This window comes from Halorussus marinus (genome assembly GCF_004521895.1).
GTDB classification, from domain to species: Archaea; Halobacteriota; Halobacteria; order Halobacteriales; family Haladaptataceae; genus Halorussus; species Halorussus marinus.
The window spans coordinates 1-57,671 of record NZ_SBIR01000014.1; the positions used below are offsets into that span (position 1 = coordinate 1).

General features: G+C 58.2%; 49 protein-coding genes and 4 pseudogenes (1 of these 53 running past the window's edge). 11 read left to right on the top strand and 42 right to left on the bottom strand.

Going from position 1 to position 57,671, the window contains the following annotated elements:
- Positions 1 to 122, top strand: a pseudogene (locus tag EPL04_RS16135) (IS1595 family transposase); the annotation flags it as partial.
- A 92-nt stretch (positions 123 to 214) separates the two neighbouring features.
- Here the strand turns inward: EPL04_RS16135 and EPL04_RS16140 are convergent.
- The 11 genes from EPL04_RS16140 to EPL04_RS16195 all read right to left on the bottom strand — a co-directional run bounded on the left by EPL04_RS16140 (position 215) and on the right by EPL04_RS16195 (position 9,929).
- Entirely contained in the window at positions 215 to 580 is a 366-nt protein-coding gene (locus EPL04_RS16140; RefSeq protein WP_134672223.1) for a DUF7568 family protein, read from the bottom strand.
- Between the two features lie 12 nt (positions 581 to 592).
- The gene (locus tag EPL04_RS16145) at positions 593 to 1,084 is read right to left on the bottom strand and encodes a hypothetical protein (protein WP_134672224.1); all 492 of its coding nucleotides are present in this window, start codon (positions 1,082 to 1,084) and stop codon (positions 593 to 595) included.
- A 107-nt stretch (positions 1,085 to 1,191) separates the two neighbouring features.
- Positions 1,192 to 1,572, bottom strand: a complete 381-nt coding sequence (locus tag EPL04_RS16150) for a hypothetical protein (protein WP_134672225.1) — start codon at positions 1,570 to 1,572, stop codon at positions 1,192 to 1,194.
- A gap of 140 nt (positions 1,573 to 1,712) precedes the next feature.
- The gene (locus tag EPL04_RS16155; protein WP_134672226.1) at positions 1,713 to 2,093 is read right to left on the bottom strand and encodes a hypothetical protein; all 381 of its coding nucleotides are present in this window, start codon (positions 2,091 to 2,093) and stop codon (positions 1,713 to 1,715) included.
- Positions 2,094 to 2,411: 318 nt separating this feature from the next.
- Positions 2,412 to 3,638, bottom strand: coding sequence for an MFS transporter (locus EPL04_RS16160; protein WP_134672227.1), 1,227 nt, complete (start codon positions 3,636 to 3,638; stop codon positions 2,412 to 2,414).
- Positions 3,639 to 4,496: 858 nt separating this feature from the next.
- Complete coding sequence (locus tag EPL04_RS16170) at positions 4,497 to 5,381, bottom strand: biosurfactant protein 1 (protein ID WP_167599502.1); 885 nt, start codon at positions 5,379 to 5,381, stop codon at positions 4,497 to 4,499.
- Between the two features lie 97 nt (positions 5,382 to 5,478).
- The gene (locus tag EPL04_RS16175; RefSeq protein WP_134672229.1) at positions 5,479 to 6,405 is read right to left on the bottom strand and encodes a transcription initiation factor IIB; all 927 of its coding nucleotides are present in this window, start codon (positions 6,403 to 6,405) and stop codon (positions 5,479 to 5,481) included.
- A gap of 189 nt (positions 6,406 to 6,594) precedes the next feature.
- Positions 6,595 to 7,446, bottom strand: a complete 852-nt coding sequence (locus EPL04_RS16180; RefSeq protein ID WP_134672230.1) for a DUF6166 domain-containing protein — start codon at positions 7,444 to 7,446, stop codon at positions 6,595 to 6,597.
- A gap of 85 nt (positions 7,447 to 7,531) precedes the next feature.
- Positions 7,532 to 8,530, bottom strand: a complete 999-nt coding sequence (locus EPL04_RS16185) for a DNA polymerase sliding clamp (protein WP_368276185.1) — start codon at positions 8,528 to 8,530, stop codon at positions 7,532 to 7,534.
- Positions 8,531 to 8,699: 169 nt separating this feature from the next.
- On the bottom strand, positions 8,700 to 9,323 hold the full coding sequence (locus EPL04_RS16190) for a hypothetical protein (RefSeq protein ID WP_134672231.1): 624 nt from the start codon (positions 9,321 to 9,323) through the stop codon (positions 8,700 to 8,702).
- Between the two features lie 189 nt (positions 9,324 to 9,512).
- Positions 9,513 to 9,929 (bottom strand): winged helix-turn-helix domain-containing protein, encoded by a 417-nt coding sequence (locus EPL04_RS16195; RefSeq protein ID WP_134672232.1) that lies wholly within the window; start codon positions 9,927 to 9,929, stop codon positions 9,513 to 9,515.
- 121 nt (positions 9,930 to 10,050) lie between these two features.
- Between EPL04_RS16195 and EPL04_RS16200 the strand changes: the two genes are divergently transcribed.
- Positions 10,051 to 10,743 (top strand): DUF7509 family protein, encoded by a 693-nt coding sequence (locus EPL04_RS16200; RefSeq protein WP_134672233.1) that lies wholly within the window; start codon positions 10,051 to 10,053, stop codon positions 10,741 to 10,743.
- 192 nt (positions 10,744 to 10,935) lie between these two features.
- Here the strand turns inward: EPL04_RS16200 and EPL04_RS16205 are convergent, their stop codons facing one another.
- The 16 genes and pseudogenes from EPL04_RS16205 to EPL04_RS16290 form a co-directional block, all read right to left on the bottom strand.
- The gene (locus tag EPL04_RS16205; RefSeq protein ID WP_134672234.1) at positions 10,936 to 11,832 is read right to left on the bottom strand and encodes a replication factor A; all 897 of its coding nucleotides are present in this window, start codon (positions 11,830 to 11,832) and stop codon (positions 10,936 to 10,938) included.
- Positions 11,833 to 12,495: 663 nt separating this feature from the next.
- Positions 12,496 to 12,824 (bottom strand): annotated as a pseudogene (locus EPL04_RS19475) (hypothetical protein).
- A gap of 69 nt (positions 12,825 to 12,893) precedes the next feature.
- Positions 12,894 to 13,391 carry a hypothetical protein gene (locus EPL04_RS16220; RefSeq protein WP_134672235.1) on the bottom strand — a complete coding sequence of 166 codons (498 nt, stop codon included), beginning with the start codon at positions 13,389 to 13,391 and terminating at the stop codon, positions 12,894 to 12,896.
- Positions 13,381 to 13,956 (bottom strand): nucleotidyltransferase domain-containing protein, encoded by a 576-nt coding sequence (locus tag EPL04_RS16225; RefSeq protein ID WP_209019648.1) that lies wholly within the window; start codon positions 13,954 to 13,956, stop codon positions 13,381 to 13,383. The genes EPL04_RS16220 and EPL04_RS16225 overlap by 11 nt, the downstream gene beginning before the upstream one ends.
- 210 nt (positions 13,957 to 14,166) lie before the next feature.
- Positions 14,167 to 14,490: pseudogene (locus EPL04_RS19480) on the bottom strand (DUF7558 family protein).
- A complete protein-coding gene (locus EPL04_RS16235; RefSeq protein ID WP_134672237.1) occupies positions 14,490 to 14,780 on the bottom strand; it encodes a hypothetical protein in 291 nt (96 codons plus the stop codon). The pseudogene EPL04_RS19480 and the gene EPL04_RS16235 overlap by 1 nt, the downstream one beginning before the upstream one ends.
- A 696-nt stretch (positions 14,781 to 15,476) precedes the next feature.
- A complete protein-coding gene (locus EPL04_RS16245) occupies positions 15,477 to 16,748 on the bottom strand; it encodes a phage NrS-1 polymerase family protein (protein WP_134672239.1) in 1,272 nt (423 codons plus the stop codon).
- 357 nt (positions 16,749 to 17,105) lie between these two features.
- The gene (locus tag EPL04_RS16250; RefSeq protein WP_134672320.1) at positions 17,106 to 20,147 is read right to left on the bottom strand and encodes a TraM recognition domain-containing protein; all 3,042 of its coding nucleotides are present in this window, start codon (positions 20,145 to 20,147) and stop codon (positions 17,106 to 17,108) included.
- The gene (locus EPL04_RS16255) at positions 20,137 to 21,264 is read right to left on the bottom strand and encodes a hypothetical protein (RefSeq protein ID WP_134672321.1); all 1,128 of its coding nucleotides are present in this window, start codon (positions 21,262 to 21,264) and stop codon (positions 20,137 to 20,139) included. Before EPL04_RS16255 ends, EPL04_RS16250 begins: the two co-directional genes overlap by 11 nt.
- Entirely contained in the window at positions 21,257 to 24,604 is a 3,348-nt protein-coding gene (locus EPL04_RS16260) for a VirB4 family type IV secretion system protein (protein WP_134672240.1), read from the bottom strand. The genes EPL04_RS16255 and EPL04_RS16260 overlap by 8 nt, the downstream gene beginning before the upstream one ends.
- A 6-nt stretch (positions 24,605 to 24,610) precedes the next feature.
- Complete coding sequence (locus EPL04_RS16265) at positions 24,611 to 25,807, bottom strand: hypothetical protein (protein WP_134672241.1); 1,197 nt, start codon at positions 25,805 to 25,807, stop codon at positions 24,611 to 24,613.
- Positions 25,807 to 26,697, bottom strand: coding sequence for a hypothetical protein (locus EPL04_RS16270; protein ID WP_134672242.1), 891 nt, complete (start codon positions 26,695 to 26,697; stop codon positions 25,807 to 25,809). The genes EPL04_RS16265 and EPL04_RS16270 overlap by 1 nt, the downstream gene beginning before the upstream one ends.
- Positions 26,694 to 28,451 (bottom strand): hypothetical protein, encoded by a 1,758-nt coding sequence (locus tag EPL04_RS16275; RefSeq protein WP_134672243.1) that lies wholly within the window; start codon positions 28,449 to 28,451, stop codon positions 26,694 to 26,696. Before EPL04_RS16275 ends, EPL04_RS16270 begins: the two co-directional genes overlap by 4 nt.
- Before the next feature lie 52 nt (positions 28,452 to 28,503).
- On the bottom strand, positions 28,504 to 28,782 hold the full coding sequence (locus EPL04_RS19260) for a pilin (RefSeq protein WP_245154598.1): 279 nt from the start codon (positions 28,780 to 28,782) through the stop codon (positions 28,504 to 28,506).
- Positions 28,783 to 29,475: 693 nt separating this feature from the next.
- Positions 29,476 to 30,495, bottom strand: coding sequence for an exodeoxyribonuclease VII large subunit (gene xseA, locus EPL04_RS16285; RefSeq protein ID WP_245154599.1), 1,020 nt, complete (start codon positions 30,493 to 30,495; stop codon positions 29,476 to 29,478).
- A gap of 75 nt (positions 30,496 to 30,570) precedes the next feature.
- Positions 30,571 to 30,738, bottom strand: a complete 168-nt coding sequence (locus EPL04_RS16290; protein ID WP_004048632.1) for a DNA-binding protein — start codon at positions 30,736 to 30,738, stop codon at positions 30,571 to 30,573.
- Between the two features lie 136 nt (positions 30,739 to 30,874).
- Here EPL04_RS16290 and EPL04_RS16295 point away from each other — a divergent pair, with 136 nt between their 5' ends.
- Together EPL04_RS16295 and EPL04_RS16300 are read left to right on the top strand one after the other, a co-directional pair.
- Positions 30,875 to 31,081, top strand: coding sequence for a hypothetical protein (locus tag EPL04_RS16295; RefSeq protein WP_134672322.1), 207 nt, complete (start codon positions 30,875 to 30,877; stop codon positions 31,079 to 31,081).
- A gap of 222 nt (positions 31,082 to 31,303) precedes the next feature.
- Positions 31,304 to 32,167: a hypothetical protein gene (locus tag EPL04_RS16300; protein WP_134672245.1), complete on the top strand. Its 864-nt coding sequence runs from the start codon at positions 31,304 to 31,306 to the stop codon at positions 32,165 to 32,167.
- A gap of 180 nt (positions 32,168 to 32,347) precedes the next feature.
- Here EPL04_RS16300 and EPL04_RS16305 read toward each other — a convergent pair whose 3' ends face one another.
- The 5 genes from EPL04_RS16305 to EPL04_RS16325 all read right to left on the bottom strand — a co-directional run bounded on the left by EPL04_RS16305 (position 32,348) and on the right by EPL04_RS16325 (position 40,559).
- On the bottom strand, positions 32,348 to 33,640 hold the full coding sequence (locus tag EPL04_RS16305) for an SAVED domain-containing protein (RefSeq protein WP_134672246.1): 1,293 nt from the start codon (positions 33,638 to 33,640) through the stop codon (positions 32,348 to 32,350).
- A complete protein-coding gene (locus EPL04_RS16310) occupies positions 33,637 to 36,003 on the bottom strand; it encodes a ThiF family adenylyltransferase (RefSeq protein ID WP_134672247.1) in 2,367 nt (788 codons plus the stop codon). Before EPL04_RS16310 ends, EPL04_RS16305 begins: the two co-directional genes overlap by 4 nt.
- A gap of 17 nt (positions 36,004 to 36,020) precedes the next feature.
- Positions 36,021 to 37,136: an SMODS domain-containing nucleotidyltransferase gene (locus EPL04_RS16315; protein WP_134672248.1), complete on the bottom strand. Its 1,116-nt coding sequence runs from the start codon at positions 37,134 to 37,136 to the stop codon at positions 36,021 to 36,023.
- A gap of 63 nt (positions 37,137 to 37,199) precedes the next feature.
- Positions 37,200 to 38,432, bottom strand: coding sequence for a phage integrase SAM-like domain-containing protein (locus EPL04_RS16320; RefSeq protein WP_134672249.1), 1,233 nt, complete (start codon positions 38,430 to 38,432; stop codon positions 37,200 to 37,202).
- 450 nt (positions 38,433 to 38,882) lie between these two features.
- On the bottom strand, positions 38,883 to 40,559 hold the full coding sequence (locus tag EPL04_RS16325) for a transposase (protein ID WP_134672250.1): 1,677 nt from the start codon (positions 40,557 to 40,559) through the stop codon (positions 38,883 to 38,885).
- A 92-nt stretch (positions 40,560 to 40,651) separates the two neighbouring features.
- On the opposite strand from EPL04_RS16325, the pseudogene EPL04_RS16330 reads away from it, so the two are divergent.
- Positions 40,652 to 40,794: pseudogene (locus EPL04_RS16330) on the top strand (deoxyhypusine synthase family protein); the annotation flags it as partial.
- Positions 40,795 to 40,881: 87 nt separating this feature from the next.
- On the opposite strand, the gene EPL04_RS16335 reads toward EPL04_RS16330, so the two are convergent.
- Entirely contained in the window at positions 40,882 to 43,317 is a 2,436-nt protein-coding gene (locus tag EPL04_RS16335; protein WP_134672251.1) for a heavy metal translocating P-type ATPase, read from the bottom strand.
- A 1-nt stretch (position 43,318) separates the two neighbouring features.
- Positions 43,319 to 44,170, bottom strand: a complete 852-nt coding sequence (locus tag EPL04_RS16340) for a sulfite exporter TauE/SafE family protein (protein WP_134672252.1) — start codon at positions 44,168 to 44,170, stop codon at positions 43,319 to 43,321.
- Positions 44,171 to 44,405: 235 nt separating this feature from the next.
- Between EPL04_RS16340 and EPL04_RS16345 the strand changes: the two genes are divergently transcribed.
- The gene (locus tag EPL04_RS16345; protein ID WP_245154600.1) at positions 44,406 to 44,765 is read left to right on the top strand and encodes a GNAT family N-acetyltransferase; all 360 of its coding nucleotides are present in this window, start codon (positions 44,406 to 44,408) and stop codon (positions 44,763 to 44,765) included.
- Between the two features lie 375 nt (positions 44,766 to 45,140).
- Here the strand turns inward: EPL04_RS16345 and EPL04_RS16350 are convergent, their stop codons facing one another.
- Both EPL04_RS16350 and EPL04_RS16355 read right to left on the bottom strand, forming a co-directional pair.
- The gene (locus tag EPL04_RS16350; RefSeq protein ID WP_134672253.1) at positions 45,141 to 46,568 is read right to left on the bottom strand and encodes an argonaute/piwi family protein; all 1,428 of its coding nucleotides are present in this window, start codon (positions 46,566 to 46,568) and stop codon (positions 45,141 to 45,143) included.
- On the bottom strand, positions 46,568 to 48,022 hold the full coding sequence (locus EPL04_RS16355) for a hypothetical protein (RefSeq protein ID WP_134672254.1): 1,455 nt from the start codon (positions 48,020 to 48,022) through the stop codon (positions 46,568 to 46,570). Before EPL04_RS16355 ends, EPL04_RS16350 begins: the two co-directional genes overlap by 1 nt.
- A gap of 114 nt (positions 48,023 to 48,136) precedes the next feature.
- On the opposite strand from EPL04_RS16355, the gene EPL04_RS16360 reads away from it, so the two are divergent.
- Together EPL04_RS16360 and EPL04_RS16365 are read left to right on the top strand one after the other, a co-directional pair.
- Positions 48,137 to 48,979, top strand: a complete 843-nt coding sequence (locus EPL04_RS16360; RefSeq protein ID WP_209019651.1) for a hypothetical protein — start codon at positions 48,137 to 48,139, stop codon at positions 48,977 to 48,979.
- A gap of 44 nt (positions 48,980 to 49,023) precedes the next feature.
- The gene (locus EPL04_RS16365; protein ID WP_245154601.1) at positions 49,024 to 49,749 is read left to right on the top strand and encodes a hypothetical protein; all 726 of its coding nucleotides are present in this window, start codon (positions 49,024 to 49,026) and stop codon (positions 49,747 to 49,749) included.
- A gap of 40 nt (positions 49,750 to 49,789) precedes the next feature.
- Here the strand turns inward: EPL04_RS16365 and EPL04_RS16370 are convergent, their stop codons facing one another.
- Positions 49,790 to 50,830, bottom strand: a complete 1,041-nt coding sequence (locus EPL04_RS16370) for a HEAT repeat domain-containing protein (RefSeq protein WP_167599503.1) — start codon at positions 50,828 to 50,830, stop codon at positions 49,790 to 49,792.
- Positions 50,831 to 50,969: 139 nt separating this feature from the next.
- Positions 50,970 to 52,019, bottom strand: coding sequence for a metallophosphoesterase (locus tag EPL04_RS16375; RefSeq protein ID WP_134672258.1), 1,050 nt, complete (start codon positions 52,017 to 52,019; stop codon positions 50,970 to 50,972).
- Between the two features lie 39 nt (positions 52,020 to 52,058).
- On the opposite strand from EPL04_RS16375, the gene EPL04_RS16380 reads away from it, so the two are divergent.
- Positions 52,059 to 52,997, top strand: coding sequence for an ADP-ribosylglycohydrolase family protein (locus EPL04_RS16380; RefSeq protein WP_134672259.1), 939 nt, complete (start codon positions 52,059 to 52,061; stop codon positions 52,995 to 52,997).
- Positions 52,998 to 53,128: 131 nt separating this feature from the next.
- Positions 53,129 to 53,638: a metal-dependent hydrolase gene (locus EPL04_RS16385; protein ID WP_134672323.1), complete on the top strand. Its 510-nt coding sequence runs from the start codon at positions 53,129 to 53,131 to the stop codon at positions 53,636 to 53,638.
- Between the two features lie 67 nt (positions 53,639 to 53,705).
- On the opposite strand, the gene EPL04_RS16390 is transcribed toward EPL04_RS16385, so the two are convergent.
- Together EPL04_RS16390 and EPL04_RS16395 are read right to left on the bottom strand one after the other, a co-directional pair.
- A complete protein-coding gene (locus EPL04_RS16390) occupies positions 53,706 to 54,608 on the bottom strand; it encodes a hypothetical protein (protein ID WP_134672260.1) in 903 nt (300 codons plus the stop codon).
- A 108-nt stretch (positions 54,609 to 54,716) separates the two neighbouring features.
- Complete coding sequence (locus EPL04_RS16395) at positions 54,717 to 55,643, bottom strand: ArdC-like ssDNA-binding domain-containing protein (RefSeq protein ID WP_134672261.1); 927 nt, start codon at positions 55,641 to 55,643, stop codon at positions 54,717 to 54,719.
- 210 nt (positions 55,644 to 55,853) lie between these two features.
- Here EPL04_RS16395 and EPL04_RS16400 point away from each other — a divergent pair, with 210 nt between their 5' ends.
- Entirely contained in the window at positions 55,854 to 56,408 is a 555-nt protein-coding gene (locus EPL04_RS16400) for a hypothetical protein (protein ID WP_134672262.1), read from the top strand.
- A gap of 129 nt (positions 56,409 to 56,537) precedes the next feature.
- Here EPL04_RS16400 and EPL04_RS16405 read toward each other — a convergent pair whose 3' ends face one another.
- Entirely contained in the window at positions 56,538 to 56,900 is a 363-nt protein-coding gene (locus EPL04_RS16405; RefSeq protein WP_134672263.1) for a hypothetical protein, read from the bottom strand.
- Positions 56,901 to 56,974: 74 nt separating this feature from the next.
- Positions 56,975 to 57,671, bottom strand: partial view of a DUF6610 family protein gene (locus EPL04_RS16410; protein ID WP_134672264.1) — the 3' portion only. It continues 305 nt past the right edge of the window; only the last 697 of its 1,002 coding nucleotides appear in the window; the start codon falls outside the window, past its right edge — the gene reads right to left on this strand; its stop codon occupies positions 56,975 to 56,977.

Sequence of the window (57,671 nt, forward strand, 5' to 3'; positions counted from 1 at the left end):
AGCAGGGCTTGGAACAGGCCGCTCACACCTTCGGCATTGTTCGATCACTCAACTTGGCTGGTGAATCCGTCGACTCAACCATTGATTGCCTCGTTATCGGGGCTTTCCGCAGCTCTACATAAGAGCGGCATGCGTTAACCAACAGTACCGACCACGGTCGGCCAGACGTTGGTTAACCCGTAAATTAGTGGACGCTGTACCCGGGCAGGACCCCTTAGCGCTCGGCGCCGTAGATGATCTCCGAGCGGCTTTCGTAGCCGCAGTTGCGACACTCGAACCACCGTTGTACCTTGGCGCCGTCAGCACTCTTCTGGCCGACGACGACATCGTCATTCAGGCATTCAGGACAGATCAGATGAGGACTCGAACGGTTTCGTAGTTCCTCACGAACTGTTTTCGCCTCCTTCGTTTCGAACCCACGCGACCATATGGGGTAGCCGTCGGCGAGAATGACAGCTCGCCACTTGTACACGTAGGAATCAGGTGCTCGGTGGAGCACCGCTCGCGCGTCAGTCTCCGTGTTCCGATACGTCAGATTTGGCGTCCGGCTCTCTCGCGTCCAGTTGGTAATTCGTGGCATTGGTGACTCTCCTTAGAAGTGGACGTCCGCCGGCACGATCCAGAGGTTCTCGCTCTCGTCGAGAATCCGATCGAGCTGTCCGCGATGTCGGATGCCGCTGGCATGTTCGTCGTACAGGAAGACAGAGGGCCCGTCGTATGCGCCGACCTGGTGAAATGCGTGCCGAGCGAGGTCTTCATCGCGCATGATCTCCTCGTCGCTGTGTTCGTCGAGCGCCTCCTTCACGCGGTCCAGATTCCGCTGGAACTCCGTTTTCGTCGCTTCCCAGCCGCGTTCAAGCAGCTCCTCGCCCTCGTCGGACTCTATAGTGGCTGCAACCGGCAGGTCTCCCCACCGGGCCGTGCCAGCAACGGTCGTCTCATCTTCATCGAACGTCATATAGTAGTCGAATACAGCGCCAGCGTGTGGCACGGCGCCGACGAGTCGATCGAACACCGTCTTTCCGGTGGCCAATGCGTCGTCTCGAGTCGATGCTTCTACTAGGGTGTAAATGACCATGTGCATCGGTTTTCACCTCGGTCTGCCGACGCACGCGACTCACTCCGCGTCACTGCTTGGTGCGCCGGCACCCATCGCCGGCGCACAATAAACACTGCCGGAATACGCGTTTACTAGACTTCGTCTCTTTCCGACCCAGTGACCTCCTCAACGGTGATCGTCAGGTCACCAGTTTCGTAGTCGGCCTCGAAATCGACCGCGAAGGCATCTGATTCGTAGGCCGCGTGGTAGGCGCGGTGGAGCGCAAGTGTCCCAGTCGCCTTGAAGTGGAAGAACGCGGCTGCGGTGTACGGTTTGCTGGCGGTCTCGATCTGTGCCTCGACCGACGCTTGCAGCGCGATCTGCGGGGTGTCGCTGTCGATTCCGACGGCGAAGGCTCTGGCCTCGTCGACGCTCGCCTTCGAGTGGGTGGGCGTCTCGCCGGTCAGTACGTTCACTGGCGTCTCGGTTTCCTCGGTGAACAGGACGCCCTCGAAGGTCTGTGTCCCGAGCATCGCATCAGGGTCTAGCTCACATTCCTCGAACGGAGCGTCGGGTGGCTATTCGGACATGGAATCACGAAGCCCAGTGTGGGGCTCAGGCTTTCAGCCCCTGATAAACGACTCCTCTGGACCTGCCAAGGGTTCGTCACCAGTCACTCGTCAATCGGGTCGAGTCCGCTGAGATCGGCGTGAAGGACCTCGCTGTCGCGAACGACGTACCGATTGGCGAGTACCGGAAATCGACACTTCGTATACCCGGCCGTCTGGATGTCGAACTCTTCGTCGCCATCGATATACTCCGCGATCTGCCGGAGGAACTCGTGGGTCACGATCCCAGCCTTGTAGTCGGGGTGACCATCCTCACGCGCTTCGTACACCTCGAAATCGTCGTAGCCCCAGATGACGAGTTCTCCGTCCTCGTCCACGTCCCAGTTGAGGGTTCCGAAGCTATAGCTCTTACAGAGCTGGCGGACCGCCTGTGCGTCCGATACGATGGCACCGGTCGACGTCGTCGCTGCTTGGAGTGTTGCCATAGGTTGTACTCGAGGGCACTCTCCTACCCCCGCACCCCCTAGGGGGTGACAAACGTACTGCGGTTACTGGGTCCCGGAGTGTGACGGTGGATGATTCGCTCCTCTCGAATTGCGGAAAGCGTCTAGAAGACCTCCCAAGTGAGTACCCGCACGTATGTATCGAGATCTGTTGTAATACCGGCCTTCGGTCTATGGCTTACGTTCCGAGAGGCAGATACGGGCCTCGAACACTCGCTGAACGAAGCCATCTACACCCTCTTTTTCGTAGGTGCGGGGCAACCGTACTCGGGATAGAGACAAGTTCATAGAGCAGATCGATCACTCGTTTGTGAATGTACGACGTTGAGTTGATCGCCCAGTCTCTGAACGTGTAAGAAGGACGAACGCAGAAACACCGAGAGCGAGGGCAGCGAGACCGGCGATGAGGAGCGTATCGGTGTATCCCACAATTGAGGCGACAGCGACGAACGCCGGCGGACCGAGGGTCGTTCCGAACTGAAGCACGCTTGTTCGGATACTCATGATTCCGCCGCGGAACGCACCGGGCGCGAGTGTATTCAACGCCGTATCGGTGATCGGTTCCGCAAATCCCTGCCCGATACCGAACAGGAACAGTGCGCCGGCAAGGACGGTGATCGAGTGGGCGAGTGCAGCGAGCGTCATCCCGATACCGTAGATCACAAACCCGAGTGTGATGAGCCGCGGGGGTGAAAGATGGCGCATGAGACGGGATGACTGTGAGGACGTCACCCCCATCGTCACCGCCGGAAGTCCGAGCAACAGTCCGATCGTTCCGGAGGAAAGGCCGTAGGATTCGTCGAGAATGAACGGGATGACCGTGAGCTGTGCGCCATAGAGAATGAAGAAAATGCCGAAAATACCCACATACAACCCGATAGCCGCCCGTGTTGGTACCGATTTCGCTGCGTTAGCGATGTACGAAAGTCCGGACGAACCCATGCTGCTCTCGGGTTCAGGGAGCACCGCAGAGCCGGCAACGGCAACGACAACACCGAGACCGAAACAGACGAACGGCGCGGCCCACGAGAGCAGTGCAAGACCACCGCCCAGTAAGGGGTAGCCAGCCGCGCCGATGGCGAGGATTGCCGCGTTCAGTCCAATGAGACGACTCTGCTGTTCCCCCGAGAACAGGTCACCGAGCAACGTCACGGTGAGACTCATGATGGCACTGCCAGCGGTTCCCTGCACGACGCGGAGACCGAGAAGCGTCGTGAATCCGTCGACAAACACGACTGCAATGCCACTCACGCCGAACAGGAATAGCGAGGGGACGAGCACACGCTTGCGACCAACACGGTCGGCGACGAGTCCGACGAACGGAGTGAGAACGATGCCGGGTAAGGTAAATGCCGAGATGAGGAAACTCGCCTGACTCGCTGAAATGTTCCATGCCGCCTGAATCGTTGGCAGCGCTGGGCTGATGAGGGAGACGCCCATCACACTCACGAGCGTACTCGCAAAGATGATGAGGACTGTCTGTGATTGCTGGCTGTCTGCGAGTGGGTTGGATAGAGGGTTTCTCATGGGTATTGTCGTTCGAAATTCGCTTGCCGAAACTGCATCGAATAGCGCTGTATACGGTAGTGGGACGTGAATGAGATACCGCCGAGGCAGCGGTCAGCGTTATCAGATCCACAATCAGCGTGCTGGCAGGCCGACAGAAACCGCGAGCCAACGCAGTTGCACACCCGCGGCACCGCACTTTCTCTAAAATTGGTCAGGCTGAGTTTCAAGCTTACGCATTCGCCTTCGTAGTCGAAGGGCCGTTTTCACGGGCTTCGTACACCTCGAAGCTGTCGTGGCCCCAGATGATGAGTTCGCCCGCTTCGGTCACCTCCCAGTTGAGGGTCCGGAACAATAGCTCTCACAGAGGTGACGGACTGCCTGTGGATCCGTCACGATTGCGTCGGGCGACGTCGTCGCTGCTTGGAGTGTTGCCATAGGCTGTACTCGGGGGTGTTCTCCTGCCCCTCGCCCTTCAGGGGATTACAAACTCTCCCTCTACGGTGAATCTGGAAGAAGCACCGCTCGACGGTTTGTGTAGTCAGGACTCTATCTGGATGTTGGCCTCTTCCGTGGCAGCTGGTCGGGTGAGGAGACTCACCTACTCCAGGAGCGTCATCGCTGCGTCGATCCGCCGTTGATCGTCGGAATCCAATTGATCGACGTCAATATCGTTGAGATTGCTGAGCGCGCGGTGCAGCCGGTAGCCGGGTATATTTCGCGGGTCCATATGTACGCCTCTGCTGCTTTTCGGCGACGAAAAACGCAGGCGAGCGGATCGTAGACTCTCTCCGAGATGGTCTGGACTGGTCTTCAGTTAACCAACGATTCCAGAACTCCACCCTCTTACGTTGGTTAAGTCCAGCATTCCCTACTGGTCTATTCGGGTTCCGGCCCGTATCGGGGCGTTCCACACACCTGACACTCCCACATCGGCTGCCCGGTCCACTCGTCGTCAGGCACAGCTTCGAGTTCGTTGAATCGATGTTCGGTCTCTCGATTGCACTCCCGACACTCGAGGTGATCTCTGTTTGGGCTCGCGTATCGCGGGCTCCCGGTACTGACGTCGGTGACGGATCGCTGGAGTGCAATCGCCGGCACCAGCCAGACGTCGTCGTCTGCGTCCTCACGAAGGGTTACGAGACGCTCCTCGTCGCGAACGCCGCTCCCGGTTTCGTCGTAGAGGAACGTCGCGTGCTCGCCGTTGTGACGCGACTGCGTCGTGTCTCGCCACGCAGTCCGCTCACGAGCCGCTGCAAGCAGCTGTTCGCCGCACTCCGTTGAGACCCGTGTCGCCGATGGGAGCGTGGGCCACTGGTCGGCAAGCTGCGTTGCAGGCTTCTCGTCGAGGTCGTAGATGAGCTGGCAGTCGTCGACCACGGGGTCGGATTCCGACTTCGCGAGGAGAGAGGCCGCAGCCGAGCCCTTTGCGACGGCGCCGTAGAACGATCGCGACTCGACGAGCGCGTGGATGACATGGAGGAGATCACACTCCGAATCAGGGGTGTCCTGGTCATCGACGGGTGCATCGAGATGGTTCGATAGGCAGAACCGACACTTCGTCTGCTCAGCGCGGATCGACGCCCCACAGGAGGCACACTCGGCTGTCGGTGCTGTCGTACCGTCTGGATAGCCTGCATCGACTGTTCCTGTTCGTTGACGTCGGGGCTCCCCGTCGGTACTGCTGGAGAGTTTCTCGTCGGGGATCTGCGTCGCTTCGCCAAGCGGCCGGAGCTCTTCGTAGTCAGAGTAACGCCCGGTCATAGAGTAATCTGGTAGTAACATTGCTCGTCTTCACTTTTAAACGATGGTCCGATGTTCAGTTCCGCTACAGCTACGGAAATCTAGGAGAGGACCGCTTTTACACAGCCAGTTCGTCCAGCGCGTCTCGATGCGTTCGGACGGTTACCGGGGACACGTTCGCGGCCTCCGCGACATCCGACTGGGTGATACACCAGCCGTCTTCGTGCCCCGCCTTGTACAGACAGGCCGCAGCGAACCCGGACGGGCGGACACCCGTCGTAACCGCCGTTGATTCCGACTTTTCCGCCAACCTCCGCGCCCGCTGCCGGATCTGATCGGGGACGTCGAGTTCCGATGCGAGCCGCGGAACGAACGCACTGGGCGTCACGGGCTGGGCCGGGAGGCCGAGTTCCGTATTCAGCGTCTGGTAGGCGTTCGTCACGCGCGACTGCTCAACGCGCGCCGGGTCGATGACGTCGTCGAGGATTCGCGAGCGCCCATTACACCGACAGGCGCCGTAGACGCTCGCGGTGGCCATCGCTTCGATCGACCGACCCAGCAGGAGATCTTCGTTCTGAGCACTGCGGAAGAGCTGGCACGCCTGGTCACGAATCGTCTCGGACAGCGCGAGTGCGCTCACGATTCGGCGGACTTCCCTCAGACCGTGAGCGAGGTTGCGCTCAGATTTCGATTGAAATCGACCGCGTTTCTGCTCCCGTCGCATCCGGGCGACCTGCTGGCGCTTCCGCCCGGAGAGTGTATTGCCATTTGCATCGGTCCCACGGCTGATCTCGGTCGACAGCCCCCGGTCGTGCCGCGCCGCCGTGAGCGGCGCACCTGTCCGTTCACGCTCGTCCTCGTCGAACGTCCGCCACTCTGGCCCGTGGTCGATTCGCTGCTCGTCGATAACGAGGCCACAGTCCTCGCAGATAGTCTCGACCGCGTTGGTAGTGACCCGACCGTTACACTCGGGGCACTGGCTCGATTCAGTATCGGTCTGGACGTCCTCGTCGAAGGTCGTTGCGTAGATGTCTCTAGTAGCCATGAATACGCACGAGGGGGATCACGCGGATCGCGCCTCTCGGACGCCCCTCACCCACTACGGGGCAAATAAACACCCAGCGGGACGGCGATGATACGGTCTCCTGCTGTGGCGAAAACCAGGCGGTCGACGGTTCCTCGTAAACCGTCAACGGATTCGTCCTCTCAGGAGTTGACTCGGCCTATTCGTGACCTACTCGGTCGCTTCCAGCGTTTGTTGCTCGTCGTCCACGACGACCTCATCGAAGGCCATGTACCCGTCGTCGTGCTCCGGAATGTACTCCTCACCACCAAAGTACCGGATGAACTCGGAGCGCGCATCACGGATCTGCCGGGTAGCGGCCTCGCTGATGCCGTCCATGTGCGAGTGATTCCGCCCATAGCAGACCCAGCCAGCGAGGTCGCCCATCGTCTCGAAGTTCTTGCTGAGGGTTTGGCGCGCGTTCGAGGAGACGTCACTCAGCATGTGATAGAGGTAGCTGCGCTGAACGCGATCCTCGGCGGGGTCAACTGTCCCGGCCCAGATCTCTGTGAGACGCTGAAGGTTTTCCCGCCGGTTGCCCCGATTCCAGAGGACGTCCTCGTACTTGGTTGCGAGGGCAATCTCCTCGGCGTACGTAATGGCTTCGAGGTCGATCTCTTCGAGGTCGCCGACCTCCTCGGGCTCAGGGGCGGTGTTCGCGGGATACTCCCGATCCATGAACTGCTTGCGGTGCGAGGGATTCCGGAGGTCCTGGCGCTTGATCGTCCACGTCTCGCCTGTGAGTTCTCGCTTCACGAAGTTCTCCGCGAATAAGTGGTAGTTCTCGACGGCTTCGTCGACGCCCTTGAGCGGCGCGAGGAGCGCGATGGCAAGTTGGCAGGCCCGGTCGTCGTCGGCATCCGGCCCCCAGTCGAATCCACCGGGAGCGACGCGATGGACGAACAGGTGCTTATTGAGGAGGTTGTCGCCAGCGTAGACGATATTGCCGCCGATGCCGCGTTCACCGCGATACTCTCTGGCTTTGTACTTGCTCTTCCGTTCGTAATCGGTTTTCGAAGGCATGCTAGGTAGGTCGAATCACGTAGGCGACTATGCCGCCTCTATCGTCTGAAATATCTGTTCTGTGTAAACCTCGGGGAAGAGGCGATCAGTCGGTCCGAATGCGCGGGGCCAGCATCCGCCGGACCTGCCCATCGCCGTCGGCGAGTTCGTAGGCCATGATGACTGGGAGGTCAGTCCCGAACAACATCGTGACCGCCGTCCCTTTCGGGATGGTACGAACGATGTCTTTCATGTAGTCGAGACTGAACAGTGCCTCCACGTCAGCCGCCGTCACGTCTTCGAGGTCCTCGCTATCGATCTCCAATTCGACATCGTCTGTGTCCCCCTCTGCTTCGATGCAGAACTGCTCGGGGGCTTTGACCATCGTGAGCCTGATGTGGTCGCTCACCATGTCCGCCGCCTTCGCCCCCCGGTCCAGCGCACCCCGGGAGATGGTTACCTCGGCAGGGTGGTCTAGATCAGGAATCTCGGGTTCGGCGCGAATCGTCTTCGGGTTCAGGCAGGCCATCGTGAACTCGACGCCGTCGACGTGGATGATGAGTTTACGGGTCTGCTGGTCGAGCGAGAGCTGGACGAGATCGCCCTTATTGGCCATTCCCACGGCGTCGGCGAATCGGTCGAGGTCGACGCCGATGACACCCGGCCTCGCGTCGTAGGATTCGAAGGCCGCAGCATTGAGGTCGAGGTCATCCATCGCGACGTTAGCGGGGTCGACCGCCCGCATGCTGATTCCGTTCTGGTCGATGTGGATGCGCGCCTCGTCGACGATGGCTCGGAGCGTCTTGAGAACAGTCTTGAGCGTGCCGCCCTGAATGGCTGCCTGGAACGTCGCTGGCGGACCTTCTACCGTTGATTCTTCCTCGGCGTCTGCATCGTCCGCCGCACCATCAGCATCGTGTTCTTCTTCACTCTCACTACCGGCTGTCGTCTCCGGTTCTTCCATGCTTGACGATTCCACTGGCTCATCCTCGGTTGCGATCTCCGCTCCGTCCTGGTCGACGTCTGGTTCCTGATTGCCTCCAGCATCGGTTTCAGCTCCTGTGCTCTCGGTCTCGGCAGTATCGGAATTGGCGTTTGTACTCATTCTTGCGCAATTGCTCTCGATCGTAGTTTCCACACTACACAACGGTCGAAGTGGGTGATGCTCTCCGTTCAAGCACCCCTCACCCCATACGGGGGTGATAAACCGACCGCGCAGTACAATCGGAGGACTCTGCTCGGAGCTGTCAGACGGCCTGGAAGGGGCTGGCGGGTCAGAAGCCGTAGTCGACGGCAACCAGGTCTGCGCTTTCATTCGTCTCGATCCAGCCGATGTTCGCGGTGATTCCGAGATCTAGCTCAAATCCGTAGTCGCTGAACCTCTCCTGAAGCGTCACACAGTACGCTTCATCCGTCTCCTCTGCTGCGTAGGGCATGATGACCCACCGAGCGTCGTCGTCGATATCCACGAGCGGCGCGAGGTGGTTGCGCGCTGGCTCCGGCATGGTTTCGAAGCGGTGGATCTCGGTCTCGTTCTGGGTGACGCCGTCCTGAATGTCACCGCCATCCATTGGTGGAAGTGCGAACTTGACCACGAGGTCTTCTTCGACGGTAAGGTAGTCGTCGGGAAGTCGAAAGACGATCCGCGACTGGCCCTGTCCGATGTGCTCGAAGTCGTACTGATCCTCGATGGTCTGCTGATACCGGCGTACCTCCGGGCCCGCAATGACCTTCGTTCGGCGAAGGCCGTAGAACTCGGTCGCAATTTCGGTGAGCGTGGCTCTGCATCCGTCGTGGAGAACATCTCGGTACAAGGAGAACACCTCGGGCACGCGCCGCTCGTCTCTAAGACGCGCCTCGACCCACAGGGCGCGCAAAAAATCGACCGAAAACGTCACATCTGTCTTCCGTGCTGGTTCCTCGTTCCGGGTGAGTATGCGATGGCGAAAGCCCGGCGGATCTATGAGCCGCCCGGAACGTGGAGGTTGGGTGGGGCGGTGGGAAGTGGGTGAACGGGCATCAGCAAAAAGAGGACGCTCCGATGACTACGATTCCACCCCTTCAGCGCTCAGAAACAGATACCTCGCTCAGTAGTCCTCAAGTGCGTGCTTTTCTTGCTGAATGAACCCAGTGGCGGCGTCGATGAGGTCGGCGCCAAGGCCACTCAACTCATAATACGAGTACAGCCCCTCTGCGTCCGGCTTTGATTGCTTTCGATTCTCGACGAGACCGGCGTTGACCAACCGATCTAGGTGGTAGTGGAGACCGTTCTCGCTCCGGCCGAGCGCCTCGCCGAGTTCCGTCGCGCTCATCTTCCCTTCATCACTGAGCGCATATAAGATGGCAAACCGGTTCCGCTCGGCGATCTCCTCAAACAACTCTAGGTACTCCTCGAGACCGAGCAGGTTGTGGCCGTCGAAGAGGCCGGCGGTTACCGCTGCAATCGCGTCGGCTCCTGCCTCGTCGTCGGGGTTCGGTCGTGGCGCAGAGGAGCTGTCTGCCATGAGTGAATCAGACTACGGTGCCGTCCCATATCAGGTTAACGGTTCTTAACCCCTCCTCCAGCATCGATGTCCCGTCGCTAATCAGGTGCGTTTATGGACCGAGCGCGAGCAGTTCGAGTCAATGCGAACGTACGACGGGGCACCGATGCGCGATCTCCTCCGTGAGCGGCTTGCGTCGACCGCACACGACGAGTTTCTCGTCTATGTGATGGGGCCGTACACGACGTTCCGCCTCGACTACTATCTTCGCGACGACGTCGATGTCGATGAACGTGACGTTGACTTGGGTGCATTCGGTGATGCGGAGACGGAACTTCTCGACGAACTCCGGGAGATCGTCGAGTGGCTCCGTACGGATCTCGGTGTGAACGCGTTTCTCGCCGTTGACCCTGCTATTCCGACAGAAACCGTTCCAGAGGAGACGGACGAAGAACGGATGAACGTGATTAGCCAGTCGAAGGCGTACACCGAGGCGAGCAACGCCGTCGTATTCGTCCTCCCAAAGGCGGGCGTCCGCGATGGCGTCGATATCGAGGTTGGTGCCGTACTCTCCGGATTCGACCTCGGTCACGGCGAGGGTTCTGCACAGAAAGCCCCGCAGCGCTTCCACGTCTTCCGTGAACACGGCGTCGCGAGTGCAACCCTCGATGCTGTTCCCCACGAGTATGAGGTGGCACTCACCGAGTACGGAACGCGGTCGGAACTCCAAGACCAGATTGCACGCTTTCTCGCGGGGGTGCTTCGCTCGGAGCGCCGGGGTGATCTGCCGCCTGTCGACGAGGATACGGAGACGAACGGCACGTCGGGCGAGTGATTCAACGGCTGCGACGAACCGCTAGCACCAGAGATCCACATCCAGTATGGCGGTCGTCTAGTAACGTACACGTGACGAAGAAGTAGAGTGAAAGCCCGGCGGCTCACAGAGCCGCCCGGAACATGGAGGTTGGGTGGGGCGGCGGGAAGCGGGTGAACGGGCATTAGCAAAAAAGAAGGCCGCCTTAGCCGACTACTCCCACCACCGACCGCGCTCGGGGAACAACACGGTGCTCCACCCGGTCAGGGCCACTGAGACGCGCCCTTGATACCAGTTCCGCGCCGTCCCGTGAATCCGCACGCGCTCGCCTTCTTCCATCCACGGTTGGTCGCTCGCAACCCAGGACGTGAACTTCGTTCGCCCGCTCTCGTCCTCGATGAGCCCGACTTGCCGAATCGCCGATGAATCCGCATCCCACAACTGGGTCACGGTTCCCTCGATGCTCACCTCCTTTCGGTTCACGTCCTCGACCTTCCCTATCGGGATCACCTGGCCCGGCGCCGTTTGTAGCTCCTCGAACACGCCGACGACCGCACTCATCATGTCTTTCCCCGTGACGACCGCCTCGGCCAGCCGCCGACTGATCGCCGCACGCGACCACCCATCCAGCTTCTCGGCCAGCCGCATCGACTGTTCGTTCACAGCCGCCAACTGCTCCTGCTCGAGTTCTACACGTGGGTCTGGTCGATCCGGATCTGCCATCGGGTCCACGCTCGCTCGCCGCTTCTGGAACTCCGTCCGTCGCTTCGCACTTCGTTTTGCCGCGATATCTCGCGTCCGCTTCTCCCGCCCCTCCTGCGTTCCGAGCTCGGCTTGGGCACTGATACGCTCCAACTCAGCTTCCCGCGCCTTGATGCGCTCTTCCTGTTCGAGGGTCTTCCCGAACATGTGAACCGGTCCTTCCTCGACTCGCGCGTCCGGATGGTTGGAATCGACTTTCGCCTGCACTTCCATATCGACCGTCGCCTGGAACTCCGGGGTCTCATCGACGACTTCGAAGCCATCCTCGTCGACCTCGGCTTCCTCGTGTTTCTCGAATGCCTGTTCATCGACCGAAACTACTTCACTGGAGACGTTCTTACTTGACATTGGAATCGGACCTGATTCCGAAGGCGCTCACTCGGCGTCTTCTTCCGACACCACGACTCTCCAGCCGTGGCTATCCACAACGACCAACTCATCCATCGCGCGCTCTCGCTCGCGCCTTCGCGAGCGCCCCTGGGCGCGAGCGAGAGCGCGCCTAAGGAGGTCGACCATCCAGCACCGCGCGCCGACCCGCCCGGAGCAAGCGTCCAGCGGGATATGCCCGCTCGTGTCCGGCCCGATGCGCGGGACCGTGTCCAGGGCGACTGTCGGCGAGAACGCGCGCCGCGGTGTGGCGCGCGACAGCGCAGGCGGCACAAAGCGCTGGAACGCGAAAGCCCGCGAGGGGCGCAACCGACGGGGATACCCGCTGGCGTCGAGGGCACATGCATTTTAGCCCGGAACGGGTGCTCGCGGTGCGGAGAGCGCCCGCATGCCCGGAATGGTCTGTCGCGAGCGATGCGGAGGGCGGCAGCGGCGAGCGGGGCGTGCCGTAAACAAACACTGTTCAACCGGATTCGACGCTCGGTGACCCATCCAACCGCCTGGTGGACTCAGAAAGGGCGAGGCCGTCTCGGTCGTCCCCCGACCCCGTAAGCACCGCAGGCACGAGGCGCGCAACGGCGGTCGCGGGATGCCGAGCGGTCGAGGGCTTTCAGGGGGAGCGTCTCAGCTATCCTGCTCTGCGTTTAACTCCCGGAGGAACCAGCCGGCGGTCGTTCCGATCCAAACGCCGTCAACGGGACGCATATATAGGTCTGTGGCGGCCGTTCGATGGGAGAGTTGGTCCACAAGAATGCGCCTGATCACCTGTTGGACCGCCTCTTCCCCATACTGGTCAACGACCGCCGCCATGGCCGAATCAAATAGGCGTCTTGGTGGCCCGCACGCGGATCTTCCGCTCGAGACAGCAGGAGGTCACAGACGTCATCGACCGGCGCGTGAATCGGGTTCCCTGTCCGTTCTCGGACGTCATAGAGTGCATCGGCGTCTGTCATTCTATCTGGGCGTATCTGGCAGTCCGACGGTGGTATCGATTCCTATGGGTTGAGACGTATTCACAGGGATTACTGGGAACAGACACACTCGTGCTGGAGTGACGCATAATCCAGAATATATCGGTGGACCGCGTCGGCAAGCGACAACATCGCGTCGGCTTGCTCGGCGCTGGCGACCGTCTCGCGATAGTACACCTCGGCCCGGTTCTGTTTCCAGAGCTGGGTGAGCCGATCGGCGAACTCCTCGCTGAATAGATTCACCTCCGCACCTTGCTGGTACACCGCCGTATGTTCGTAGCGTAAGTCCTCCCCAGAGGCGTGTCCCCGGTGCAGGAGATAGAACTGGATGCTGCGCTCGACGGCCACGAACGACGCCTCAATCACTACTGTGTAGTACCCATTCTGCTCGCGAAGTGTCCGCGCTGCTTCGAGGAGTCGGCAGGCCTTCCGCAGTTGGACGAGGGCGGCGTCAGAGACATCTAGATCGGATTCACCTGTTTGTCCGCGGGTCTGCCGAAAGGCTGCTTCAGCGTCGGTGAGCGCCTCGTCGACGTAGCTATCGTCCATTCGTCAGCACCTCCTTTTTGAGCTGTGTGAGGGTCTCGGACGCTTTGAGCGTCAGGCCGGTGGCGAAGATCTCGCGCAGCCGATCCCCGTAGCGGCGTGCGCTCTCGACGGATTCGGCGAGGACGTGAAATTTGTAGCGGTCACCAGCGAAGGCTTCCTCGTTCAATTCGGACGTCAGTTCGTCGGCGGTTTGCTGGGCCGTCGCTTGTGTTCCATCGACGAGGACGAAACAATCGATATCGCTTCGCCGGTCGGCGTTCCCACGAGCAACACTGCCAAAGAGGACGATTCCGTGGATATCGTCGACGCTGTCGGTCAGCCTCCCGACGAGTTCCCGGACTGGGGCGTGAAACTCGTCCTGTGGAATCTGAATAATTGGGTCGTCGGGCTTGCTGAGCCGGGCACGATTGATGCTCACGAGCTTTTTCCGTCCTGTGTGCTCGATCTCGACGAAGCCGACCGCCTCGAGGTCGTCGATGGCCGACGAAATACTTCGGTGGGGATGGTCCGTCGCTCGGCTCAGATCCCGAATTCCCAACGCTGTATAGGGATTGTCGACGAGCAATGCAAGAACCTCCCCAGTACAGGCGTGACTGAAGAGGCCGGTAGACGGGACTGGGACTGGCAGCTCGAGTGATGCGCCCCTTTGGATATTTTTACTGCCCATGGATAGAATTTCTCTCCAATACCTAAATAGGCTACGGGAATAGCTTTCGACCGTCCGATTGCGATAACTGACGAGCGTCTACTTACGGGGCATATTCAAATTGCTTGCCTACTTGATCACGTGTGCGTCGAGGTCTCGTGTCCAATACGTTGCGGGACCACCAGGACTACATCGCTCACAGAGGTGCAACGTCTCCTCGAGATGGCCGATTGCCACGCGGAACGAGGTGAGGGCTGGGAGAGCGTCGGCGACGAGTCCACAGCCGTCGCAGGTGCAGTGATCGAGTTCGTCAGGATCAGATCGCTCTTGGATTGCACAGTCGACGCAGATTGGATGGGTGACGAGTTCGTCTTTCCCCTAGGTGCGGGCCTCACCGGTTTCCGAGTCGGGGAGTGCATCGCAGAATGCACACCCGGAGAGCGTCTGCTGCATTACGCGTCCTCCTCACCGGCGCCACGAGCAGCCGTCCAACCTCGATAGAAGACAGCTAGCTGCGTGATTGAGTCGAACGCCTCGCCACTTGGCTCGTGAACGAGCACTCGTTGTTCTGCGACGGGGATGACTACATCGTCCTCGATGAGATCGCCAACAAGGTGTCGGGCAGTCGCCTCATCGATGTCCGCCATTGTGGCGCGGGCAGCATCTCGATCTTGTGCGACCAATTCGGCTTCGAGTCGTCTGTGATCGGCAGCCGTGTCGTCGATTGCATCTGGACCAGTCATGAGGAATCAGTTCGGGCACGCGTTACGAGCGCGCCTCGCGCCTCATGGCGCCGACAAACGTACTGCTGGAAGCACGGTCTGGGTGGTAGGCAACAGAAGATGGTCCCCGTCGCGGTGACGTTAACCAACGCGACGGCCGAAAAACTGGCGTCTGTTGGTTAACGACTGCCTGTTTGTGAGTGATTTCGCAGCTGGCGCAGGGGCTTCACACGAAAGGTATCGGGCTCGTCGACTGGAGCAGCATGACTTCGGTTCGTCGCCAGTGACACGGTCCGTGTGAGTCGGTTGACTAGGTTGTCACGAACCTCCTCACGAGGAATCATCTGCTCGTGCCATCCGAGTCGTTCGTCGAAATGGCGCTTCGTGAACGACTCGCAGGCCGTATCAGCGGCGATGTACTGTGTCTTTTTCTCGCCCCAGACGTTCGAGGAGCGGTACTCGGCGCCGACGTGTTCGTGAGTAAGCTCAACGAGGACACACTCGACGAAGGTGACGATCGACGCATTGCTCCGGTCGTTCGGGACTGAAAGATGGAGGTCGGACCAGGGTGATGTAGATGCGTTCGGCTCAACTGGTTCTCGGTCAATACCACGGTCTCGCTGGTGCTGTCGCTCAGAATGCATGGGTTGTTTCGGGGCAGTTCGAAACCCCGTCACCCCTCTCGGGGGTGAGAAACGCTACGTCGCGGTCTCGACGTTACTTAGAGTTACTTCCGAACAACCGTTTCGTCCGACCCCACACGGACGCTGTCTCGGACTCGTTATTGCCCTCACCAGCATCGACAGTATGCGCTTCTTGGGGATCCCCTGACTCTCGGTCGCGACTTGCGAGTTCCTCGGTGAGTCGTCCGATTTCTTCTTCGAGGGTGTCGATCCGCTCGGTTTTCTCCGCCAGTGTCGCCTCGAGTTCGTCGACGCGCTCGGTCAACAGCCGGTTCTTCTCGGCCAGATACGCACGGCTTCGCTCCGAGTCACCGGCGTCACCACCTGGAGACGAGTCGGCAGCGGGGTCGTGGGCGTCCGCGGTATCGTCGCCGGCGTCCGGTTCGTAGAACTCCGAGGTGCTCGTAATCGCTCGCTCGATGGTCTTCTCTCCGTACGTCGATCCATCAGCGTAGTGGACCTCGTCCCACTTTTCGCGAAGCAACCCGGAATCACGGAACAGTTGGTCCATCCGCGTCCGGTCGCCGCCGGTCCAGAACGCCAGCAGGCAACACAACGCCATGTCTGCTTCCGACTGGCTGTCGTACCCGACCGTGTTTCCGCTCCAAAGTCGCTCGAACTTCTCGCCGTTTGACGCGTTCGTTGCCTTCTCGAGAAGTTCCTCATCCGCGAGGTCAACGTCGACGTTGACTGCACCGCTCGTTGCTGACTCCTCGTCAGTCGCGCCACGGTGCCCGGACTCGGATTTCGCCTCGGTATCGGTGTCCTGGACGTACTCGCGGTGAATCGCCACGAGCGCGTCCTGCCGGCGCGCTACCCGACTAGGTGTCCCCTCGACGTGGTCGCCAGTGACAGTAAAAAATCGCGCCGTATCGTACAGTTCGATGTTTCCCCGCCGATTCCGGCCCTCCGGGAGTTCACCCCTGATGAGGACGTGGTAGCCAGTACCGGACGGCGACACCTCCGTGTAGGAATCCAACCGGTCGATGATGTCCCGCGCGGCATCGTCGACGTCGCCAGTCTTGGGATCGCGACAGTCGTCCAGGTCGACGCCGACGATAGGGTCGTCGTCGGTGAACACGAATCCGATGCCGTCCGCGTGCTCTGTCTCGGTGTACTCGAGTGCCGTCTCGAAATCACTCCAGGTATCGGATTCCGTCGACGACGCGAACCCACCAGCCCCCGGCGTCACCGGAATCTTCGTCGGTTTCCCATCTCGATCTTCTTCGCGCCAGCATACCCACTGCTCGCGCTCACGTAACGCCTCGGGGAGTACCGAGACAGCAAGCGACGACTCAGACACCATCGATCCCCCTCGCGGTGAGCGTCCATCTGGACATCGCACATCTACTATCACGATGTTGATAAACACCCACCCAGCCGGTAGGCTGGTCGCTACCCTGTCCAACGGGGGCAACCCGTTCTATACTAGTTGGTTTTGACCTTCGATTTGCCCTGAACATTGCCCGCGTACTGCGGTTTTGCCCTGAACATCCCTCAGATTCGTGACCTGAACGCTTGCTCTGCCCTGAACAAACTCGATAACAAACCCGATATTGGTGATTTGAATGGCTAACGTGGGATGCTTGGGATAGTGGTACGGGCTCCGAGGTATCCAGTGATCCACTCCCTTGAATTTCAATCATAATTCTGATAGAAACGGTCATTCGAGGAGTTGTGATCCGTCTGCGGTTAGGTCGATACCGGTGTAGACCGTCACCAGATCGTCGCCGTCTCTGACACGATCATCCTCATACTCGACGATGTTCGCAAGCTTCCGACCGAACCAGCTCGCGTTTGTCCCATCGATGTCGTGCTGAACAGTCCACCTCGAGTACGCCTCAAACAGTGTTGCCTTCGGGACCTGCGCTCCATCAGTTTCTCTGATGTACATCGCTGCGAACACCTCGATGCCGTCACTATCTGGCTCGATTTCCACTGCCTCCGCTGCTGATGAACGTGACCCAGACGACGAGGCCGACTCCGCAGCCTTCCCTGAGCCTGCAGTCTGACCGTGCTTGTCGGGCCATAGCTCCTTGTCATCCGGGGATTCAGGCAGTTCGTGAGTGGCGCCCTGCTGGAAGAGTGTGGGACCGCCATCTGGTGGGAGTATCAGCACGAGGTAGCTGTCGCGCGAATACTTGGCGTCTGGTAAGTCGACGTCGGGGAGGAACGGCTGTTTAATGGGCGTCCACGCCGCCTCGAACTCGTCCTTCGAGTCGTACGTCTGCGTCTCACCAGGTTGGTGGACGGTGTACTGGCCGGATTCGCGGTCGTGACTGTAGTAGGCTGGCACGTCATCTTTCGAGAGCGGTCCATCATCTGGAACGCGGGCGAACTCCGTCTCACCATCCGACAGCACGCGCTCACCGCTCTTGCGTCTCCAGACTGTCCGATTCGTGTCGGACGTACAGGGTCGAACGGCGGTGACGCCACCGTGGGCTGTTGCACCACCGCCGAAGGTCACGACCTCGTCGCAGTTGTAGAACTGTTCGGTGCCATCCGCTCGCTCTCGCAACGGTACCGAGAGAATGTTCTCGACGCGTGATGCCCACTCCGTCTCGGGGTCACCGGGCCGGACGACGAAGATGGGAACGCGATCCGCTTCGTGCGCTCGTTTGAGGTTCTGCAAGACTTTCGCTGGCCGATCCGGCGTCGTCGTCTCGGCCTCGATGTTAAACACGACGTCGTGGTCTGGGTGCGTCGCGATGGCGTCGGGTTGCTCGCTGCCGTCTTGTTCGAGGATATCGACGCTGAATCCGCGTTCGGTGAGCGCCCGCTCGGTATTCACGAGCACTACATCGTGGTCAGACCCGCCCGCCGACTCGACGTCGCCCGTATCAGGTTGCACTTCCGCTTCGCCCGCCTCGGACAGTCGCGTCACGATATCACCATCCTGCAACTCGACGTCGATCAACCGCGACGCGTCACGTACCTCGGGCAGATCGTCGTCCACGTAGTCGATGTTGGGATGAGTGTTCTCCAGGCGTGTCGCGAGTTCCTCGTCGACGGCGGCAACATCTACCCAGCCGTTTGCCTCGCGGACGTCCGCCCGGATCTGGACGGCGCGAATCGCCTCGGCCATCGTATCGGCCAGGATTTTCGTTGGGTCCGCTGCCTCGTTGGCATCGCTGTAGATGAGGTTCTGCATAATCTCAGCGTCGGTCAGCGGGTCGGTCCCGTAACGGTCTAAACTCTGTTCGATGATATCGTCGACCGCGTCAGCCGACCGAAGCGGTGGATATGGCGGGAACGAGCGAAGGAGGACGGGCTCGGAGTACCGACCGCCGTCAAGAGGTAGTTTCGTCCAGGCCTGATACTGGTCGGTCGAGATGAGGTCCTCTGCCGTGTAGTCTCGGAACCGCTTCATCAAGAGCTGGGCGTCGTCGACGTCGTTCACCGAGAAGGCGATGAGGTTGTCGCAGCTGTTCTGCATCGCCTTGAGCGTCTCCTCGTCGAACTGTGATGGGTACTGGGAGGAAAGCGTCACAGAGAGTCGCATCGACCGGGCACGGGCGAGCATCGACTCGATATCGAGGTTGTCGCTGGCGATGTCGTCAAACTCGTCACAGAGGACAAAGTAGGGGTCCGGGTCGGTATCGCGTTCGTACGACCGTTGTTGAATTGCGCTCCAGAGGTTCCGCATCACGCCGAGCGTAACCATCTTCTTGATGTCCGTGTTCTCGACGGGCGTGCGGACGATGACGATTCGGTCGTTGTCGATGATGTCGCGGAAGTCGATCGTGCTCTCGCGGTGGGAGATGATTCGTCGGATGACCGAATTTTCGACCCAGGATTTGATCCGCTTGAGCAGCGGTCGGACTGTCTCGTCGTCCATCCGTGCGATTTCGATACAGAATTCGCGCACATACGGATCGTCGACGTCGAGGGCGAATTCTTCGCGCCGTTCGGCGTTCAACAGCGTGAAGTACATATCGATCACAGAGAACGATTTCTCGGACTGCATCATCGCCCGGCCCATCGACTCCGTGATTGACTCCATGTTGATCCCCCAGTACTCGTCCGTATCGAAGATCGCCTTCAGATTCTCAATACGATTCTCAATCTCGTTTTCGCGTTCCTCCTCGGTATTGCAGTCGGGAACCTCGAGGAAGTTCAGTCCGACCGTCTTATCGAGTTCTGACGATCCAGGCTCGATCCAGACGACGTCGTCCAGACGGTCTTCGGGGAGTTTCCGCAGGAGTTCACGGGAGTCGCGACCTTTCGGGTCGAAGTATACGAAGCCGTAGCCTGAATACGCCCACTGGATCATCATATTCAGGAGCTCGGTGGTTTTTCCGTAGCCGGTGGTGCCCGTAATCCAGATATGCCGGAACAGCGACTCGAAACGGAGCGGTGCTTCACGAAAGCCTCGTTGCGCGTCCTCGTCGTAGCCAATCCAGAGCGGGGCGGGCGAGGTGTCGACACCTGATTCGAACATCTCGCGGACGTGCGACCCTGCGACAGTGCCCTCACTGGCCGTTTCGGTGATGACGGACTTCCCACCAACGTAGGCCGTGTCTCGCTCACTGATATCGTACGTTTCTCCGAGTCGGGTCTGGGAAGCCGATAGTGAATCGGACGTTGATCGCTCGTCTCCGTTGGTTTGCGAATTGGAATCTACGTCGTCGTCTTCTGTGGACTTCTCGGACGGGGGAGGTGACTCCTCGGAGCCGCCACGATCAAAGAATCGGTCAAACACCATTGTGTCCTCTGTTGTCAGCATTGCGTTCGTTGGCATCTCCGCTGTCGGTGGGCGGTTCGTATTGGCCTGCGTCGGCGGGGACGCGGTCACCGCGTTGCGTGTAGCGCCAATCGATGTTCGGAGTCTCGATCTCGTTGTTTGGGATGTGAGCAACGCCGGCGAGCTCGTCGACAGTCATGATCATGCGCCGGTCGGTCCACTCGCGGTCGGCCATCCGGGTGACGTGCTGTTTGAGCTGACTCGCACGCTTGGCTTCTTTCCGATGCCACACCGGCGTATCGTCGAGACCTTGCTCGGTGATCGCGTTGTAGTACTTTCTGAACATCCCGGCCACCCCACGGGCACGGGCCTCGGCTTCGTCCTTATCTACTGAAATTGCGACCACACGGATGTTGACGTGGAACGCCTGCTGGCCGCGCTGCTGTTCGATGGTTTTCGCCGCCTGCTTATCCTTCTCGCTCGCTGGCCGCGTGCGGGGATTGAGCCATCCCACCGACGTTCCCTGGCGGAGCGCGTGGGCGAGGTCGTCGACACTGTTGTGCTTGAACCGGTCGCCCCCCGTCCAGGACTGTTTCGCCGGTCGAAAGACGACCTGGGTAACGACTTTGCTGTCGTCGAGCGAGAGCATCTCGCTCGTGATCTCGCCATATGGATCCGTCTCCCACTCCTCGCTGTTGTGGTGGCGAATCGGGTAATAGGGGAGCTTCTCCATCTCTAGCCACGCACCGGCCACGTACTCGTCGGGCTCGATGACGGGGAAGGCAGATCCTCCTTCGACTGGGAACACTTCGCTGTTGGCGTAGTTGTTACCCACACGTCGGCGGAACTTGTCGGCGGCCGCCTCAGTTGCAGCGTACATGTAGAACTTGATCTTCCCCTCGTCGAACCAGACCTCGAAGGAATGGTGGTCGCTCGTGTTCTTCCCCCGGAAGTTCGTCGTCACGTCGTGAACTGACTGGAGCAGTCCGGCGCCGTCGACGACTCCTTGATTCTCTTTGAACGGACGAATCCTGAGCAGGATACCCGGCGCACTCTCTGGGTGTTGGACGAACGGCTCTTCGAACTCCAGCTGTGTTGCGTCGTACTGCGGATTGCCACCCAGGAGTTGACTAAACATCGTCAGTACCCTCCTCTTTGGACTGGACAGCGTCGTCTCCACCGTCAGCGAGCGCGGACGTCTCCACCGTGCCGTTCCGGCGGACGTTTGCGACGACCGCTTCGATGATCTCGTCCTCGGTGAACCCATCATCGAGAATGCGAGTCGCCTCGTCCTCGCAGAGGTCGTAGCGGTTGGTGAGCGCGTTCAGCCGCGCTTCGTTCTCCACGAATCCCTCGAAGTCGACGAGATCCTCGGGTTCGGCACTTATCTTCTGCTGGATGAACTCGCGATCGTCGGGCTCGTAGTCGATGACGCGCTTCTCGAACTCGTCAGCGACGACGTGCAGTGGGTACGTACCATGTTCTTCGACGCGGACGAGTGCCTGACTGTATCCGAGGTCCTCCTTGCCTGCGTCGGCCCCACGGACGTACTGGCGCTGCTCACGCGTGAGCCCGATTTTGTCGGCCGTCTCGTCATCCAAGTCGGGCAGTTTGTGGAAGACTTTGATGGGGCACATACCGAGAATCTTCTCGGCTTGGTCGGTCTCGTAGAACTCCTGGGCGGTCTGGGACAGCAGCACCATTCGAAGGCCAGCGTGGCGCTGGTGCCGGAACGCTGTTTCGAGGAAATCGAGATTCGCCTGATCCTCGAAGAGGTAGTGTGCCTCGTCGATGGCGAGTTCGACGTTTCGGTCGGTCCTTTTCGCCTGCTGGTAGACCGTCGACAATAGCAGCTGCATCAGGAACGTCTGGCGGTCGATACCCGATGCACTGCCTTCGATCTGCCCAAGGTCGATGTAAACGACCTTGTTGTCGCCTTCGAGGATATCGATCTCCGACCGCTCTGACAGATTCGCGTACGCGCCACCCTCACGGAACGGTTGGAATGCGATGGCGAGTTCGTCGGCGTACTGTGCGGCGCGCTTGCGGGCAGATTCGGACGCTGCGATGTTGTGTTCATCAGGATGGTCGGCGATATCAGCGAGAATACGATGGACGTCTGTCATCGTCGGCGAATTCTCCGGGGTGTGCGTCGACACGTCGTCCTCGACGATACCCGCCTGTCGGTACGCCTCGTCGATGACGTACGAGAGAACGCCCGTCTCAGTCCCGAGGTTGATATCGCGAGCAGTCAGGAAGTTCTCGAGCACGGCGTACACCTCGTCCTTCTTTGCGGACAACGGTGAGATACCGTCCTCGGCGTCGAGGACTTCCTGTGGCGTCTCACGAATCTCCAGGGGATTCAGCTGTGTGTCGCCCCCGACAGAGATCGTCTTTGCGTTCAGCGCGTCGGCGATGCCTTTGAACCCACCGACAGGGTCGATCATCACGAGCATCGTCTCCTGCTGGCGCTTCATCATCCGTAGATGGCGCATGATATTGCCGAACGTCTTCCCCGCACCGGGCATCCCGACGACGAGTTCGCTGTGGCCGGTTTCGAGCTCCCACGGATTGATCTGGACAGGCGAGCCATTGTGACCGTGGTAGCCGTACTCGACGCCCTCGTCCATCATCATGTAGTTCGAACTAAAGGGGAACATCGCGCCGACCGCCTGGTTCGTCAGCGTCGACATCCGATCACGACCAAGCTCATTCCGACCGAGGGGTGAGACAGTCGCAAGCCCCTTCTCCTGCCAGCGGTTCGCCACCTTCAGCGTACAATTCGCGGGCGCGTCCTTGACAATCGAGCGCAGGCGCGTCGACTGGTTGTCGAGTTCCTGCTTGCTCTCGGCGGACAGTCGGATGAAGACGCCACCACGGTAGAACGACGCCTTGTTCGCCCGCACGAGTGACCGCATGAACTTCCCACGGTCGATGTCCTCCTGGAGGTCCTCGGCTTTGAGACTGTTCGAGTCGTGCTGGTTGACCTTCAAATCCGAAATCCAGTCGGCCATCATGTCCTCGGCCGACTGGTTGTCGAACGGATCGAGATGGATGCTGATGTCCGTCTGTAGGTCAGTCTCCAGCAGCAACCGCTCAAGCATCCCGTCGGCAGGTTCCTCCGGGAACTGCTCGATCCAGAACGTCCGGACGTACGTTTCGTCGTTGATGACGGCGTAGGTCGTCTCCCAGTCAACTGTCGACGGCGCGATAATCGATTGGTGGATTGTCGACCTGTCGTCAAGCCGATCCTCGTAGGCGATATCCGTCTCGTCGTCCGTTTCTGACACCTTGCTGTCCTCACCGTCAAGGTCATCGACGGAGACGTCCCACTCGTTGTGCTCTTGGTCGTGACCGTTGGTCGTCGCGCCACGCCTGCCGTACTGGCCGTCGTCCATCGCGTCGACGACATCGTCTGGATCAGGTGTCGATGGCACGTCGTCGCTGATGCCGTGTGCGACGACCGGGAACGTGCCGATTGCGTCAGTGATGTCGCCGTACTCCTCAGTACGTCCCGTCCAGTATTCTTTGGTCACACGAGTGAGATCGTAGGCGTCGACCGGACTGACCGAACAGCGGTAGAGCGAGGACCCACCGCGGCGGATCTGCCCAAGGCGAGATTCCAACTTGTCCTCTTTGAGGCGGTCGCGTTCGGCCTCGGAGAGACCGTCGGACTGGAATCGACCAAACACGCGCCCCAGGACAGGGATGTCGGCAAGGTAGGCGAGGACGCTATCACCGGTTTCGTCGAGCTGTTCGACGTCAGCGTCGCGAACAGCGGTGATGATGTAGTATTCGCGGATGGTCGTGCTTTCGGAGTCGATATCGCCGTTCTGGTCAGTGTTGGTGGTGATGTACTCTTCGAGTAGCCGTTTGAGGACAGGCCGCGAGCGGACGTCGGCGTCACCGAGGCGACGCTGGTGGCCGCGGACGACGTCGTCCTGGTCGACCTCTCGGCTAGTGAGATAGAACTTCACGGGGAAGTCGATGGTCGCGTTGACGAACTCGGAGAGCGATTGGACGGCTTTCGCCCACGCCTCATCGTCTTCGAGCGCCATATTCGCCGGTTCAACTTTCATTGCACCGACGAGCGCGCCGTCTGACCGCTCGATGGCGTGCGGGAAGACTTGCCCAACTCGGGTCAGGTAGCGGACCTCGCTACTGTCCTCCCCGTGAGTGTACTCCTTGTTCTTGACCGCCCAACCGAGGCGGGCGGCCAGCCACTCGGTGAGCCACAGGTAGGAGGGCTTCACTTTGTGGAGTAATCCCAGGAGGAGCCCGAGCATGATGCCGAACCCGAGGATTGGAATCGTAAAGGTCGCCGGGACAAGGGCTGCGCCGACGAGCGTGACAAACGCCACGCCGACGAACAGCATGATCTCGCCGACGGTATACCCCTGGAAGAACGCGGTCGTCCCGCCGAGTGATTGATGAATTCGTCGGGCGCTGTACTCGTGGTCGTCAGTGTTCGTACTCATGAATCGTCACCACCGCGAAACCTTGTTTTTCGTGTTCCTGAACGCCTGCTTCGACCGGGCCTTCGCCGCCTGTGTGGCCTGACTCACGTCTTCTTTCGTCTTGTCGCGCATCCGGCCTGTCCTCGACTTCCGGAGGTTGTTGTAGCGGCCCGCGTGGTCTTTCGTCGACTGCGCAGACGAGCCGAGTTTGTAGGCTTTTGAATCGCCGCTCCCAAGCTGGGTCTGCCCGCTCTTTGTCATCGGCCCGTGGGCGTTCTGCGCGTACCCTCGATGGACGTTGCGGGCACCGCGAACCGATTTCCCGGTGCCTTTCTTCGCAGCTGAGGCGGCAGCGGCCGGATTTGTCTTGGTCGCTCCCTGCCGAGCGATCGTCTGGACTGCAGGAGCAGACCAGTAGACGGTCATAATCGAAGCAAGACAGGCCGCCGGGATGAGCACCAATCCGAGGAACAGCGAGAAGATTCCACTAGCACTCGCTGTGAGATCCATCTGCCAGCCGATTCGGAAGAGGACTGCAGCAGGAAGTCCCGCGAGAACGAGACCAGGATAGATACCAGCAGCACGTCGAGCAATCTCAGAAGCCGGACTGAGCGGCCACACGTCAAGTGCCCAGAAGACGCCGAGCAAGGGCATCAACGGCGTCAGTACGAGAATCCCAAGCCAGCGGAGGCCGTAGACGAGGGCAGCGACAACGAGCAGAAAGTTCGAGACGATCGCCATGGCAAGCACGACGAAGAGGCCACCGACTGCTGACTCAATGAGACTCCCGAACCCGGCCGACATACTGCCGATTGGGGCAAGTGTGAGCCCCATCGCATTGACGAACTGGAGCGGAATCGACACAAGCGGGAACCAGACGAACGATCCCATGAACACGAGCCCGATACGCCGGAGGAGCCGCTTGCGACGGTAGCTACTGATCGATCCCGACCGGAGGCCGATGTAGGCGAGTCCGACGACCAGTAACATGATCGTCAACGGCAGGATGTACTGGAGATAGAAATCCGCGTACAGACTCTGCCATGGTGCATTATCAGGAGTGCCGGCGACTATGTACCGGGAGTTGGATTTCGGCGCGGGGACGCCAACAATTGGATTGAGAAGCGCCTCGAAAATGTCGTTCGCGAACCCGAGGAGTGCCTCCTTAATGCTCGTGAGGACGTTCTCGATGGCGTCCTCGACCTGCTCTTCGAACCACCCCATCAGGTACCACTCCCGTTCGATGTCGTTTGGGTCGAGTCAGTCGGGCCGCCGTCGACGATGGTTAGCTCGCACGAGTTGTTCGTCCCGCCATATTCGATCGTCTGCGAGTACGACGGGTTCCCCCCGGCCTGGACGACTCCCGTAACAGTTAGTGGGGCCGTTTCGAGGTCGCTGCAGTTAACGTGCGCTCCCATCCCAAGACGTCCCTCTGTCTGGTAGATTGGGGCTGAGGAGTAGACGGTCGTCGTCTCACCGGCCGGAAGGAGGGTATTCTGCCCGAACTCCATCGTCTCCTGAGACTTGACCCGGCAGAGCGGGGCATCCGTCCACCGAGTCGTAGTGAGGAACGACGGTGCATTCCCCGTATTCTCGACGGTGAACGCGGCGAGTTGCTGCCACGTCGATCTGTCTTTGTCCCAGTCCATGTCCGGGTGATTCTGGGCCCACTTGACGTCTGTAATCGTAAGTTCCGGCTCGAGGGAGATCGTCGCCTCGCCGATGGTCTCGTCACCAGCGACGGCGATAACGCGGTACTTTCCGGGCGTGTACCCGTCTTCGGCTTCACCGAGGAGCTGAAATGTCACCTGTGTCGCTCCTTCTTGGACCCGCTGAAGCGAGTTCATCTCACCATTCGGGTTGATGAGATTCACTGAATCAGCGTTGGTGTCGCTTGCGAGTTCGACGACGAGATCTGTCTCGATCATCGCGACACGCTCGAAGGTGTCGCTTTCACTTCCAGGCGGGGGAGAGGTTCCAGAGCCGGGGCTGTTGGTGTCGGATGGTGATGAGGAACAGCCAGAGAGCGCGACGAAAGTCGCGCTGAGGCCACTAAGAACTGTTCGACGGTCGATACACCTGTCGTGACTAGGTGAGCTTGTGTTGTCGTTCATGATCGGTTTGTAAGTCCGAGCAGCGCGCCGCCGGACATATAGTCAAAACCGAAGATCAGGACAGCAACGGGGATGAACCAGAGCATTGTCACGACGACGAGGTCGATGAACGTCTGGAAATCGGGGAAGTTCGCGGGGGTTTTCGCGACATCTTCCGACGCTGCGTAGGGCTGATCAGTCCGCCACCATGCGGCCGATTGGTACTGGCCGTGAACGATCAGGGACGGATTCGAGATGGTAACGACGGCTATCCCACTGCTGTTGAGTGCCGTGGATTGGTTCCCGATTGTCACACGGCCAGTCGTGACAGCATCATTGCTCGCGTTCTCCGTGACCATCGCCCGGACGACCGCGTGGGTAGCGTTGGCTTCGGTGACGGTCAAGTCGAGATTCGTTTCGCGGACGGTCTGTTGCTCCGAGAGGGAGACTGTTCGTGATTGCCCGCGGACGATGCCTTGCACTGTGACCTTGCGGAAGGCGCTCTCGTGGAGGGTTGTGGAACTCACAGCTATCGAATCTGCGTTCACGTACGGGTCAGCAGACTCGAGATCGATGTTCACCGGCAGCGACGGCCCTGCCAGCTCTGCCCCCCACGTTTCTTCGATGGCCAATGGTCGCTTCCCGGCGTCGGTCGGTTCAGTCGGTACGTACGGCGCTTGCTGACTCGGGAATGCATGAACTTGGACGGGACGCACCGACGACTCAGCACGCGACGTGTTGGTCGCGGTACTCGTGAGCATCGACTGCCAGCCGGACCTTCCGGCCGTGTAGAACCACCAGTTGCTCCGGGCTCGAACGTCGCCGTCGACCGTAATCGTCGACCACTCAGTGCTTGGATGGATGACTGCGCCGGTTCGGTTCTCGCGTGCCTCGAACTGGACGCGGTTCCCAGAAATGCCGGAGAGTTGATTGACAACGACCTTCTGTAACGTCGACACCGTTTTCGACGCTTCGAGGGTTTCGACGTCGCGAGTCCAGTCGCCGTCACAACCGGATATCGAGGAGTTCCAGTCTGGACAATCCAGCATTATGTGACGAAGCGTTACCGTGATATTGGCCTCGACGGTCAGCTGCGGCGAACCCGAGAGGCCGGTATACTGGAGCGTGGCCTGATGGCCGCTCCCAGTGTCGATGGTCCGTCCATCAGCGGAGAGCTCAACGGATTCGATACTCGTTTGGTCGATCGACCAGCGTTCTCGCTGTGACCCGTTCTGATCACCCTGGGGAACGGCAACGCGGTAGTCACTGAGTGCGCGGATCTGGCCGTCTGAAGAAACGTATTGTGTCGTTTCGTTCCCTTGGTGGAGGATCGTCGACGGTTGGGTGGCGAAGATGCTGACATACGCATCCTTTATGTACACACCGTCTTCGAGGGATGCACTTTCAGGATGAATAGACGAATCTCGGCCACCAGGACTGAAATCACCGAAATCTCCATTGTTCCAGTCCCCAGTAGCCTGTGGTGGCTGATCGAACGGGATGTCCGTCGACCGAGCAAGTCGGTGTGCGAACTCGGCACGCGATGAAACGTTTTCATCGAAATCGTCTGCTGAGAGATTGCCGTTGTCGACGTCCTCGGACCAGAGACGCTGAAATGTACTGTTATTCACGCCGTAGTCCGGTCCATCGTCAGGAACAACGGACCCGAAATCGGATGGTGTAACGGTAGCCATGCCTCCTGCAACGACAACTACTGCGCTGCTGCTCACGAGAAAGAGGGCAAGCACGGCGGTCATCGAGCGGGGAGAGTGCATTCTATTCCGGGCGAGGGGCGCGGAAACAGTTCGCTGGCGACCTCAGATGGACTTAGAAGGGCTTCACGCAGTCCGAGAAGCCAAAGCCCATCTGACTGCCGACCTTGTCGATGAGTTCGGGCGAGACGAGCGCAAGCGCGACGATGCCGAACCCGATGCCGGACATGACGAGTTTCTCCTTGGCCTCGTTCTTTTTCTCTGGATTGCCGCCCGCACGCATGTACGAGAGCCCAGCCTTGCCGGTGTAGTAGCCAGTTGCAGGAAGTCCGAGTCCGGCGACCGCGCTGAACACGAGATTGATCCCGGTCGCAACGCCAGTATTACAGTACACGTCACCGACTTGGTTTTGCGCAGCGGCAGGGCCGACAGCGGCGACGAAGAATGCAAGCCCTATTGTAAGGGTAGTAACTCGCGGAGCGGTCTGGGTGCTGGTTGTTTGGAAATGGCGGCTAAGTCGGGCCGTAGTGTGTGAATTATCACTGGAGCGCGTGGTCGATTCCTCGTTTGGAGGGTCTGTCGTGTGGTCGTTCATAGAGTTGGTCTGTCACCTGAACGCGGTCGTGTCGGTCAACTGCAGACCAATACCGAGGTCGGTGTAGTTGGTACTTCTGGATCGGCGGTCTGTCGTCTTGGTCCGCGATTTTGCGACCGCGGTTCGGCGGTAATTCGTGGTGCTGGTCACGGTTGCATATACCTTCTGTTCGGCCAAGAATAGTCAGTATATTTCTAGAAGTAGCGTAGATAATGCTGTAGGGAAACGCCTCCAACAATAGATGATACGTTGGCAATGACAGAACTCCTGGTTAATTATCTCCAACAATAAACTAATACTGGAAGACATATCTAGTACTTTTTGCAAAAAGATAGCAGATAAGGAAATTATAACCTTACAAACTTCGGAGAATAGCCGGGTCGAACGTCAAAGCCGTCGTCCTCAGGGTTCGATTCCATCAAAGACCACCGATACGCGAGCGACGTACTCCGAACGCAACGCTGAAAGAAATCTCTCCCAGTTAAAGTCCGGTTATGACCAACAACAGCAACAGCAGCGCAGCGAGCGCGACCTTGTAGTAAACCGGTGGGAGGCCCCGGGTGCGGTCGCTTCACCGACTGCTTCGGCGAGTTCCTGTTCGTGTTCGTGCTCCTGCTGGAAGGTCTCGTACGCGGCATCGAGCTGTTGCTTCAGCGGCTCGATCTCACTCGCAAGGAACTCTTTGCGGAAGTTCACAGTATACTCGCCGGCGGCGGTCGGCGTGATCGTCGCGATGTCCGCCACCTGATCCGCGATGAGCCGGTCATCGGTGTGTCCAATTGCGGTGACAACCGGGGTATTCGCGGTGAAGATCGCCTCCGCGACCCGCTCGGTGTTGAAGGCTTGGAGGTTCGAATCGCTCCCATCGCCCCGACCGACGATGATGGCGTCGACGTCCTCCGAGCGGTCGAGATGGTGGATGCCGTTCGCGATGGACGTCGGCGCGTTCCACCCCTGGACGGTTGCGTCCTTCACTAGGATGTCGACGGTGGGGTCCTGCCCGTGGATCGCGTTCTGGATGTCGTACCGGGCGTCCCCTCGGAGGGACGTGACGACGTTGACCCTCTCCGGGAACGCCGGCGGTTGCTGTTTCTGTTCGTCCTCGAACCAGCCACGCTCTTCGAGTTCGCTTCGCAGTCGCTCGACGGCGGCCGCCTGGTCGCCGCCGACGACTACCTCCCATGGTTTGAGGTCGATTTTCCCACCTTCGACCCAGTAGTCGATATCGCCCTCAAGGATGACCTCGGTCCCGTCCTCGAGGTCGGCGTCCATCTCCCGGTAGCGGTTCGCCCAGATCGTACAGGGGAGCTCGGCCTCGCCGTCGGTGAGCGTGAAGTAGAGCGCCGTACTGTTCTTGTGGAGGTCAGTGACCTCTCCGATACAGCGGACGCCGTTGAGGGCAGGCGTGTCCTGGACGACCGACGCGATCCGGTCGTTCAGCTGGGACACGCTAAGGACCTCTCTCGCATCGGGTTCGACCGCCTGCCGTTCGGTATCCGGTGCGTCCGCCATCTCCGTTTCCTAACTTCTGAACAGGAACCTCAAAAAGCTACGTTCGAGTGCCGGGGTTGGCTGCGTTACGCAGGCCTACAGGTCGCGGGGCTGGACCGTCTTCCGGTCGTTGGCCTCAGCACGCTCTGCGGCGTCGTCGAGCAGTTCGGCGACCTCTTCGTTGAGGGCGTCGTAGAAATCTGCCGAGACGTTGTGGTCCGAAAGTGCGTCCTTCACGGCTGCTTTGACGATGAGGTCAGACATTCCATCGCGGACTTCTCTTGTCCACCATATAAAGGTTCGAAGTTCTCACGCAGGGTTTTCGTCTCGTCGTATCGAATATTGGCCTTTGAGCACCAGAGAGAACATATGCCACCCCTCAAAAATAGTGAACGGACGGATGCACGATCTAACTGGGTTCCAGCGGGACATCTTGTACGTGATCGCCGGGCTCGACGAACCACACGGGCTCGCAGTAAAGGCCGAACTCGATAAGCGAACCAATCTGTACTCGCTAACGCAACGAGGCTCCCGCGAAATTGAGGCACGTCGAGAGTGGGAAGACGAATATATCGAGTCTGCAGAAGAAGTCGCTACGTCGACCTAGATGCCATTTATCGCACAGTCTTCTACAGACGAGGAGGGAGGGACAGTTCTTCCTGAAGAGGTAGAGGACGGTACTGACGTCGTGTGTCCAGCCTGTGGCGGAACGATGCGACCACGGGGCCCATTTGATGATGGTCGCGCCCGCCATTTCTATCACGTTACTGCGGGCTCAGGGGGTTCGACGGCCAATTGCTCCGGAGGAGAGTCGGATCCGCATCGGAAGATGAAATCCCTCGCAGTATCGGCGTTGCGGCAGCGATTTGACCAATATGACCGTTGTGGACCCGAGGTCACCGTCGACGTTCACGATACGCCGACGCTCACTGATTCTCGCCGGGCAGATGCCCTCGTCGAATTTCCCGCTGATGATGCAAACGACTACCTTGGGCGTGGATTGATCGTTGAGGTCCAATACGCAAACGAAGACAAAGACCTCGACGCGGTCACGCACGACTATCTCTCGGCCGGATATAGCGTCTACTGGGCCAGCCCTGACGATTTTACGAACGACCGATTCCGTATTGAGGAGATGGTCGTCGCATTCGACAAACGGGCTGAGGCCGCCTTCGCAGCTTCGTGGGCAGACCCTCCAGAGGTAGAACCACCTGAGGAGTATCTGGAGCGGTTCCTGAACGCTGAATCCCTAACTTTCTCCGACCCGAATCCGGACTGTGACCATACCTGGAAATACGGAGGGAGTGACCTCCACGACCGGGATTTCTGTAAACACTGTCGGCTTGAGCGCTGGAAAGACACTACGGTAGAAGCGTATATCTACGATGAGTCGACCATCAAGACGAGCTCAGATCTTGCTGACAGAGCTGCTCAAGCAGCGTTTGAACAGCGAGAAAAGGAGGAGAAGAAAGAAGACCATCAACACGTCTGGGAGCCGCGAGGAGAGAACCGCTATCGGTGCCGGTGTGGGGCCCGTCTCAAAGAGCACAACGGAGAGGAGGTCATCTCAAATGATCCGTTCGAGGACTTCTCTGAGATGACGACCACGGACCCCCAGTACTGCGATCACATTTGGGAACGTGAGGACGGCTACATGAAGTGTATCTCCTGCGGACTTGAGGATCCGCTCTAACCTGTTCCGTCTTGTACTGGGCTACAGCTGGGAGCGATTATTTGCTTATGGTCTTTGCCGATTTGCTCTTCCGAGGTTGTTGTGACAGTCGCCCCTACCCGTATCGAGGGTGGGAAAGCCGTCCCCTGTCGGTGTATGGTGGGACGAGGTACTGCAACCGGTATCGTAGAGTATACGGTGTTATGGGAGCCGGACAGCAGGTTGATAGGTTCTGTTCCCACTTTCAGTGTCTAGAATATAAGTCTGAATCGCAGGAGAAGTGTTTGTTTTCTGTCCGAGTAAGAATGCGAGCCCAGCTGGTGCTGCCATAAATAGATGTAAGGTAGACGTTTCTGGAAGACGATTCATCGCCTCACGAAGCTCCTCCTGAAATACTTTTGCCGCATGTGCTGCTTCAGAGGGTGTTAATCGCCCTTTTGAGTCCTGCCCTAGTCCTAATTCCAGAATCCCATTAAAGTCCGGGAGCGAAGATTTCGTATTCCCAACCTCCGGCTTCACATCGTCGGTAATGTTCACTAGGACGGCTAGGTCCGAAGCGGTTCGGTCGATCTCTTCGAGGTCGCTCTGTAAGTTGCTCTCTTCCAAGTCCCGATCAAGACGCCACGGCGAAAAATTGCCATCCTGGTCTGGTTGCATCCACGCGGTACTAATTCCTCGTGTCTCCGGAAGGCAGTATCCGAGCGAGAAAACTGCTGGTAAATGGGCTCGTCCTCGAAAACGAAGCTCTCTCCCTGGAGTCTCTTGCTGAAGATAATCGGTCGTTGTGCGTAACGCTGGGAGCAGCTCCTCATTCCATAGGGATTCCTCCGGTATACTGTCGTCAAAGTGAGGCGACCAATCAATACTCACGGCCAGCTGAATATCATAAGATGGTTTGCTATACGTGTCCAGCGAGCACTCTACTGGAGAATTAGACGACAGATGATTGTGGATACATTGCAGTCGACGCTCCAATACAGCATCAATTACAGCATCAAGAGTGGGAAGCTGACCGCTGGTCTTCTGGTTCTGTCCCATTCTGTCTAGTATCGAGTTTATGATTCGGCCAATAGCTGAGGAGGAAGAAGAAGTCCCCTTCACTTCCAAGGACTCCATATACCAATGGGAAAGGTCGTATGGAGATTCTGCTTTGGACAAGATTGCTTCCCCCTCGTCATAATCAACACCAGGAACGAGCACCACAACAACAAAGAACTCATCATCACCCCGCCACCGTTTGTGAAGTTCAGGAAGCTCTGTTTTAAGGATGACAGGGGATTGAGTAACATCACTACTAATAATTGCGACACCACCCGCAAGGTTCGAGTCTTGGAGATCTTCTCGGATTTGTTGCTCTAATGGATCTGGACCGATGTCGTGAACGTCACGCCAAACAGGTATCCCGTGATTCCGGAGGGAGATTTCCAGCTTTTCGGCTAAGTCCTGTTGTGAATGTTTGTAGCTAATGAAGACATCCCCAGTTGGATTAGTCATTGAGAGTCACCTACTCTCGCATTCGGGAAGTCAATATCTAAATCAAAACTATTCGTTGGTCTACTTGGCTCATCTGACGGTCCGATGTGCACAAGTTCCTCATAACTCCGATTCCGGTGGAAGAGATACGCTCTGACGGCAAGCGTCTCTGACGGGTTTCCCCCGACAATAAACATAATCGGATGGGGACATCCATACTCATCAGTCGAAGCGATTTCGTTCATTTGTGCCCGATCTGGAGAACTCAACTCCGCAGATCCGCCGGGGTGATAGTGCCATTCTCCCAAATAGTGAATACCCAGACTATCACGGGCCTCTCGTAACCACTCGTCAACGCGTTCAGTACCTCTGGTGAAAGTTGTAGGCCCTTGATCAGAGTCTCGTGGCGGATCACTGGCACGGATAATCCGTGCGGCTGTCTCTTCTAATGCGCTACCGGCTAATATTCCCCCTGTCTCAAGAGGATTTGCGTCGACGCAGATATCAACAATCGCTTTAAGGCAAGCGACAGGGATTTCTACCGATACTCCAGAATCTGGGGCGACCCATTGTTCAACATCCTGAAATGGGGGCTCTGCCTCTGAAACGGTGGGAGTGCCATCATCCCGAGATTCGAGGACTCTGAATTCAGTTCCGCGAAGACCTAATGAAGCATCCTGTTCAAGTAGGCGTGTGATCGTTCCAGCCCATGTCATGACCTGATCCATACGAATCACCGATGCTGGATGCCAGCAGCCAACGCGTTCAGGAACAGCGTCTTCATCGGGTTGCCACTCAATCTGTTCTTGCAACCGCCACGGTTCGAATTCTTCTTGAAACTCATCAACCGGGAAACTCAGAGAGTATGATGCGAAATAGAATAGCCGGTTCCCCCGTCTACCTATAGACGCCGAGCAGAAGAGAACCGGCTCTTCCCACCTGCAGGAATTTAGTGCTTGAAGAACAGAATTCGAGGCCGTACAATCGATTACTACATCTGCAGATTCAACCACCTCTAATTGCTCTTCTTCCTCCAAGGGGAATGAAAGAGAAAATCCATCAACATCGGCATGCGGTGATACCGAGTTGAGCCTATTCGCGAGCGCCTCAGCTTTATTTTCTCCCACGTCAGGGAGGGTTAACGTGTGTCTCGCCAGGTTGCCGATTTCCAGGGTTTCCCCATCAACGATAGCGAGGTCGTGACACCCGTCGCGTACCAGTCCCTCAGCAACGGTACTCCCGAGTGCACCGGCACCAATGAGAAGCACACTGGCTTCACGAAGTGGATCTTGGATGTGCCCCCGACGAGAGAGCTGTTCGCGAGCCCAGTTGTCTGAATCTAGCCAACGGATAGAATCTCGAGAAAGATCTACTCTAGCCGCGATTTCCTTTCCTCTGGGGGTTTCCCTAAATCCAGGTAACTCAGATGCCGGTCTAACATCAGAGAGTTCGATAGCCTGCCAATGGATGAGTTCCGAGGACCCTCCGACCTCACTAGGAATTGGAAACCCTAAGAGGAGACAATTGAACGCATCATCTTCGACGATAGTATCTATATTTGCCCGGAGTTCAAATGGATCAATAGAGGAATCTTGCAGTAAGTTTGCCAAATCACTCCAAGTTTCAGGCACCTCCCAAGGAGGCTCGATTGGGGGTTCCTCTAATAATAGCCATGCTCCACTAGTCTGAGAACAGATATTTGAACTAATGTATTCTCCCCACTTCGGGTGATGCACGACGTTGTCGTCTTCATCTCGGAACTGCTCTGTAAGGAAGACATCTGACGGCTCGGTCAGCTCTACGAAGTCAACGAACCCCCAATTACCAAACTCAGATCGCCAAAGTTCGAGGGATTCCGCTGTTTCATTGAATGCAACTCGATTCTGAGGGGCAGAATTCGTGCTGAATATCGGAAGTTCAAATGGTTCTCCTTCCTGACGGAGTTCTCCCTTTGACGCTGCTTCTAACCACGACAGAGCCCGTTCCAAGTGCCATCGAAGACGTTCATCTGGGGAATTTGGTTCCCTCGTGGCGCCCGATCGCCCGATGATATGTCCGTAGCGAGCCACACAGATGTTACCCTTTCTCCAAGGAGTATCTTCGTCGCCGGCTACGTTGAGGCGCTGATGAGGGTAGGTGGCCGTGATACTCCCTTCCTCAGCAGGGTAAATTCGAATGCTACCTCCAGGATAGGTCGAGTCGATAAGAACGAACCATGTGGACTCCTGCGGAATTTGGGAGGTGGCCTCAATTTCGTCTGGTTGAAGCTTGACTTCAAGAACCCATTTTGATCCTCCTTCGTGCTGTAACGGGCCTTCAACAACCGTGACACCATCAAGAGATTCGAGCGAAGAGACAGCTACTGTGAGTTCAGAGGGTGGCATCACTAGTCTAAGAATTGTTATGCAAATCGCTGATCCGAGACACTCGTTGATTTTGAGGAGGAGTCGAGATTGACAGCTTTTTCTCCACCATCATCTGAATCGCCATTTCCGTATTCAGGGAAGGAATCGCCAAGAAGATCAGACCACAGATCCCGTGATACCGACTTATCGTCTTCTTCATATGCGTTTCGAGCTAACGTTGCTGCCTCTCCAGCTGCTTCATGGAAGGCAGCAAAGTCGTCTCCGTCAATTCGAGCAAATACGTCAATCTGCGGGAGTCCTCGAGCAGGGAGAGTGGGAGTGTCATTCATCCGAGCTTCATTTGCATAGCGCTGTTCAATAGTTTCGAAAGTGCGAACGATCCCCTCAGCAACGCTATCGATATAATCAGGACAGCACTCGCCGACTAAATGCTCGAGTGGGTATCCCTTTGGTCGTTCAGGTTCAGAGACTTGGGTTCTTCGCCACCACTTGATTGCTTTGACGACGTTTACGTAATGGCCGTCTGTAAGGTCGTTCTTTTTTAGAGTCCACTCAATTGTGGCGATTGGGTGTGTTTTATCCCACTCTTCGAGCCGCCGATCCGGGATATCAAGTGGCTCGTCTCGCCACTCTTCCTCATTCTTGTCGAGGGTTAGTCCAAACGCTTCGGCAACTCGGCTTGATTGGTTTGTATCCAATCCTTCGCCAACCTCTAATCCGCCAACTGAACCGTCTGGCTGAAGAGCTGCTTTAGCTGCTTCACTGGGGGATGCAGTCAACACTAGATCAATCTCAATACGGTCTTGGTCAATCTGGTAAGCCCGATCCTTCCTGCTCCATTGGCCCTCATAGTGCTCCTCTAAGAATGGCTCACATTTTTCCATAGCTTCTCGTGGAGTCACCTCGTCTTTGTCCAAGTCCGTGACGAATACAATATCAACATCCGATTTTTCATCCCCAATTGGTCTGACAGCAGTCCACCGTCGATAACTCCCTTGGAGGAAATCCCCCACATAGAATTCACTTATGATGTCGTCATTTCTAAGTAAATCACGCAAGGTTTCGTGCCCCTCCTTGTAATCCTCAATATGCTGGTCCGAGGGACGGATATTCGTCAGAAACGTCTCAAAAAGCGATGGGAGGGTTGCCATATAGTAACAATGCCCCTACTGGCTCATAATGGTCACGAGAGGGGAGTGAAAGTGGAATAGTTTCTATACGCCAGAATCGATTTCCTCGAGAGCTTCAGTAGCCACATCACCAAGTTCCCCAGCCTCAATATGCGAATACCGTTCACGGACCATTTCTTCGGAGTTGTCGAGATATCGAGCCGCGACTGTATACCCGAACGCGCGGACTAGCACCTCGCCCATCCCACGACGGCCACCATGCGGAGCAAGATAATCGTGTTTCGGATGGTCGATATCGATCTCTGCGGTCTTTGAGAGCCGTTGGAGAATCGACCGTGCGCCGTCCGTCGTGATCGACGGCGGCTGAATGTCCTCATCGAGCGCCAGCAGCAGGTCGCGAGCGTACTCCGCTCGGCGTTCAGCGATTGCTTCTGGGCGTTCCCCTCGTTCGGCGAGCTCTTCCCGGACGAGCGCTGCGAGCGTCCGTTGGTCGAACGTCGGAAACACCGGCCAGCGCTCCGTTGGTGGGTCCATCAGCTGGCGATAGCTCCGAAGCGGCGAGATCACCGGGTCGGGAAGACTGGCGGCGTCCCACTGCTGTTTCTTCCGGTAGACGTCCATACTCCCGTCGTCGAGGGAGAGGTCCTCCCAGCGAACACCGCGTCGGCGCGGGTCATTCGGGTCCCGGAGGAGTTCGCCGACGCGGACGGCGGTATACGCGAGGACGAACACCAGCGCCCGGTCACGAGCCGCCTTCAGCGCCGCGTAGCGTGCTCGCTGCTTGTCGAGGGGGTCAGTATTCTCTGGGAGTGTCGTGTACGCCTCGACGGCGTCGCGGGCCCGTTCGTCGACGTGGCGGGTGAGGGCGTGGCGCTGTTCGGACGTCCAGGCCTGTTGGTCTCCGGGCTTGCGGCCGTCGTCCCCCGGCAGCGGCGCCATCGCACTGGCCCGCTGCGCGTAATGTGCTTCGAGATATCCTTCGTTGACGCACCAGCCACACCAGGCAGAGATATAGCGGTAATAGGTTTGTACCGTGTTCTGCTTGAGTCCCCGATCTCCACCGAGATGTCGGGCGTACTCCCGGAACACGCGTTCGTCGAGATCGTCGAAGGTCGGCTCCCGTTCGGCGTCGTCGGGGGCGATCCCGGTCCAGTCGTCGTCGCCGCGGTCGCCGGCGGCCCACTCGGCGAATCGCTCGAGTTCGCGTGCAGCGTTTCGTCGATAGTTCCCGCCGTCGCCACCGCGGCCTTTCCCCTTATCCTGGAGGTAGCGCTCGAAGCTGTCGTCGAGCGGCGTCGAAAGCGGTCGGTCAGGCATCCACCGGCCCTCCACCGTCCTGCGGGCCGGCTCTCGGTGCCTTTACCCCGGGGGAAGTGCCGTCGTGAGGCGGTTGCAGCATTCGTGGTTCACCGACGGCGGCGGGGTACTTCAAAGTGGTCGTGATTACGAGCATAATCAGGACCACTTTCTGTATTCGACCCATCGGGAGAATTCAGGGGTCTAGAGTCTCTTAGCGCCGGAACTCCGTATTACAGTAGAATGTATATCGTATATCGCTATACGGAATCTCGGGCTTGTGATGTTGAGACTACAGTGGGTATAGCCGGCCTGTGATGCATGGTTTTGTCCGAATCGAGAGCGGAATCTGCTTCAGATCGCTTTCTGAACGGCCGTTCTTGTCATTTAGGTAATCAATTCGGAGAATTTCCGAGACTCCGGATAGTGTGGCCACTCAGACGCTGCGCTATCACGGAGAGAGGCTCCTCGCTATCCGATTCCGGTCTCCTTCTTTACCAGCGTCAGCGTGTTATCAGCCGTCACGATCGGCGAGTGCTCGTATTCACCAGTCAATTCGACCTGCACAAGCAGGTCCACAGCCCGCCAGATTGAGTATAGTAAACACGCGAACGCGAAGTAGAAGAACCGCAGGCCGAAGTGCTTTGAGGTCGTCGCGGCCATGAACCGCTTGATCGATTTATAGCCGCTTTCAATCTCCCACCGGTAGCCGTACTCCGTGAGAAGGCCACTCTTCCGATTCGTCATGAACACCGAGTACTGCTGATGATCCGTGTGTTCGGAGTTCTCTTTGCGTCGGTAGATCAGCGTCGTCGAGTGCCACTCGTTGTCGCCGAGATGCAGTTTCCGGTCGGTTTCATACCGATCCTTGTCGCGCTGTAGAAGTCGTTTCGCCTGGGCCTTCTCGCTGGTCTGCATCCGCTTTGGGACGACGTAGGAGAGTCCACGCTGGCTCAACATCTCTAGGATGTGCTGGCTATCGAACTCCCGATCCATTAGCACATTATCGACGTGGACAAGGTCCTCTGCCGAGTCCAAGAGGTCCGCGACAATCTCCTTGCGTGTGTTGCCTTTGCGTACTGGCCGTGCGTCTAGCACGATTGGAACGGCATTCCCGACCAACTGGACGGTGGCCCACTGGTAGGCGTACTCGTCCGTTTTCTCTTTCGTCCCGATGATCTCGTCTTCGTGCCCGGCTCGGTCACCAGTGAAGGGGTCGGACTCCGTGATATCGATTGCGACGATGCCGGCTCGGAAGAATTCCTCAGTCTCTGCTACTTGATCTAAGAGCCGGCTCACCGCCTGTCGGTGCATCTCCCGAATTTGTTCGATGGAGAGGTCACGTATATGCTCGCGATGGGCGTGGCCCAGTGGTGTTCGATCTCGGGTTGATTCGTGGATGAAGCTCCGAGCGCCTTCGTTGACAGCCAAATTCTCACGGAGGCCGAGATACGTCTGGAGGTCCCAGTAGGCGTTCTCGTGGATCTCACAGCCTTCGCCTCGGTCCAGTGAGAACGCTGGGAATGCAACGTCGCTGACGCGACCAGTGACCGTCTCTGTCTGCTCTAATACGGTCTGGTCATCGGGGTTCGATTCCGTACTCTTGTCACGGTGTCTGCGGCTCTGTCGGTCTGGCTCACGCGGGACTGTGACGCCCGCATTCTGAGCTTTGATAAGGATTGTTCGCGCTGCTGTCTCGATGGTGTCTTGGAGATCAGCTGTGAAGCGATGGTGCCAGCTCCGCCACAGGGTTGATTGGTTCGGCACCGGCTCCAGGCCGAGTTGATCACAGAAATCGGGGTGTTGGGTGAGGTATTCGACGAGGGCAGTTTCGTGGTCCCAGCCATAGCATTCTTTCAGCAGGAACAGGCGAAACAGTGTCTCCATCTCGTAGCTCGTCGAGCCTGCGTATCGGTCGTGGGCATCAAACTGGACGTATGCCAGCGGCACTGCGTGGACAAATGGTTCGACGGCCTCGTGGTCTTCCTGTTTGAACCATGCATCTGCGACGACACGAACGTCTGCTTCTACTGCGGCGAGTGATGAGCGGTCATACAGTGGCGTGGATTTGTAGGCGGGCCAGTCGGTGAAGGGCTGTTGGGCGATCTGGCGGAAGACAGTGCGGCAACACTCACGTGTCGGGGCCACGAAGAAATGCTGACCACGACACGGTAAAGTATTCGTCCAACTGTTCGATACTGAGCGTGTGTCTCTCAGAAAGAAGGACTCGTGACCGCTGGGATGGATCGCTCTCTGGAGCGCCCCCGAACGAGGCAGTATCGTGGGGGAAATCAAAGACGATGAGCAGACGAATTACATGCAGGTCGAGGCAGAAGCAACGCTCGTCTTCCCACTGCTTGTGGCAGGTGCTTTTAGCGAGTGAGTGCGATCTGCTCACTGAATCGCGTATTGTAGCAGACTGTTGTAGAACCGTAGCAGAGGGGTCACGACTATGCTTGCGTTCGAGCACTCAGTCCGAGCGGGCTTGAGGTTCGAGTCGTTCGGTACATTCGCTAGAGTCGGGCTCAGCCGAATGATCTCCGTTCGTAGGGAGGAGTCGGCGTTTCGAATTAAAGACGACAATGAGACTACTGACCGCCATCATAACGGCGGCGATCAACGGCGTGATCACGCCAGTCATTGCCAATGGGAGCGCAATCGCGTTGTAGCCAGCCGCCCAGACGAGATTCTGTTTGATTCGGCCTCGAGTTTCACTTGCCAGCTCGAAGACCTCGGGAACGCCGTCGAGACGGTCGTCCAGCACCACCGCGTCGGCCGCCTCGATCGCCAGATCGGTGCCGCTTGAGACCGCGATCCCGAGGTCGGCGCTGGCGAGTGCGGGCGCGTCGTTCGTTCCGTCGCCGATCATTGTCGTCGTCCCGCGCTCGCGGAGTCCTTGGACGATCACTTCCTTCGACTCGGGGCGCACGCCTGCGAATACGTGATCAACTGCGGGATGGTTCGCAAACGTCTCGGTCATCCGCTCGTCGTCGCCAGTCAGCACGACGATTTCTCGGTCCGCGTCCGCGAGCTCGGAAACCACGTGTTCCCAGTTCTCTCGCGGCGTATCTCGGACTGTAACGACTCCTCGGACGACGCCCTCCCAGGCAACCGCCGTGGGATGAGTGCCCGACTCGTAGGCGTCCGTGACGGCTGCCTCGATCTCCGCGGGAATCGTCCACTCGTCAGCATCGAAGGAGCCTGGATGGCCGATAACTACGCGGGTATCGTCGACGAGCGCTGACACGGTACGGTCGGCGCTCTCGAAGCTCGACACCGAGCGCGTGGTCGGCGGGGCGGCATCGTCGATCGCAGCGGCGATGGGGTGGCTTGACCGACGTTCGACGGCGGCCGCCATCTCGAGCACTTCGTCAGGATCGTCGCCAGCGATGTCCACAAGTTCCATCTCCCCAGTGGTGAGCGTCCCAGTCTTGTCGAACACAACGACTGCGGAGTCGTCGATCCGCTCAAGCACTGTCTCGTTGAGAACGAGCATCCGATTGTCGGTGGCATCGCGGGTGGCCGCCGCGAGAGCAAGCGGGGTAGCGATGCCGAGCGAGCACGGACACGAGACCACTAGCACGGAGACACCGGCCATTATAGCTGTGTTTAGGTCGTTGCCAAGGACGAACCAGCCAGCGGCAGTCAGCGCGGCAAGCCCGAGTACGAGCGGGACGAACAGCACCGCAAAACGGTTGACCATATGCTGGACGCCCGTCGCAGAACTTTTGACGTTCCAGAGGAGTTCGACGAGGCGATCCATCGTACTGGTGTTTTCCGAACCAACTTCGACGACAACCGCATTGTCAGTGGGGATCGACCCGCCGAGTACGGTGTCCCCAACGGATTTTCGTTGCGGGAGAGATTCACCCGTGACGAGCGCCTCGTCAATTGCGGCAGTCCCGTCGACGATCTGGCCGTCGACTGGGATCCGTTCGCCAGGTTTGACTAACAGCCGGTCGCCAGGCTCACACTTTGCAATTTCGATGGTTTCAGTAGCCTCACTGTCGTCGTCGAGCCGGCGGGCCTCATCGACGCGTGAATCCGTGAGGTCGGCGCGATTGCCGAGCGCAGCGTGTTTGACCCGTGACTCGAGATGGTTGCCGATGGTGACGATCGCGAGCACCATCACTGCGACGTCGAAGTACGGATCGCGCCCGCCCGTGAGGTAGGTGGCCAGCGAGTAGAGATACGCTGCGAGCACCGCGATGGCGATCAACACGTCCATGTTCGGGCGACCGACTTTCAGGCTCACGTAGGCCCCGCGGAAGACCGGGTATCCAAGCCCAATAACGATGAGCGTACTCCAGACAGCTAGCGGCCCGAACACCATCGCCTCAACGGTACTTCCGTAGAGGAAACTCTCGGGATAGATGCCGAGATACACCGGATAGATGAACAGGACGTAGAGAATCAACACAGGCATCATCAGTATCGCCGCGAGTACCGCACGGTATTTGCCGAACTCAACACGCGAGCGCAGCGAGTCGTTTTCTTCGTCAGGACCATAGGCCTGGTAGCCCAGTCGACTTAGTGCCGCAGCAATCGCGTTGCGGTCGATGTGGTCAGGGTCGTACACCACCTGCGCCATTTCAGTCGCGTAGCTCGCACGCGCTTCGTGAACGCCGTCCTCTTCCTCGGCAAGGAGTTCGATGAATCCTTCGCAGGTCTGACAGTGCATTCCGTCGATCGAGAGGTAAGCCGTTTCGGCACCCTCGGGGACATCCGGTCGAGAATCCTCAGCCTCGACGCGGTCACGGACGGCCGCAATCGAGAGGTCGACGTCCTCACCGTTGTCAACCAGGCGTGCGACCTCTAGACAGCCCCGACAGCAGAATTCGCCGTCGATGGCCTCGTCGATGATTGGGTCTTCGGCGGGGAGGTCACAGAGTGTGCAGGTGGACATGTTACGCAACCGCCTCCGAGCCGGCGATCGGTTGATAGTACGGAATGTCGGGCAACGGGAGCATGACGCCAAACCGCATGAGCCCCATCGCTAACAGGACGTATCCGAGCCCAATGAATAATACACCGAGTCCATAGTGGACCACCTGTCGCTGGCGGGTGCTCACTGACTGGATCACCGTTCCGTAGAGGAACACGCTGGGGATCGTTCCAAGCCCGAGCACGCCGAGCGAGAGGAGACCATATACAGGTGAGCCCTGTGCGAACGCGTACAGAAATGCTGGATAGAGAAGCATACACGGCAACAATCCATGGAGTGCGCCGAGGCCCACGATGCCGATGCCGTTGACCCAGCGGTCGATCCGTGTCGAGATCACTGTGTAGGTTCGCGTGAATATTGATCCGATACCAGTATCAGCAATCACACCTTCGACGGCTCCTTGTTGGTAGCCGGCCAATCGGGTGATTCCAATCCCGAGGATTGCCACGCCGATGCAGATGCCGACGACACCCTGGACTGGCCCGAGAATCCCGGCGAGCCCGATGGTCCCGTAGAGGAGCGCGCCAGCAGCCCCGAAGACAGCCCCGATAAGGGCGTAGCTCAGCGTCCGGCCGAGGTTGAACAGCGCGTGCTGCCGCACTTCATAGAGGGTGAGTGCGCCCGACCAACGGTCTTCGGTTTCCATACGCTCGGCGTAGGTTGCAACGAGCGGTCCGCACATTCCAATACAGTGTGCACCGCCGAGGAGGCCAATCAGAAAAAACACCACCAGTCCATAGCCACTCGCGATGCCGATCTCACTCAGTTGTACTAGGACTGCCGAAATCATACTCACGGCTGGCAAAGCCAGCATAGATTAGAGTATACCAATCGTCGTGTGTAGTGGGTTTCGGTTCAGGCCGTGACTTCGAGGATCGGTAATGTGAATCAATACAGGATATACAGTGGTCGCGTGGAAAATTCCTCAGACATGGAATACCAGCTCCGATTAGCTACTCGAGAAGATGCACCAGCCATCCGTTCTATCTATGTCCCTCTCGTCGAATCGACTCCAATTTCGTTTGAAGTTGACCCGCACGACTACAGAGATGGCTGAGCGGATTGAGACGACTCTCCGGAAGTATCCGTGGTTCGTTTGCGAGACGGACGAAGGCGAAATTCTCGGATACGCAACTGCGAGTTCGTTGCGGTCAACCCCGCCGTATGAATGGACGGCTGAACTGACGGTATACGTCGCTGAAGACGCTCACCAATCGGGTATCGGAACCGCGCTGTACACCTCCCTTTTGGAGACTCTGAAGGAGCAAGAATATTATAACGCGTACGCAGTCGTGACGCTCCCGAATCCTGCAAGCGTGAAGTTACACAAGCGAATGGGGTTCGAACCGGTTGGTACGTTTCCCACAGTTGGCTACAAACAGGGAGAGTGGCACGACGTCCAGTGGTAGTATCGACAACTGGCAGATCACCTATCCGATCCGGAACCACCGTAGCCATTAACTGCCATCCGAGAGTCGCCCGAGCTTGAACACATTCTGAAAAGAGCAGAGACATACTTCGACATCTAATCAATACGCATACCTACTGAACAGTTGATTCACCCCGATCTCTCTGGGATAGCCCTGTCCCGGTCACACCATATGCATTGAGATAGCCAGTCTCAACTACCACTATGCATTGGAAGCTGGCACAGTTTCGGAGGATACGTTAGCTTCAGGCGAACCGCTTTTCCGTGAGTCCCTCAGATCGGCGATCTCGTCTGGCCAATCATCCCCGCCAAGGCTTTCACCGACGGGCATCTCTGAAACCCGTAGCGGGCGAGTTCACATATAATAGTAGTAGTGGTACGGGAACGCCCCGTCGGGGAGGTTCTGTGCCATCGGTTCTGCGAGAATGTCACTGACGGCATCGGCGATCCCGACCGTCACGGGGAGCTTCTTGCAGAAGTCAGAGCTGTTCCAATCGAGCTTCGAGAACGAGAGTATCTCCTCGCAGATTTCTCGATATGAGGTAGCGTTCACGTCCTCATGGGGACGGACGACGATTGGATTTGGAGTGCCGGACTCAGCGTACGCGGAAATCTCTGGAATGAATCCCTTCGTGTAAAGGTAATACTCTTCCCTCCCGGGAGGCAGGGCGACTGTGCCCCGCAGAGGCGGGTACTGCGTGTTGCTGAACAGGCGAATCGGGTGGTGTTCTCGGATGGTGAGGAAGTCTCGCTGTCTCACATCTTCGGAGCCAGATTTGAAGCCTTCTGTCTCCTGCTCCCAGAAGTTGGAGGACTTGTGAATAACCAACCGATCAGGGCGATCCTGCCTTCGGTCGCCGTACCGCTCCAAGATGGTTTGGATTAGCCGCTCGGCATCTCCAGCCGACAGATGTGTCCGTCCTGTGTCGGCATCGCTGGCGATGTCGGTGACCGGGTCACCACGGATGACGAAATTCTCTCCGGTCTCCATGAACACCTGCGCAATTGACGCTCTGGTGTCCGGATCCGTCCCGCGCTCATCGTAGAAGGATATGCCGGCGTAGCAGGTGTTCGATTTTAGTTCAGTGAGCTTCCATGGTCGTCCTCTTCGAGCCTTGTAGAGTAGGCCCACCGCGAGATTCCACGCCACCTCCCGGCGTGGTTGGACATCCTCTCCGCGGAGGGTCTTGGGGCCGATCAGCTGAGTCGGAGTCTGATTCAGCATCCCCAAGAGCTTGATGCGGCTTCTGAAGTCGGTGTCTGCCGTCCGAATCGTATCTACTTTCTTGCCCTCTGTGAACAGCTCAGCGAGGGTTTCTGGGATACTTACAATAACTACGTCCGGGCTCGGGGTTGTTGAGCAGACGCCCTCTATCTGGTATTTGACGTAATCCAGCGCCATCTCAACACGGTCGGCATCATCGCGGACGTCGCTCAGTGAGTCGATGTCATCATGTTCGATTTCGCCCCGCCACATCGGACGCTGATCGAACGACATCTTGAGCTCAGAGTTAGGGCCGAGTCCCGGGAACGGTTGATTCCACCGCTGTCGCTCGTCTCCTTCGGGAAGGATCCCATAACGCATGTCCTCAAGCAGGTCTCGCATCGCCGAGATAGACCAGCTATCGCCAATCAGTCCAACCCGAACCACCTCATGATTAGAGCCGTCACGCGGTGGGCAGGGCCCGTACTTCAGCAGTCCGCTCCGCGGATCCTTCGCCGTATTGCCACCGGCGAAGACGAGTTCCGGCTCCGAGAGGTAATCCACTCTGAACCCAGACATCAGTACGCGTCCACACCTCGTTGCATGAGAAGTTCCCGTTCGGCGCCATCTTTCGGAGGCCTCACGCGAAGCTCTAACCCCTCTTCGCGCTCGAACTCCAGTCGTTGGGGGTCATCCTCTATATCTGCCTCCTCAAGCGGTGGTGATTCGTCCATTCCAAGGTATGCACGCCACTGTCGGAATTGTGCCTTCAGATTATTTGGACGGTAATGGCCGCTACTTTGGAGTTTGTCATGGAGTTTGCTGGCGGTGTCGCCTTTTACGATATTGGTGCCGCGACCGGAACGAGAGAACATCCACCCAGTGTCGATGAAGGCGTAGAACTGCTCCTTATATTGCTTGACAACCGGTGCCGCATAGCGATGGGCGGTATATGCACCCCAATCCATCGCAACATCCCATCCCTCGACCCTCGTCTTTGCCGGAGAATCGTCCTCTTCGCCAGATCCCCCGCCTTCGTGTTTGAAGAGCAGGCGATTCTCGTACTGGTGGCGCACCATTCTACAATCATCGTACCCGTCGACTGCGCGTCGTCGAATCTCACGGTTGAACAGCCGCTTCGCAACGTCGGGAGCAGTATCTTCGCTCTCTAGCCAGCTGTCGAACGGTCGGCTCTGAACAGACTCCTCATCGACGAACGGACGGAGCGAGTCAGGCATCTCTTCCATTGAAACCAGGCTGTAGAACAGGCCTGATTCGACCCAGATGGGCAGGTGTCGAGGATTATCGACGTAGATGTCCTCAGGATGGTCTGCGAGGTTTTCACCGATGTAGATTGATTCTGGGAGTCCACTAATACGGAGGAAGTTAGCGACGAGAGTTTCGACTTCCCGCGAGGGCGAGTTCTCCCGGGTGTAGAAATCCCACTTGGATCGATTCACAGACCGCTCATCCTCCGCCATCTGCCCGAGGCGGTTCCAGCTGGCTCGGTGGACGAACACATCGGCGAGAAACCACTCGAAGTCTTCTACCCCGAGGCGCTGGAGGGCTGCTTCCTCGGCGTCATTCAACTTCTGGCTCTCCCTCAAGGTATCGAAGTAGTTCTTGATGTGCTCTGGTGTGTTCGTCCTTGGATCGAATATTCGCTCCCACTTGTCAAAGGCTTGGAGATAAGATGCGTAGATGTGGTACTCGAACCCTCCGTCCTGCTCACAGTAGTCGATGAAGACGCGAGCTAACTCAGTGAGGAGGTCGTCATCCAGTCGCGACAATTTGGTTCCCTTGGCCTCCACCCGCACGAACTTCTTGACGTCGTCACCGACCTTCTCACCGCTGAGATAGTGGAAATTCTCGTCGACGGTGACCGCGGCCAGGTCTTCGGTCGTGCTGTGATGATTCGACCGTCGTTCGATGCTGTATCCACGAGCGCGGAGGTATTCTTCGATCGCCTGTTTGTACTTTTCACCCTTGTCCCCACTGGCCTCGCTCGATCCTTCGTGATTGTATATCGGCATTTAGTTACTGGTTATCTGTACTCTTTGATAGAGAGTGTTTCTCCTCTATCCACAGCATAGATAAACGCATGATTCTTACGCTACGTTGATGAATCGATGCTCGGCAAATTGAGTGTGAGTGAGGTGGTTGCGCTTCTCTTCGACGAACACAGGTACGACAGTCCCCTCTCCCGAAAGGCCGTCCACAAGCTGCTCTACTTCGTGAAAGACGAATTAGACAGTGAGCGAGTTACAACCGACATCCCGACCTTCTGGTACATGTATGGCACAATGACGGCGACGGATAATACCGGCGTCCACACCGGAGGCGAGCCAAATGACGACCCGGTAATATGCGACATCGCTGCGGCTGACATCAACAGACCAGAGGGGACGATTCGGCGGGGACGTCAAGCGGCAAGTCGCGCGCTTGAACGTTACTACGACCTCGGACTTGAGGGACTCACCGACCGGATGTACGACGATGCGCCATACGAAATACAGCGACACTATCGGCGCCTGGATAAGCAGTTGGGGACTGCAGACTCGGCACAGACGACGCTCTCCTTCGATCGGAATGCTGGGCCGACGAGGGAGACACTGTACGACTTCATTGAGGACTTCCCAAGTGACTCCTTCCCCGGCTACGAGGACGATCTTCACATCTGGTACCGATTGATGAGCGCTGAACTGGACTCTTCGGGATATGACCCCAAAGAGGCCAAGAAGTATTCCAAGGCGTTCTGGCGGCTCTTCTGTCTGGAGCTAGCGGTTCGTGAGAACGACGGTCTACCACGTAAGCAAATTGAACGTGAGCTGAATCTCGACAGCCTGGACGATGCGAAGAGTCAGCTCCGCTCTCTACTCCGTAGCTGGGAGCGTGAGAAGGCGGAAGCGAACGCTCGTGACGACAGGACATCGAGAAGAGCTGCAGACGCACTCGTCTTGCCTTACATCGACTTCGAGGTGACAGGATAGGCTCCATGTCACGCTATTTCCTTGACACCGGCCCACTGGTTGGGGTGACCTTCCTCCACGACCTATGGCGCGACGAGGCCGAGCGACTCTTCGAGACCGACAACTCACTCTCCACGAGTCGGGCGGTGATTTACGAGTACTGCAACAGCACCTCGGAGAACTCACTCGATTCGGCAGAGGTGAGTTGGGAGACCGACGAAGGGAGATTCGGCGATAAGCTCTCAAAGATTCGGGCTGCGCAGACCAACTTAGGAATCAAACTCCGAAGTTACACCGATGATGAACTGAATCTGGAAACGCTCGTTGACGAGTTCATCTCTGTCACCCGCATTGAGGAGAATGTCTATCCTCAGCGTCTGATACGAGAGATTATTCGGCCCAATATTCGGAGCTTTCTCCGCGACGAGATCGGCGAACAGCAGGTGACCGGCAAGACGGCACGTGAGGCGATGGACGCGCTATGCGACACCATCATTACCGATGCACTGGAGACGCGTGCCCAACTTCAGAGCCGTCTCACGTGGGGCCCGACGAGTGAGCGGACCGAGGAGGAGCGGAACCGGCGTCTTCGGTTCGTTGATGGGTACGTTGACAAGGTAATCCTGTCCGATGCAAATCACCAGCGCAATCGGAACCTCATTGGGAAGCTAGTGACCTCGGACAAGTCGCATATGTATGGGAACCGCGACCGTATCAGGGCTGTGCTGGGGCTTCCGGTTGTATATCTCAAAGACGAGTTCGCCGACCACGACCTGCCTGCCGGCGACTGAAACTGTCGTGAAGCAGCGATGAGAACCGCCCCCGTCTAAGCTACGATATCTCGGCGATGGCCCACGATGCCAATTCTCGGACTTTCTCATCTGGGTCGGATTCGGCTACGGACCGAAGCTGGACGAGTGCGACCGTCGCGTCAAGCTGCCCGAGTGCTTTGCATGTGTTTCGACGGACGACCGGCGAAGGATCGTCCAGGAGTTCAATGAGAGCTGGAATCGCCTCCTCGACGGCCGCTCGATTATGAACGCCGACGTGAAGAACCGCGGAGGCAGCGTTCCCGCAGAGAAACTCGTCGTCACTGTGGAAACAATCAATCAGGGCTGGCACATGGTCCTCGACGGCTTCAGGGTGTTCCTTTGCAATGTCGGCAAGCAGTGCAGTTGCATTGGCGCGCACTTTTAGCGCCGATGCGGTCGTAAGCTCAGACAGGACTTCAGTGGTCGACTTCGCAGCGGCCGGATACGCGGATGTAACTGCGCCAAGCGCCGACAGGGCGTTCGTTTGGTATGACTGGTCGCGTTCGGTGATTCCCTCGACGAGCTGTGGAACTAGCGGCTTCACCTCTTCGGGATACTCGTGCGCGATTTGCGAAAGAATGTACATCGCATTCGTTCGGATCGTCTCATTCTCGACGTCCAGCAAGGCACTGAGCATCGGTGTCAGGTCGACGAACGCCTGCGTATCTGTACTCGCGAGTTCGACGCAGCATCCCGTCGCAGCCTGCGTACTCTCAGAATCATCAAGCGAGATTCGCTCGGTGATCTCTTCTTGAATTCTGAGGACAGCTGTCGGATCATTCATCGCGATCTGGCGGAGACAGCGAAGAACGATCGCGTCGTTGAGGGACGGTCGATTGAGTAAGATATCTAGGTCGTTGACAAATTCTGATCCGACGTCGTCACGGTCTCGAGCGACGTTGAGAAGGGCGATGATTGCCGCACCATGTGTGCTCGGGGCCACGGTCGGGGTCGAAATAATCTCACGCAAATCATCAAGAGGTACCTGCGACGGATCACTGATAGCGAGTTGCTGCAGGTCTGTTGCCCGCTCAGCGATGTCTTCCATGGAATCGGTCATTATTCGATTGGTTGAAATCGTACTGATAAAATTCTGTATGGTCGATACCATGCCGAGAGACACGCTCTGCATCGGAGATCCAGTGCTCTGCCACATCGTGAAGCTCGGTTAATCTTAAGAATAAGGTTAATCGTATTCGTCAGGCTCGCAGAGGATGTCTCTTACGGTGAATTGTCCCGTTTTCGACGGAGATCGTTTCGACGCTCGGTGCTAGATCCTCAGTCAAACGCTCAGTCGCACCACCACAGAACGCTGTACAATTGTTCAGAGTCTTTTCTGCTTCCGTATGAAGATGGCCGAGGGCGAGTGCATCAATCGAGATCGTGCTCTCTTCAAGGATATCCTGAAGATGGCAATCTGGCTGTGAATTACCCGTGAGCGGCGCGACTGACTGGTGCATACAGAGGAGAGTCATAACCTCGCTCGGTGGGCGTTCAAATCCGAGTTGACCAGAGTCCCATGATTTCTGATGGTCAACGCCGTAGAGTGCCACGGCATCACCGATTACAATGGGTCGGGAGCGGAGGTGCGTGGCTAACCCTGCATCACTGAACTGTTCCAGGCAGACACGTCCTGTCTTCCCTGCATGATTGCCATAGATGTAATAGAAGGAAATCTCGGCGTTCGCCAGTTCGGTGAGTGCATCATGGGCCGCTTCTTCAATTTCATCTGAAATCCCGTTCTTCGTATCGTTGTGAAAGACGTCACCGGTATGGATGACGGCATCGACCCGCTGTTCGATTGCAATATCAATCGCAGCGTTGAATCCAGCGACCGTATCGATCTTCCAGGAATTGTTCTTGTACCCGCCTGTCTCCTTCCCCAAGTGGGTATCGGTCAGATAGAGCAGCTTTGCGCGGCGTTCGTTCGGTCGAACGCCTTTGTGTTCGATTTCAAGTTTGCTCGTCCCGTGGAGTTCTCGGCCAGCTGGCCATACCTCCCCGTATGCAGAATGAAGTCTGTACCAGTGTCCTTCCTGCCAGTGGTAGTCCCGTCCATTCTTGCTTTTCGTCCAGACAGTAAACGTGAACTGCGTCCCCTTGACGTCTTCCACGGTCATCTCGAAAGCACGTCTTGAGCCTGCTCCCGGTCTGCAGGTCACAACTTTGACCGTAATGTCGAGATGCTGCTTTTTTCGAATATCAGCATAGACGTTCTCCATAGTTACTGCCCTTACCTCTGCTATCACTGATTAATAGTTTTATCACGTACCTCCGAAGGTCGGGATATGTCGTCGACTGATGAAGCTGCTGGCGTTCTTCTCGGGCTTGCGTGCGGTGATGCGCTCGGACGGCCCGTCGAATTTCACTCTTCACAACAGATTGCGCAGAAGCATGGAACGGTCACAGAGATGCTGGCCAATGGAACGCACAATCAGCCAGCAGGAACGATTACGGATGACTCCGAGATGGCACTCTGTATCGCTCGAAGTCTCGACGAGCATCGAGCGGTCAGGCCAGACGATATCGCTGAGCGCTTCGTCGCGTGGTACGATAGCGGTCCGTTCGACATCGGCCTGATGACCAGCGATGCGCTCCAGAAAATCAAACACGACGGCTCCTGGCGCGACGCCGGCCAGCAGATCTGGGAGTCGCGTCCGGAAGGCAGCAACGCCGGGAATGGAAGCGTTATGCGCTGTGCGCCGTACGCGCTCGCGTTTCGAAACGATTGGGATATACTTTCGCGGGTTAGCAGGCTCTCCTCGGCGATTACGCACGCTGATCCGCGCTGCACGTACGGGTGCGCCGTGCTGAATCTCACTCTCGCGGGCGTCCTGGCAGGGCGAGAGACACCACTCGAAGACGCACTGATCCACGTCGAGGCGGATGCACCGGCGGAACTGCTCACCGCGTTACGACCGATTCCAGACGACACGAGTCTCGAATCGCTCCGCGCAAGTGGCTACGTCATCCATACCCTGCAAGCAGCGCTGTACCATGGACTTACCGCGGACACCGCGGAGGATGCGATCGTGTCCGCGGTCAATATGGGAGATGATACGGACACGGTCGGTGCAGTTACTGGTGCGATTGCAGGCGCTCGGTTCGGAGCCAGTGCACTCCCTGAGCGGTGGCTGACAGAACTAACGTGTAGGGATGAACTCGCAACCCTCGGGTCGACTCTTGCAACGATGGAGTTCGCGGTCGACGACGATCTCATTCGCTAGCCCTCTCTCGAATGGTCGTCCGCTTGGCAACCCTCTATTGCTAAGGTTAAGATTAAGCTAAATCTTAACCAGCAGTTTACGGGCGTCTGTTGGAAAGCACCATATGAGTGGTCCACAAAACGCCGTATCGAATGTATCGTCCCGGACATTATGGCGTCGCCCTCCTAGCGTACGCGCCCATCGCGTTCATCCTCCTCGTCCTCGGATTTCGGGAGCTAGCGATTGCCGGCGGGGTCGGCGCGGTAGTGCTCGCGATGGTCCCGGATTACGATCAGCGAGTGCCCGGAATCACACACCGCGGGCCCACCCATACGGTCTGGTTCGCCGCCCTCGTCGGCAGCGTTCTCGGGGTTGGTGGTGGCTTGGTGGGGAGTTCGCAAGGCGTTCTCGCGGCGGCTGGACTCGCTGTCTTTGCGTTTCTCGTCGGCACAGTCGTAATTCTCTCCCACATCGCGGCAGATGCCCTCACGCCAGCTGGCGTTCGGCCGTTCACTCCCATTCGGACTCGGCGGTACACCTACGACCTCACGAAGGCTAAGAATCCAATCGCTAACTATGGACTCCTCGGATTGGGAGTGCTCGTGAGCGCTTTGGTGCTCGTGGCCGGCTCCGGTCTCGGCGAGTACCTGAGCCACCTCTAACGTCTTCTAAGCGTTCTGTACGAGATGGCAACCGAGAGACGGGAGAAGAGTCGTTACTGTTCTCGATTCACTGGCGAATCCAGGAGTCGAACTCGCCACGATGGCGCGTCTCACTATTCTGCCGATGTTGCAATCCAGAACTCGGGATGCGTCCATCCGGTCGTGGGATGTGCCCGGCCTTAATTTCGATGTCGACACGACGCAGATGTTTACAGCCACCCTTGGGCTCGCGTTGTTGCCAGTCGAGACATGTACACGATTTGCTAATCACGTCGACATCGTAGATGTTCCCCGACGCGGCGTGGACCTCGTACACGCCGCCTTTCTCCAGTAGCGACACGTCCATCTCCTCCTCACAGGCTCGTCGCATCCGCGGGGCCAGCTCGTCGTCTGACGGCTCTGCGGAGACCGTGTCCGGGTTTGATTCGATGAGAGACTGCGCGTCCCTGGGTTCGACCCACCCACCGTCTGGAGAGAGGGCAGCGTCATCAGGTTCGATCTGACGAGCGAGCAGATCCTCGATAGGATGGTTGTAGGGGAAGAGAAAATGCACTGCGCGCCGACCGCAATGATCGTACGAGCCACAGGCGTCAGCTGGGCCGTCCCAGACTCGCCACGCGCCCAGCGCCGTCATCACCTCCAGAACCTGTCTCGGCATCTCGTCCTGGTCCGTCTGCTCATAGAAGACGCGAAACCGGGTACAGTACTCCTGGGGATCGACGTCGGTCCACCACTCGACCTCATCACTCCACTGATCGAACATCGCCGCGTCACTCCCGTATCCGACTGTGAGGCCCGGAACGCGAGGTTCGCCCGTATGCGTGTCGTCGGCGTTGTTCTCCAGCAGCCGCAGCACTGCGAATCGAAGGTGTTCGTGCAGGGGCTGGTCGGCACTATAACCAACTTGCGGATGGCTCTCGATCGTCTGTCGCGCCTCGTCGAGGAGTAACTCGAGGGTATGTTCAGTCATGTTCATCCCGTTCTGGCCGACGCACGATCTCGCGCGCCGCCGCCCCTCCGCGGCGCAATAAAAACGTACTGCGACGCTCTGGGTTGGCCGTCGCCGTGCTACACCGGCCTACCCATCGATCACGTCGATGATCTCCTCCGCGGTGTTACTAATCCGCCCGAACCGATTCTGGATCGACTCTGGGCCGTCACCCTGCCACGCAGCCAGGTAGAACGCCGAGCCACTCGTATCGAGCCCGCAATACCGCCCGACGATGTACGCGACGGCTTCAGCCTCGACCTCGCGTTTCGCCCGTTCCTCCTCGTCGTCGACGTCGAAATGGAGGAGCGCGTGGGCATACTCGTGAATCAGCGTGACAGCGAGATCGGCCTGATTCGGGCGGGCTCTCGCCTCGACGACTGGCTGGAGGTCATGCAGACTCCGGTATTTGCAGACGCCTTTCGCGTCGCCGTGCTCCCAGTCGGCAGCATCGACGATACGAACCGTCACGCCGAGTTCATCCGCGGCACCCGTGAGTGTGGGCAGCAAGTCGTCGGCGTCTCCTGTTGCCTCGGTCTCTAGCTCGGGAAGCGGCTCACCCTCAGTCTGGGAGACGTCGAAGACAGCAGTGGGTTTGAAGCCGACAAGTCCTTTCGACCACTCGTCCGGCGACGTCTCGTCGTACTCACAGCCGCTTTGCTCGTGGTAGCTGGGCGAATTCTCGCACTCGGGACACTGCTTGGTGATGATCGGAGCCCAGATCCAGATGGCCGATTCGCCTTCCTGGACGTGCCGGTCGAACTCGTTCCGCCAAGTGTTGTACCCCGCGACCTTCGTTGCCTCGGGACACTGGAGATTGATGAGCAAGGTGTTCCGATGGGAGTAGTCGTGGAACCGACTTTGGACGTCGAGCCACTTTTGGAATTGCTGGCTGGCTTTCGCCTCGTCGGTGAGGGTGACGAGCTCGTTGATCCACCCTTCAATCGTACTGTGCATCTCGTCGTGGCGAGTCTCGGATTTTCCGAAGGCGACCCGCGAACAGGTACTCGATGACATGAGTTTCGAGTGCGGCTAACGCTCACGAACGCGAAGCGCCCCGCACCCCTCGGGGGCCAAAAAACTCTGTCTGCGGTTGCTCAGTTACTGGTCAGAATTTCTAGCGCTTCTCTGTGTTACGCTGGTGGAACGCGCATATCGACAGCAAATGCGGCTAAAACAGTGGGTGAAATATTAGTGAGATGGCTGATTAGCTCCTGATAACTGCGTATGTCGGCATTCCTCATTCAGGTCAGCGGCCATTCTATCCGGGAAAATGCTGATCCTCGATACGTTGCGGGTGCGAAGGGCCCTCGATTCTGTGATGAACCCCTTAGGCACGGCGAGTACTTCAATGCGAGTCCGTTCTGGCAACAAGAGGGATACGGGCGACGGAATGCCTGGCGGAGTGTTTCGCCGGGGGACGACGTCCTCCTCTACTGTTCCGGGAGCGTCGACGAGCACGGGGCATGTCTCAGCCATCTGCTAACCGTTGGTGGCGTATCCCGTGACGAGTCGGACGGTGCGCGGCTCGAGTTCTCAGACGTGCAGGAACTCGATCCAAAGATTTCGTACAGGGAGATTCAGGATCAGATCGGGGCGGACCGGTTCTCGGATCAGATGAACTACTGCGGCCAGGAGGGGTTCAACATCGCACAGGTAGCGGACTCGGATGTCACTCGTGTTCTGGAACTCGCCCAACCACTGAGTGCAGCTGAACAGACCACAGAATCACATCCAGACGATTCGCTCGCACGCATCGCAGATGAGTACTTTGGAGAATAGCCCCAGCGTCGCGTCTCGTTGGTTCAGAGACGCCGAGGCGTATGAAACGGGGATTTCAGGAGAAAATATTCTACTTTCTGCACGTCTACTCCACCAACTTACGTCGAAAACCGCCGAGACGGTCCGATCTTAGCCGTTTCCTCCGCCCCGGAGTGTTTGTTGATCCGGAGCGAAGCCGACTGTCACGAGATGCTCGAGGAAGGCACTGTAGCGCTTCGTATCTCCGGGTCTATCGGTTGCGAGTTTCCGCGTCCATTCGATGGCCCACTGAAAGACCGGGTCATCGACGCCACGACCATGTAGATACCACCATCGGGCGACCTTCAACACGACGATCGGGTTCGTCGGTGGAGAGCGACTGGCGAGTGCCCGAGTGATATCGGCGATCTCGTCAGGAACGTCCGCCGCATCGACTTCGCCAGTTCGTGCGTTCGTAGGCTCAACAGCGATACCGTCGACGTCAGCTGTCGCTGACTGGTGTCGCTCACTCATATGATCACCGCACGATGAAGGCTCAAGATCGAGCCCTCGCCCTCTCTGGAGGGCGCGAAAAACCGGTCGCGGCGTCACGCAGGTGGAAAGCACACGCTTTGCTCGCCAGCGAGTTCCTCGAGGTGATTCCGGTGTCGGTGCGAGAAGTAGCAGTCGTAGCTGCAATACCCACAGATGTCGCCCGTGTCGTACTCGGCGACGTACGGACCGCGCTCGGTCGTCCACACGTTCGCGCCACACTCGGTACAGGCTGCGCTCTCGATATCGCCCGGTGACGGACCCTGATACGCGAGGTCGGATCCGTCCTCCTGGGGCGTCGACTCGGACCAGACGCCCTGCGACTCCCAGAACTCACGAATTCGGGCGAGGCCGTGGCGCACGGTCTTCCGAATCGTCATATGATCGGCGTCGCGACCGCTGTCGTCCCACCCGTCGGGCGTCCAGAACTCGCCGAACTGCGCCCCACGATGGACACCGTTCCAGTCGAGGCCAACGATATCGGCCGGTGGGTCACCCGTCAGCGTCGGGTGGGTGAGCTGGTCAATCACGTCAAGCTGCTTGGGTGGACTCCCTCCGAGAATGTGGACACGTCGCCCGCGCCAGTCAGCAGGGTCAGAGAACTCGTGGGCGAGCCGATCGGCGTAGCCGCGCGAGTACCCGACGACGAGGTCATCGGGGACCGCGTGAATCGCTGCCCGGCATTTTGGGACAATCACAAGGTCCGCCGCTGGATAACTGCCCTGGATCTCGCGGGCAGCAGAAACGTATTCG

Excerpts from the sequence above, each read along its gene's own strand:
- EPL04_RS16300 (WP_134672245.1), top strand. The coding sequence starts at position 31,304 with ATGAAATCCCTCGCAGTATCGGCGTTGCGGCAGCGATTTGACCAATAT.
- EPL04_RS16150 (WP_134672225.1), bottom strand. The coding sequence starts at position 1,572 with ATGCTCGGGACACAGACCTTCGAGGGCGTCCTGTTCACCGAGGAAACC.
- EPL04_RS16370 (WP_167599503.1), bottom strand. The coding sequence starts at position 50,830 with ATGACCGATTCCATGGAAGACATCGCTGAGCGGGCAACAGACCTGCAG.
- EPL04_RS16220 (WP_134672235.1), bottom strand. The coding sequence starts at position 13,391 with ATGGACGATAGCTACGTCGACGAGGCGCTCACCGACGCTGAAGCAGCC.
- EPL04_RS16245 (WP_134672239.1), bottom strand. The coding sequence starts at position 16,748 with ATGGTGTCTGAGTCGTCGCTTGCTGTCTCGGTACTCCCCGAGGCGTTA.
- EPL04_RS16185 (WP_368276185.1), bottom strand. The coding sequence starts at position 8,530 with ATGAGTACAAACGCCAATTCCGATACTGCCGAGACCGAGAGCACAGGA.
- EPL04_RS16205 (WP_134672234.1), bottom strand. The coding sequence starts at position 11,832 with ATGTCAAGTAAGAACGTCTCCAGTGAAGTAGTTTCGGTCGATGAACAG.
- EPL04_RS16160 (WP_134672227.1), bottom strand. The coding sequence starts at position 3,638 with ATGAGAAACCCTCTATCCAACCCACTCGCAGACAGCCAGCAATCACAG.
- EPL04_RS16275 (WP_134672243.1), bottom strand. The coding sequence starts at position 28,451 with ATGCACTCTCCCCGCTCGATGACCGCCGTGCTTGCCCTCTTTCTCGTG.
- EPL04_RS16200 (WP_134672233.1), top strand. The coding sequence starts at position 10,051 with ATGCGAACGTACGACGGGGCACCGATGCGCGATCTCCTCCGTGAGCGG.
- EPL04_RS16170 (WP_167599502.1), bottom strand. The coding sequence starts at position 5,381 with ATGACCGGGCGTTACTCTGACTACGAAGAGCTCCGGCCGCTTGGCGAA.
- EPL04_RS16290 (WP_004048632.1), bottom strand. The coding sequence starts at position 30,738 with ATGTCTGACCTCATCGTCAAAGCAGCCGTGAAGGACGCACTTTCGGAC.
- EPL04_RS16265 (WP_134672241.1), bottom strand. The coding sequence starts at position 25,807 with ATGGGGTGGTTCGAAGAGCAGGTCGAGGACGCCATCGAGAACGTCCTC.
- EPL04_RS16145 (WP_134672224.1), bottom strand. The coding sequence starts at position 1,084 with ATGCACATGGTCATTTACACCCTAGTAGAAGCATCGACTCGAGACGAC.
- EPL04_RS16390 (WP_134672260.1), bottom strand. The coding sequence starts at position 54,608 with ATGACTGAACATACCCTCGAGTTACTCCTCGACGAGGCGCGACAGACG.
- EPL04_RS16250 (WP_134672320.1), bottom strand. The coding sequence starts at position 20,147 with ATGGTGTTTGACCGATTCTTTGATCGTGGCGGCTCCGAGGAGTCACCT.
- EPL04_RS16340 (WP_134672252.1), bottom strand. The coding sequence starts at position 44,170 with ATGCTGGCTTTGCCAGCCGTGAGTATGATTTCGGCAGTCCTAGTACAA.
- EPL04_RS16255 (WP_134672321.1), bottom strand. The coding sequence starts at position 21,264 with ATGTTTAGTCAACTCCTGGGTGGCAATCCGCAGTACGACGCAACACAG.
- EPL04_RS16310 (WP_134672247.1), bottom strand. The coding sequence starts at position 36,003 with ATGCCACCCTCTGAACTCACAGTAGCTGTCTCTTCGCTCGAATCTCTT.
- EPL04_RS16355 (WP_134672254.1), bottom strand. The coding sequence starts at position 48,022 with ATGCCGATATACAATCACGAAGGATCGAGCGAGGCCAGTGGGGACAAG.
- EPL04_RS16335 (WP_134672251.1), bottom strand. The coding sequence starts at position 43,317 with ATGTCCACCTGCACACTCTGTGACCTCCCCGCCGAAGACCCAATCATC.
- EPL04_RS16195 (WP_134672232.1), bottom strand. The coding sequence starts at position 9,929 with ATGGCAGACAGCTCCTCTGCGCCACGACCGAACCCCGACGACGAGGCA.
- xseA (WP_245154599.1), bottom strand. The coding sequence starts at position 30,495 with ATGGCGGACGCACCGGATACCGAACGGCAGGCGGTCGAACCCGATGCG.
- EPL04_RS16315 (WP_134672248.1), bottom strand. The coding sequence starts at position 37,136 with ATGGCAACCCTCCCATCGCTTTTTGAGACGTTTCTGACGAATATCCGT.
- EPL04_RS16235 (WP_134672237.1), bottom strand. The coding sequence starts at position 14,780 with ATGACTGGTCCAGATGCAATCGACGACACGGCTGCCGATCACAGACGA.
- EPL04_RS16175 (WP_134672229.1), bottom strand. The coding sequence starts at position 6,405 with ATGGCTACTAGAGACATCTACGCAACGACCTTCGACGAGGACGTCCAG.
- EPL04_RS16305 (WP_134672246.1), bottom strand. The coding sequence starts at position 33,640 with ATGACTAATCCAACTGGGGATGTCTTCATTAGCTACAAACATTCACAA.
- EPL04_RS16320 (WP_134672249.1), bottom strand. The coding sequence starts at position 38,432 with ATGCCTGACCGACCGCTTTCGACGCCGCTCGACGACAGCTTCGAGCGC.
- EPL04_RS16155 (WP_134672226.1), bottom strand. The coding sequence starts at position 2,093 with ATGGCAACACTCCAAGCAGCGACGACGTCGACCGGTGCCATCGTATCG.
- EPL04_RS16400 (WP_134672262.1), top strand. The coding sequence starts at position 55,854 with ATGTCGGCATTCCTCATTCAGGTCAGCGGCCATTCTATCCGGGAAAAT.
- EPL04_RS16350 (WP_134672253.1), bottom strand. The coding sequence starts at position 46,568 with ATGTCTGGGTTCAGAGTGGATTACCTCTCGGAGCCGGAACTCGTCTTC.
- EPL04_RS16295 (WP_134672322.1), top strand. The coding sequence starts at position 30,875 with ATGCACGATCTAACTGGGTTCCAGCGGGACATCTTGTACGTGATCGCC.
- EPL04_RS16405 (WP_134672263.1), bottom strand. The coding sequence starts at position 56,900 with ATGAGTGAGCGACACCAGTCAGCGACAGCTGACGTCGACGGTATCGCT.
- EPL04_RS16380 (WP_134672259.1), top strand. The coding sequence starts at position 52,059 with ATGTCGTCGACTGATGAAGCTGCTGGCGTTCTTCTCGGGCTTGCGTGC.
- EPL04_RS16180 (WP_134672230.1), bottom strand. The coding sequence starts at position 7,446 with ATGCCTTCGAAAACCGATTACGAACGGAAGAGCAAGTACAAAGCCAGA.
- EPL04_RS16395 (WP_134672261.1), bottom strand. The coding sequence starts at position 55,643 with ATGTCATCGAGTACCTGTTCGCGGGTCGCCTTCGGAAAATCCGAGACT.
- EPL04_RS16345 (WP_245154600.1), top strand. The coding sequence starts at position 44,406 with ATGGCTGAGCGGATTGAGACGACTCTCCGGAAGTATCCGTGGTTCGTT.
- EPL04_RS16140 (WP_134672223.1), bottom strand. The coding sequence starts at position 580 with ATGCCACGAATTACCAACTGGACGCGAGAGAGCCGGACGCCAAATCTG.
- EPL04_RS16270 (WP_134672242.1), bottom strand. The coding sequence starts at position 26,697 with ATGAACGACAACACAAGCTCACCTAGTCACGACAGGTGTATCGACCGT.
- EPL04_RS16260 (WP_134672240.1), bottom strand. The coding sequence starts at position 24,604 with ATGAGTACGAACACTGACGACCACGAGTACAGCGCCCGACGAATTCAT.
- EPL04_RS16385 (WP_134672323.1), top strand. The coding sequence starts at position 53,129 with ATGTATCGTCCCGGACATTATGGCGTCGCCCTCCTAGCGTACGCGCCC.